Annotated in this window: 55 protein-coding genes (2 of these 55 running past the window's edge); 19 read left to right on the top strand and 36 right to left on the bottom strand. The window is 66.6% G+C overall.

Annotation, left to right across the window (positions count from 1 at the left end; translation table 11 throughout):
• The 6 genes from H3H36_RS16335 to H3H36_RS16310 form a co-directional block, all read right to left on the bottom strand.
• Positions 1–229, bottom strand: the start of a protein-coding gene (locus tag H3H36_RS16335) for a sensor domain-containing diguanylate cyclase (protein WP_182219150.1). 1,190 nt of this gene lie to the left of the window's left edge; 229 of the gene's 1,419 nt are visible here — the first part of the coding sequence; its start codon is at positions 227–229; the stop codon falls past the left edge of the window.
• A 401-nt stretch (positions 230–630) separates the two neighbouring features.
• A complete protein-coding gene (locus H3H36_RS16330) occupies positions 631–1,752 on the bottom strand; it encodes a glycosyltransferase family 4 protein (RefSeq protein ID WP_182219149.1) in 1,122 nt (373 codons plus the stop codon).
• A gap of 21 nt (positions 1,753–1,773) precedes the next feature.
• Complete coding sequence (locus H3H36_RS16325; protein ID WP_182219148.1) at positions 1,774–2,928, bottom strand: glycosyltransferase family 4 protein; 1,155 nt, start codon at positions 2,926–2,928, stop codon at positions 1,774–1,776.
• A complete protein-coding gene (locus tag H3H36_RS16320; RefSeq protein ID WP_182219167.1) occupies positions 2,925–3,833 on the bottom strand; it encodes a GDP-mannose 4,6-dehydratase in 909 nt (302 codons plus the stop codon). The genes H3H36_RS16325 and H3H36_RS16320 overlap by 4 nt, the downstream gene beginning before the upstream one ends.
• Positions 3,834–3,866: 33 nt before the next feature.
• Positions 3,867–4,910, bottom strand: coding sequence for a GDP-mannose 4,6-dehydratase (gene gmd, locus H3H36_RS16315; protein ID WP_182219147.1), 1,044 nt, complete (start codon positions 4,908–4,910; stop codon positions 3,867–3,869).
• A 271-nt stretch (positions 4,911–5,181) separates the two neighbouring features.
• A complete protein-coding gene (locus tag H3H36_RS16310) occupies positions 5,182–7,500 on the bottom strand; it encodes an NADP-dependent malic enzyme (RefSeq protein WP_182219146.1) in 2,319 nt (772 codons plus the stop codon).
• 207 nt (positions 7,501–7,707) lie between these two features.
• Here H3H36_RS16310 and thiL point away from each other — a divergent pair, with 207 nt between their 5' ends.
• A complete protein-coding gene (gene thiL, locus H3H36_RS16305; protein ID WP_182219145.1) occupies positions 7,708–8,673 on the top strand; it encodes a thiamine-phosphate kinase in 966 nt (321 codons plus the stop codon).
• A 2-nt stretch (positions 8,674–8,675) separates the two neighbouring features.
• On the opposite strand, the gene H3H36_RS16300 is transcribed toward thiL, so the two are convergent.
• The 3 genes from H3H36_RS16300 to H3H36_RS16290 are packed head-to-tail and all read right to left on the bottom strand — an operon-like array spanning position 8,676 to position 13,941.
• Positions 8,676–11,294 carry an EAL domain-containing protein gene (locus H3H36_RS16300; RefSeq protein ID WP_182219144.1) on the bottom strand — a complete coding sequence of 873 codons (2,619 nt, stop codon included), beginning with the start codon at positions 11,292–11,294 and terminating at the stop codon, positions 8,676–8,678.
• Positions 11,291–13,330, bottom strand: a complete 2,040-nt coding sequence (locus tag H3H36_RS16295; protein WP_182219143.1) for a sensor histidine kinase, YfiR-like protein-associated — start codon at positions 13,328–13,330, stop codon at positions 11,291–11,293. The genes H3H36_RS16300 and H3H36_RS16295 overlap by 4 nt, the downstream gene beginning before the upstream one ends.
• On the bottom strand, positions 13,327–13,941 hold the full coding sequence (locus H3H36_RS16290) for a TOL_0243 family YfiR-like periplasmic protein (protein ID WP_182219142.1): 615 nt from the start codon (positions 13,939–13,941) through the stop codon (positions 13,327–13,329). Before H3H36_RS16290 ends, H3H36_RS16295 begins: the two co-directional genes overlap by 4 nt.
• Before the next feature lie 318 nt (positions 13,942–14,259).
• On the opposite strand from H3H36_RS16290, the gene H3H36_RS16285 reads away from it, so the two are divergent.
• The 3 genes from H3H36_RS16285 (at position 14,260) to traM (ending at position 16,188) form a co-directional block, all read left to right on the top strand.
• A complete protein-coding gene (locus H3H36_RS16285; RefSeq protein ID WP_182219141.1) occupies positions 14,260–14,745 on the top strand; it encodes a CinA family protein in 486 nt (161 codons plus the stop codon).
• A 130-nt stretch (positions 14,746–14,875) separates the two neighbouring features.
• The gene (locus H3H36_RS16280; protein ID WP_182219140.1) at positions 14,876–15,604 is read left to right on the top strand and encodes a P-loop NTPase family protein; all 729 of its coding nucleotides are present in this window, start codon (positions 14,876–14,878) and stop codon (positions 15,602–15,604) included.
• 5 nt (positions 15,605–15,609) lie between these two features.
• Positions 15,610–16,188: a conjugal transfer transcriptional regulator TraM gene (traM, locus tag H3H36_RS16275; RefSeq protein WP_182219139.1), complete on the top strand. Its 579-nt coding sequence runs from the start codon at positions 15,610–15,612 to the stop codon at positions 16,186–16,188.
• 73 nt (positions 16,189–16,261) lie between these two features.
• Here the strand turns inward: traM and H3H36_RS27360 are convergent, their stop codons facing one another.
• Together H3H36_RS27360 and H3H36_RS16270 are read right to left on the bottom strand one after the other, a co-directional pair.
• A complete protein-coding gene (locus H3H36_RS27360) occupies positions 16,262–16,396 on the bottom strand; it encodes a hypothetical protein (RefSeq protein ID WP_255461874.1) in 135 nt (44 codons plus the stop codon).
• A 21-nt stretch (positions 16,397–16,417) separates the two neighbouring features.
• Complete coding sequence (locus tag H3H36_RS16270; protein WP_182219138.1) at positions 16,418–16,891, bottom strand: hypothetical protein; 474 nt, start codon at positions 16,889–16,891, stop codon at positions 16,418–16,420.
• A 191-nt stretch (positions 16,892–17,082) separates the two neighbouring features.
• Here H3H36_RS16270 and H3H36_RS16265 point away from each other — a divergent pair, with 191 nt between their 5' ends.
• Complete coding sequence (locus H3H36_RS16265; RefSeq protein WP_182219137.1) at positions 17,083–17,400, top strand: ArsR/SmtB family transcription factor; 318 nt, start codon at positions 17,083–17,085, stop codon at positions 17,398–17,400.
• Positions 17,397–18,476: a cation diffusion facilitator family transporter gene (locus H3H36_RS16260; RefSeq protein WP_182219136.1), complete on the top strand. Its 1,080-nt coding sequence runs from the start codon at positions 17,397–17,399 to the stop codon at positions 18,474–18,476. The genes H3H36_RS16265 and H3H36_RS16260 overlap by 4 nt, the downstream gene beginning before the upstream one ends.
• A 78-nt stretch (positions 18,477–18,554) precedes the next feature.
• Here H3H36_RS16260 and cysK read toward each other — a convergent pair whose 3' ends face one another.
• A complete protein-coding gene (gene cysK / locus H3H36_RS16255; protein WP_182219135.1) occupies positions 18,555–19,487 on the bottom strand; it encodes a cysteine synthase A in 933 nt (310 codons plus the stop codon).
• Between the two features lie 83 nt (positions 19,488–19,570).
• Entirely contained in the window at positions 19,571–20,098 is a 528-nt protein-coding gene (locus tag H3H36_RS16250; RefSeq protein ID WP_182219134.1) for an FKBP-type peptidyl-prolyl cis-trans isomerase, read from the bottom strand.
• Between the two features lie 133 nt (positions 20,099–20,231).
• Between H3H36_RS16250 and thpR the strand changes: the two genes are divergently transcribed.
• Positions 20,232–20,717 (top strand): RNA 2',3'-cyclic phosphodiesterase, encoded by a 486-nt coding sequence (gene thpR, locus H3H36_RS16245; RefSeq protein ID WP_182219133.1) that lies wholly within the window; start codon positions 20,232–20,234, stop codon positions 20,715–20,717.
• A gap of 25 nt (positions 20,718–20,742) precedes the next feature.
• Here thpR and tcdA read toward each other — a convergent pair whose 3' ends face one another.
• On the bottom strand, positions 20,743–21,687 hold the full coding sequence (tcdA, locus tag H3H36_RS16240) for a tRNA cyclic N6-threonylcarbamoyladenosine(37) synthase TcdA (RefSeq protein ID WP_311196643.1): 945 nt from the start codon (positions 21,685–21,687) through the stop codon (positions 20,743–20,745).
• 130 nt (positions 21,688–21,817) lie between these two features.
• Here tcdA and pdxH point away from each other — a divergent pair, with 130 nt between their 5' ends.
• Positions 21,818–22,996: a pyridoxamine 5'-phosphate oxidase gene (pdxH, locus tag H3H36_RS16235; RefSeq protein WP_182219131.1), complete on the top strand. Its 1,179-nt coding sequence runs from the start codon at positions 21,818–21,820 to the stop codon at positions 22,994–22,996.
• A gap of 120 nt (positions 22,997–23,116) precedes the next feature.
• On the top strand, positions 23,117–24,379 hold the full coding sequence (locus H3H36_RS16230) for a class I SAM-dependent methyltransferase (RefSeq protein WP_182219130.1): 1,263 nt from the start codon (positions 23,117–23,119) through the stop codon (positions 24,377–24,379).
• On the opposite strand, the gene H3H36_RS16225 is transcribed toward H3H36_RS16230, so the two are convergent.
• The 3 genes from H3H36_RS16225 to msrA are packed head-to-tail and all read right to left on the bottom strand — an operon-like array spanning position 24,331 to position 28,247.
• Positions 24,331–26,610, bottom strand: coding sequence for a PAS domain-containing hybrid sensor histidine kinase/response regulator (locus H3H36_RS16225; protein WP_229219938.1), 2,280 nt, complete (start codon positions 26,608–26,610; stop codon positions 24,331–24,333). The genes H3H36_RS16230 and H3H36_RS16225 overlap by 49 nt on opposite strands.
• A gap of 13 nt (positions 26,611–26,623) precedes the next feature.
• A complete protein-coding gene (locus tag H3H36_RS16220; RefSeq protein WP_182219129.1) occupies positions 26,624–27,667 on the bottom strand; it encodes an HD domain-containing phosphohydrolase in 1,044 nt (347 codons plus the stop codon).
• A gap of 28 nt (positions 27,668–27,695) precedes the next feature.
• Positions 27,696–28,247 (bottom strand): peptide-methionine (S)-S-oxide reductase MsrA, encoded by a 552-nt coding sequence (gene msrA / locus H3H36_RS16215; protein WP_182219128.1) that lies wholly within the window; start codon positions 28,245–28,247, stop codon positions 27,696–27,698.
• A gap of 139 nt (positions 28,248–28,386) precedes the next feature.
• Here msrA and H3H36_RS16210 point away from each other — a divergent pair, with 139 nt between their 5' ends.
• Complete coding sequence (locus tag H3H36_RS16210) at positions 28,387–28,890, top strand: flavin reductase family protein (RefSeq protein WP_182219127.1); 504 nt, start codon at positions 28,387–28,389, stop codon at positions 28,888–28,890.
• A gap of 13 nt (positions 28,891–28,903) precedes the next feature.
• Here H3H36_RS16210 and H3H36_RS16205 read toward each other — a convergent pair whose 3' ends face one another.
• From H3H36_RS16205 to H3H36_RS16155, 11 genes are all read right to left on the bottom strand, one after another.
• The gene (locus H3H36_RS16205; RefSeq protein WP_182219126.1) at positions 28,904–30,448 is read right to left on the bottom strand and encodes an alpha/beta hydrolase; all 1,545 of its coding nucleotides are present in this window, start codon (positions 30,446–30,448) and stop codon (positions 28,904–28,906) included.
• Positions 30,449–30,529: 81 nt separating this feature from the next.
• On the bottom strand, positions 30,530–32,113 hold the full coding sequence (locus H3H36_RS16200; RefSeq protein ID WP_182219125.1) for an alpha/beta hydrolase family protein: 1,584 nt from the start codon (positions 32,111–32,113) through the stop codon (positions 30,530–30,532).
• 71 nt (positions 32,114–32,184) lie between these two features.
• A complete protein-coding gene (locus H3H36_RS16195; protein WP_182219165.1) occupies positions 32,185–33,210 on the bottom strand; it encodes an L-threonylcarbamoyladenylate synthase in 1,026 nt (341 codons plus the stop codon).
• Positions 33,211–33,215: 5 nt separating this feature from the next.
• A complete protein-coding gene (locus H3H36_RS16190) occupies positions 33,216–34,406 on the bottom strand; it encodes a 5-(carboxyamino)imidazole ribonucleotide synthase (protein ID WP_182219124.1) in 1,191 nt (396 codons plus the stop codon).
• Entirely contained in the window at positions 34,406–34,906 is a 501-nt protein-coding gene (gene purE, locus H3H36_RS16185) for a 5-(carboxyamino)imidazole ribonucleotide mutase (RefSeq protein ID WP_182165203.1), read from the bottom strand. Before purE ends, H3H36_RS16190 begins: the two co-directional genes overlap by 1 nt.
• A gap of 1 nt (position 34,907) precedes the next feature.
• Positions 34,908–35,804: a phosphoribosylaminoimidazolesuccinocarboxamide synthase gene (locus tag H3H36_RS16180; RefSeq protein ID WP_182219123.1), complete on the bottom strand. Its 897-nt coding sequence runs from the start codon at positions 35,802–35,804 to the stop codon at positions 34,908–34,910.
• Between the two features lie 91 nt (positions 35,805–35,895).
• Positions 35,896–36,960, bottom strand: a complete 1,065-nt coding sequence (gene fba, locus H3H36_RS16175) for a class II fructose-bisphosphate aldolase (protein WP_182219122.1) — start codon at positions 36,958–36,960, stop codon at positions 35,896–35,898.
• Between the two features lie 109 nt (positions 36,961–37,069).
• Complete coding sequence (pyk, locus tag H3H36_RS16170) at positions 37,070–38,518, bottom strand: pyruvate kinase (RefSeq protein ID WP_182219121.1); 1,449 nt, start codon at positions 38,516–38,518, stop codon at positions 37,070–37,072.
• A gap of 146 nt (positions 38,519–38,664) precedes the next feature.
• A complete protein-coding gene (locus H3H36_RS16165) occupies positions 38,665–39,879 on the bottom strand; it encodes a phosphoglycerate kinase (RefSeq protein ID WP_311196642.1) in 1,215 nt (404 codons plus the stop codon).
• Positions 39,880–39,947: 68 nt separating this feature from the next.
• Positions 39,948–40,280: a branched-chain amino acid transport AzlD family protein gene (locus H3H36_RS16160; RefSeq protein ID WP_182219163.1), complete on the bottom strand. Its 333-nt coding sequence runs from the start codon at positions 40,278–40,280 to the stop codon at positions 39,948–39,950.
• On the bottom strand, positions 40,280–41,014 hold the full coding sequence (locus H3H36_RS16155; RefSeq protein ID WP_182219120.1) for an AzlC family ABC transporter permease: 735 nt from the start codon (positions 41,012–41,014) through the stop codon (positions 40,280–40,282). Before H3H36_RS16155 ends, H3H36_RS16160 begins: the two co-directional genes overlap by 1 nt.
• Before the next feature lie 293 nt (positions 41,015–41,307).
• Between H3H36_RS16155 and H3H36_RS16150 the strand changes: the two genes are divergently transcribed.
• The 4 genes from H3H36_RS16150 to H3H36_RS16135 are packed head-to-tail and all read left to right on the top strand — an operon-like array spanning position 41,308 to position 43,569.
• Positions 41,308–41,514, top strand: a complete 207-nt coding sequence (locus H3H36_RS16150) for a zinc-finger domain-containing protein (RefSeq protein ID WP_182219119.1) — start codon at positions 41,308–41,310, stop codon at positions 41,512–41,514.
• Positions 41,515–41,544: 30 nt separating this feature from the next.
• Positions 41,545–41,967, top strand: a complete 423-nt coding sequence (locus H3H36_RS16145) for a YybH family protein (protein ID WP_182219118.1) — start codon at positions 41,545–41,547, stop codon at positions 41,965–41,967.
• A gap of 6 nt (positions 41,968–41,973) precedes the next feature.
• Positions 41,974–42,960 carry a YheT family hydrolase gene (locus tag H3H36_RS16140; RefSeq protein ID WP_182219117.1) on the top strand — a complete coding sequence of 329 codons (987 nt, stop codon included), beginning with the start codon at positions 41,974–41,976 and terminating at the stop codon, positions 42,958–42,960.
• A gap of 9 nt (positions 42,961–42,969) precedes the next feature.
• Complete coding sequence (locus H3H36_RS16135) at positions 42,970–43,569, top strand: DUF2946 family protein (protein WP_182219116.1); 600 nt, start codon at positions 42,970–42,972, stop codon at positions 43,567–43,569.
• A gap of 76 nt (positions 43,570–43,645) precedes the next feature.
• Here the strand turns inward: H3H36_RS16135 and H3H36_RS16130 are convergent, their stop codons facing one another.
• A complete protein-coding gene (locus tag H3H36_RS16130; RefSeq protein WP_182219162.1) occupies positions 43,646–45,292 on the bottom strand; it encodes a beta-barrel assembly-enhancing protease in 1,647 nt (548 codons plus the stop codon).
• Between the two features lie 171 nt (positions 45,293–45,463).
• Between H3H36_RS16130 and moaC the strand changes: the two genes are divergently transcribed.
• Both moaC and H3H36_RS16120 read left to right on the top strand, forming a co-directional pair.
• Entirely contained in the window at positions 45,464–45,970 is a 507-nt protein-coding gene (gene moaC / locus H3H36_RS16125) for a cyclic pyranopterin monophosphate synthase MoaC (RefSeq protein WP_182219115.1), read from the top strand.
• A gap of 146 nt (positions 45,971–46,116) precedes the next feature.
• Positions 46,117–46,827 (top strand): flagellar brake protein, encoded by a 711-nt coding sequence (locus H3H36_RS16120; RefSeq protein ID WP_182219114.1) that lies wholly within the window; start codon positions 46,117–46,119, stop codon positions 46,825–46,827.
• A 105-nt stretch (positions 46,828–46,932) separates the two neighbouring features.
• Here the strand turns inward: H3H36_RS16120 and H3H36_RS16115 are convergent, their stop codons facing one another.
• From H3H36_RS16115 to recA, 7 genes are all read right to left on the bottom strand, one after another.
• The gene (locus H3H36_RS16115) at positions 46,933–47,397 is read right to left on the bottom strand and encodes a pilin (RefSeq protein WP_182219113.1); all 465 of its coding nucleotides are present in this window, start codon (positions 47,395–47,397) and stop codon (positions 46,933–46,935) included.
• 202 nt (positions 47,398–47,599) lie between these two features.
• Positions 47,600–48,196, bottom strand: coding sequence for an FHA domain-containing protein (locus H3H36_RS16110; RefSeq protein WP_182219112.1), 597 nt, complete (start codon positions 48,194–48,196; stop codon positions 47,600–47,602).
• A gap of 78 nt (positions 48,197–48,274) precedes the next feature.
• Positions 48,275–49,156 (bottom strand): succinate--CoA ligase subunit alpha, encoded by an 882-nt coding sequence (gene sucD, locus H3H36_RS16105; protein WP_182219111.1) that lies wholly within the window; start codon positions 49,154–49,156, stop codon positions 48,275–48,277.
• A gap of 13 nt (positions 49,157–49,169) precedes the next feature.
• Positions 49,170–50,339, bottom strand: coding sequence for an ADP-forming succinate--CoA ligase subunit beta (sucC, locus tag H3H36_RS16100; protein ID WP_182219110.1), 1,170 nt, complete (start codon positions 50,337–50,339; stop codon positions 49,170–49,172).
• Positions 50,340–50,433: 94 nt separating this feature from the next.
• Positions 50,434–51,009 carry a DUF2889 domain-containing protein gene (locus H3H36_RS16095; RefSeq protein WP_182219109.1) on the bottom strand — a complete coding sequence of 192 codons (576 nt, stop codon included), beginning with the start codon at positions 51,007–51,009 and terminating at the stop codon, positions 50,434–50,436.
• Positions 51,010–51,291: 282 nt separating this feature from the next.
• Positions 51,292–51,750 carry a recombination regulator RecX gene (recX, locus tag H3H36_RS16090; RefSeq protein ID WP_182219108.1) on the bottom strand — a complete coding sequence of 153 codons (459 nt, stop codon included), beginning with the start codon at positions 51,748–51,750 and terminating at the stop codon, positions 51,292–51,294.
• A gap of 175 nt (positions 51,751–51,925) precedes the next feature.
• Entirely contained in the window at positions 51,926–53,002 is a 1,077-nt protein-coding gene (recA, locus tag H3H36_RS16085; protein WP_182165244.1) for a recombinase RecA, read from the bottom strand.
• A 203-nt stretch (positions 53,003–53,205) separates the two neighbouring features.
• Between recA and H3H36_RS16080 the strand changes: the two genes are divergently transcribed.
• The 3 genes in view from H3H36_RS16080 to H3H36_RS16070 are tightly spaced (each overlapping or abutting the next) and all read left to right on the top strand, a layout consistent with a single transcriptional unit that may run on beyond the window.
• Positions 53,206–53,913, top strand: a complete 708-nt coding sequence (locus H3H36_RS16080) for a response regulator (protein ID WP_182219107.1) — start codon at positions 53,206–53,208, stop codon at positions 53,911–53,913.
• Positions 53,910–55,436, top strand: coding sequence for a sensor histidine kinase N-terminal domain-containing protein (locus H3H36_RS16075; protein WP_311196641.1), 1,527 nt, complete (start codon positions 53,910–53,912; stop codon positions 55,434–55,436). Before H3H36_RS16080 ends, H3H36_RS16075 begins: the two co-directional genes overlap by 4 nt.
• Positions 55,429–55,635, top strand: the 5' portion of a protein-coding gene (locus tag H3H36_RS16070) for a DUF4212 domain-containing protein (protein ID WP_182219106.1). The gene runs 63 nt beyond the window's last position; 207 of the gene's 270 nt are visible here — the first part of the coding sequence; the start codon lies at positions 55,429–55,431; its stop codon lies off the right edge, out of view. The genes H3H36_RS16075 and H3H36_RS16070 overlap by 8 nt, the downstream gene beginning before the upstream one ends.

The following is a 55,635-nucleotide window of genomic DNA, read 5'->3' as shown; positions in this document are numbered from 1 at the left end:
AGAAACTGGCGGCGAACACGCAGGGCCAGGCGCGCCGGCCAGCCTGGGCGCACATGGCCAGGCCGATGCCCGAGGGCAGCCAGAGCAGCGTGATATTGCTCGGCTGAATGGAAAACAAGGCCATACCAAAGCTGGCGCAGGCGTAATAGGCGACCCCGCCCAGCGCCAGCCACAACGCCTGCGCGCGCGATCCGCCGGGGCTCCGGCTGACTGCAGCAAGTTTCAACATGGCCTGGACACGGTGGGTCTTGCTTGCGGACCGGCGCACCGTGCGCGCCGCCCGGACGCGTCCGTGACGGGGCATGCCAGCAAGGTAAGGGACAGGTCACCGACGATATCGCACATGCCCCATTCTAGCGCCGAACGCCGGCGTCGCCGGGCCTGTGGCCATCACCGCCTCATGCGATGGTGTTTTGCGGGGGCGAGCGTTGCTGTCCAGACACACCTGCCGGCCCGGCAGGCCGGGCCGCGGTGAACTCTCGCCACCCGCGCCGTCGTTGCGTCGCATGAAACCGTCGATAACTGGTCAGACCGGTGTTACGGACCGGAAACGGGGGCAGAGAGTCCAGCGCCATCATAGCGTCCACCGGGCGCGATGGTTTGCGCCAGATCAAGCCGGGGGCTGGAAAATCAGCGCGCGCGGGCCGCCACCACCTCGCGGTACAGGGCCGCGTAGTTGGCGGCCATGCGTTCGGCCGTGAACAGTTCGTGGTAGCGGGCGGCCGCGCGCCGGCCCATGGCGGCGGCCAGTTCCGGCTGCTCCCACAGGGTGCGCATGGCGGCCCCGAACGCGGCCGGATCGTTGGGCGGCACCACCAGCCCCGTGTCCTGGTCGATGTTGATGTAGGTGGTGCCGGTGCCGATCTCGCTCGAGATCATGGGCTTGCCGTACATGGCCCCTTCCAGCAGCGAGATGCCGAACGCCTCCGAGCGCAAATGGGACGGGAACACCATCGCGTAGCACAACTGCAGCAGGGCCACCTTGTCCTCCTCCTCCAGCGCGCCCACGAACAGCACGTGGTGCAGGCCCAGGCGGGCCGCATGGGCCTTGAGTTCCTGCTCGATGGGGCCGGCGCCCACGATCACCACCGGATAGTCCACGCTGGCCATGGCGTCGAGCAGGATGTGCAAGCCCTTGTAGTAGCGCAGCACGCCCACAAACAGGAAGAAGCGCTCGCCGCACAGGGCGCGCCACTTGTCGCGCGTGGCCTGGGAAGGCTGCGGATAGATGGCCTGGTCCAGGCCATAGGTGATGGTGCGGGTCTTGTGCTGGTAGCGGCTCAGCACGGGCGACGAGGCCAGGTAATTGGGCGAGGTGGCCACGATGGCGTCCACGCTGCGCAGGAAGCCGCGCTTGAGCGGCGTGTACAGGCGCAGCAGGTTCTTCTGGCGCACGATGTCCGAGTGATAGGTCACCACGCTGGGCTTGTCGACCCGGGCCAGGAAATGGGCCAGGTCCATGAACGGCCACGGGAAGTGGTAGTGGATCACGTCGGCCTGGCGCGCCAGCCGCGCCAGCTTGCGGATGGCCGCCACCGAGAAGCCGGTGGAGGCGATCTCGAAATCGAGCGGCACCCGGTGCACCAGGTGGCCTTCCAGCGCCAGCTCGGCCGGCTCGGGCTGGCGCGTGAGCGTCAGCACCTCATTGCGCACGCCCAGCCGGCCCGTGCCCACGCAAAGTTGGCGGATCACCTGTTCGATGCCGCCCCAGCTGTCGGGGTAATAGGTCTTGTAGAAATGAAGCACACGCATGGGGGATGGGACGCTCGCGCGTCACTGAGTAAGGATGGATTGGTAAACGGCCAGCGTGCGGCGGGCCATCTCGGCCTGGGTCAATTCCAGCGCGCGGCGCTGGCCGGCCGCCACGCAGCGCGCGCGCAGCGCCTCGTCGCGCACGATGGCGTGCAGGGCGGCCGTCCATTCCGGTACCGACAGCGGGTCCGCTTCCAGCGCGGCGCCGCCGGCCAGTTCGGCCAGCGCGCCGCCGGCCGCGCACAGCACCGGCACGCCGGCCGCCAGCGCCTCCAGCATGGCCAGGCCGGCGCGCGCATGCAGCGCCGGCAGCGCGAAGGCGCCCGCGCCTGCGTACAACTGGCGCAGTTCATCCTGCTCCGGCACGCCGGCCAGCCACAGCACCTGCTCGCCCTGCTGACGGGCGGCGGCGATCCGTTGCGCCAGCGGCGCGCTGTCCCAGCCGGCCTGGCCCACGATCAGCAGCTGGCGCGCGGCCCGCACCACGGGCGGCAGCGCCAGGTAGGCTTGCAACAGATGCGCAAGGTTCTTGCGCGGCTCCAGCGTGGCCACGCACAGGAAGTAGCCGGGCCGCAGGCCATGGCGTTGCAGCGTGGCCGCCACCGCATCTGCGCCCGGCGCGTCGAACCAGGCCGGCGCCACGCCCGGGTGCACCACGCTCACGCGGCGCTCGTCGATGCCGTAGGCGCCCACCAGTTCCGGCACGGCGTGCTGCGACAGGGCGATCACGTGGTCGGCCTTGCGCGCCGCCTTCACCAGCAGCCAGTTTTGCAGGCGGCGCCGGCGCGGCGCACACCACGCGGGGTGGGCGATGGGCAGCGCGTCATGCAGGGTGGCCACCACCGGGCAATCCATGCGCACGATGCGGTGGTCGGTGGCGTGGAACAGGTCCAGCGGCTGGCCATCCTGGCCCAGCTCGCGCACGGCCAGCCGCGCGCTCGCCGGCAGGATCAAGTCGCCGATCGAGGCCAGCGCGAACGACAGCGGCAAGGCCCGCCCCACGCGCAGGCATGCGGGCGCGCCAGGCGGCGCGAACGACAGCGGCCGCACGGCGCAACCGGCGGCCGGCAGTTCGTCCAGCAAGGCCTGGGTGTAGCGGGCGATGCCATCCTGGCGGGCGTCCGCCAGGCCCGGTTCGAGCGCGGTGGCGGACAGGCCGATACGCGGCGCACTCACCCCGTGTACATCCAGCGCAGCGTGTCAGCCAGCGGCGGCGGCGCCAGCGCGCCCACCACGGCGGCCAGGCGGGCGTTGTCGCCCGTCAGCCGCTCCACCTCGTTGGCGCGCACGAAGGCCGGATTGACATGCACATTGATGCGGTAGCCGGCGATGTCGGCCATCATGTCCAGCACCTCGCCCAGCGAATGGGCGCGGCCGGAACAGATGTTGAAGGTCTGGCCGGCCGGGGCGGCCGCCAGCAGCGCGCGGTAGCTGGCCGCCACCATGCGCACGTCGGAAAAGTCGCGCCACACGTGCAGGTTACCCAGCTCGATGTCGGTGGCGCGGCGGCGGAAATGGCCGACGATCTTGGGCAGCAGGAAGTTCTCGTGCTGGCCCACCCCCGTGTAATTGAACGGCCGGGTGATGATCAGGGGCAGCTTGTCCTGCCACAGCCGGGCCATGTACTCCATGGCCAGCTTGCTGACGGCGTAGTCGTTGGCCGGCGCCGCCGCCACCTTCTCGTCGATGACGGGCACGCTGGTGTTGCCGTAGATGTTGGCGCTCGAGGCCAGCAGCACGGCCGATGGCTTGTGCTCCAGACTCGCCAGCGCTTCGAGCAGGTGGCGCGTGCCCACCACGTTGACGCGGTAGAACTGCTCCACATCGGCATGGCCGACGAAGGCGATGCCGGCCAGGTGGGCCACCACGTCCGGCTGCACCTGGGCCACCATGGCCGCCACGGCGGCGCGGTCGGTCAGGTCGACCGGGTACAGTCCTGGGGCGCCCGGGTGGCCCGGCGTGGTGGTGCCGTGCACCTCATAGCCGGCCGCGCGCAGCTCGCGCTCCAGGTAGCGCCCCGTGAAGCCGGCCAGGCCGGTGACCAGGGCGCGCTTGCCGGCACCTTCCTGCGCGGAGGCCATCAGGGCCAGTGCGGCGCTCGCCATGGCGCGCGCTTAGAACGAGAAACCGGCCGCGTTGCGGCGCAGGTCGGCCTCGACCATCATCTGGCACAGCTGTTCCAGCGTGGTCTGCGGTTTCCAGCCCAGTTCCGTGACAGCCTTGGCCGGATCGCCGATCAGCAGTTCCACTTCAGCCGGACGGTAGAACTTGGGGCTGACCTTGACCAGCACCTTGCCGGTGCGGCTGCAGTGGCCCGTCTCGTGATCGGCCGTGCCCTGCCATTCGATGGCCACGTCGATGGCCTTGAACGCCATGGTGACGAAGTCGCGCACGGTCTCGGTGCGGTTGGTGGCCAGCACATAGGTGCCCGGCTGGTCGGCCTGCAGGATGCGCCACATGCCTTCCACGTATTCCTTGGCGTAGCCCCAGTCGCGCTTGGCGTCCAGGTTGCCCAGTTCCAGCACATCGAGCTTGCCCAGCTTGATCTTGGCCACCGCGTCCGTGATCTTGCGGGTGACGAATTCGCGGCCGCGCAGCGGCGACTCGTGGTTGAACAGGATGCCCGAGCTGCCGAAGATGCCGTACGACTCGCGGTAGTTGACCGTCATCCAGTGGGCATACAGCTTGGCCACGCCATACGGGCTGCGCGGGTAGAACGGGGTGTCTTCCTTCTGCGGGATGGCTTGCACCTTGCCGAACATTTCCGAGGTCGAGGCCTGGTAGAAGCGGATCTTCGGATTGACGATGCGGATCGCCTCGAGCAGGTTGACCGGGCCGATGCCGGTGATCTCGGCCGTCGTCACGGGCTGCTCGAACGACACGCCGACGAAGCTTTGCGCGGCCAGGTTGTACACCTCGTCCGGCGCCACATTCTGCATCAGGCGGATGCTGGAACCGAGGTCGGTCAGGTCATACTCCACCAGCTTGAGCTTGGGATGGGTGGCGATGCCCAATTCCTCGATGCGCCAGAAATTGACGGAGCTGGTACGGCGATAGGTCCCCGTGACGTCGTAGCCCTTCTCCAGCAGCAGTTCTGCCAGATAGGCGCCGTCCTGGCCAGTGATGCCCGTAATGAGCGCTTTCTTCGTTTTTTGCATGATATTCAGATCCGATGCTGGGAATGGCGGGAGGACGCACCGCGCCCTCGAACAACCCGGTATTCTAACAGAGCGCGAGGGGCGCACTTCTCACCAATTATGGCGATTACAACACTTACATCTTGTTACACGGCAATTTTTTGAACCAAACGCAGCATTGTTTGATTTGCATCAACATATAAACTGAAGCACCTGACTATGGCGCAAAAAACAATGGGGGCAGTCCCGGCGGAACTGCCCCCATCGTCCTGGCGCCGCTCAGGCGAGCGGATCAGCTCTTGCGTTCAGCCACCGCGTCCACCACGCACAGGGCCGTCATGTTGACGATGCGGCGCACCGTGGCCGATGGCGTGAGGATGTGCACCGGGCGGGCGCAGCCGAGCAGGATGGGGCCCACGGCGATGCCGTTGCCGGCCGCCGTCTTGACCAGGTTGTAGGCGATGTTGGCCGCGTCGATATTGGGCATGACCAGCAGGTTGGCGTCATGGCCCAGGTTGGAGCCGGGCATGATCTTGGCGCGCAGCTTGGAGTCGAGCGCCGTATCGCCGTGCATCTCGCCGTCCACTTCCAGGTCCGGTGCCTGCTCCTTGATGATGGCCAGCGCGGCGCGCATCTTCTGCGCCGATTCGCTGTTGGACGAACCGAAGTTCGAGTGCGACAGCAGCGCCGCCCGCGGCGACAGGCCAAAGCGCACCATCTCGTCGGCCGCCATGATGGTGATGGCGGCCAGTTGCTCGGCGTTCGGGTTCTCGTTGACGTGGGTGTCGACCATCACCAGCTGGCGCTCGGGCAGGATCAGCACGTTCATGGCCGCGTACACCTTGGCGCCGGCCCGCTTGCCCAGCACCTGGTCGATGTACTTCAGGTGCAGATCGGTGGTGCCGAAGGTGCCGCAGATCATGCCGTCGGCGTCGCCCTTGGCGATCATCATGGAGCCGATCAGCGTATGGCGGCGGCGCATTTCCAGCTTGGCGTATTCCTGGGTCACGCCCTTGCGCGCCGTCAGCTCGTAGTACGACTTCCAGTAATCGCGGTAGCGCTCGTCGAAATCGGGGTTGATCACGTCAAAGTGCACGCCCTGCTTGATGCGCAGGCCGAACTTCTGGATCCGCGACTCGAGCACGGCCGGACGGCCCACCAGGATGGGGCGCGCCAGGCGCTCGTCGACCACCACCTGCACGGCGCGCAGGATGCGCTCTTCCTCGCCCTCGGCGTAGACGATGCGCTTGAGGTCGGCGTGCGTGTTCTTGGCCACCTGGAACAGCGGCTTCATGAAGGTGCCGCTGCGGTACACGAATTGCTGCAGGCTGTCGGCGTAGGCTTGCAAGTCCTTGATCGGACGGGTGGCCACGCCGGACTGCTCGGCCGCCCTGGCCACGGCCGGCGCGATCTGGATCAACAGGCGCGGATCGAACGGCATCGGGATCAGGTATTCCGGGCCGAACGACAGGTTGCTGATGCCATAGGTGGTGGCCACGATGTCGCTCTGCTCGGCGTGGGCCAGCTCGGCGATCGCGTGCACCACGGCGATTTCCATCTCGCGCGTGATGGTGGTGGCGCCGCAATCGAGGGCGCCACGGAAGATGTAGGGGAAGCACAGCACGTTGTTGACCTGGTTCGGATAGTCCGAACGGCCGGTGCAGATCACGGCGTCGTCGCGCACGGCCTTCACTTCTTCCGGCAGGATTTCCGGGGTCGGGTTGGCCAGCGCCAGGATCAGGGGCTTGGCGGCCATCTGGCGCACCATGTCCGGTTTCAGCACGCCGCCGGCCGACACGCCGAGGAAGATGTCGGCGCCGGGGATCACTTCGGCCAGGGTGCGGGCCGTGGTGTCGCGCGCGAAGCGTTCCTTGTCCGGGTCCATCAGTTCCGTGCGGCCCTTGTAGACCACGCCGGCCAGGTCGGTGACGAAGATGTTTTCCAGCGGGAAGCCCAGGTCGACGATCAGGTCCAGGCAGGCCAGCGCGGCCGCGCCGGCGCCCGACACCACCAGCTTGCAATCCTTGATGTTCTTGCCCACCACCTTGATGCCGTTCAGGATGGCCGCGCCGACGATGATGGCGGTGCCGTGCTGGTCATCGTGGAACACGGGGATCTTCATGCGGTCGCGCAGCTGGCGCTCGATGTAGAAGCACTCGGGCGCCTTGATGTCTTCCAGGTTCACGCCGCCGAAGGTCGGCTCCAGCGATGCGATGATGTCGCACAGCTTGTCGGGGTCGGATTCGTTGATCTCGATGTCGAACACGTCGATGCCGGCGAACTTCTTGAACAGCACGCCCTTGCCTTCCATCACCGGCTTGGCGGCCAGCGGGCCGATGTTACCGAGGCCCAGCACGGCCGTGCCGTTGGTGATCACGGCCACCAGGTTGCCGCGTGCCGTGTACTTGTAGGCGTTGGCCGGATCGACAACGATCTCTTCGCACGGCGCCGCCACCCCGGGCGAATACGCCAGCGCCAGGTCGCGCTGGTTGGTCAGTTGCTTGGTGGGGGTGACGCTGATTTTGCCGGGGCGCGGTATCTCGTGATACTCGAGTGCGGCAAGGCGCAGTTGTTGGCGAAGTTCCTCTTTTTGATCAGATGACGAATCCATGCTGTGCTGCCTTCCTGTATGTTCGGTCGGAAAGCTTACGATTTTATCAGACCAATTCTTTCAATTAAGTAGGTATTTTCACCAAGTGTTATAACCATTTTGTACGTAAATGACACGCGACGAACGGAAATTGCATATCATAAAGTAACAATCGCCTGGCGCCGCGGCCGTTTCACGGCCCTGCCGTGGCTTCGGTACAATAGCGCCATGCTCTCCGAATTCGACCTGATCAAGCAGTATTTCAACCGCGACCGTCCCGCCCGCGCCACACTGGGCATCGGCGACGATTGCGCCCTGCTCACGCCCACGCCCGGCATGCAGATGGCCATCTCGTCGGACATGCTGGTCGAGGGCCGCCACTTCTTCGCCGGCGCCGATCCGCTCCAGCTGGGCCACAAATGCCTGGCCGTGAACCTGTCGGACCTGGCGGCCATGGGCGCGCGGCCCGTGGCCTGCACGCTGGCGCTGGCGCTGCCGGCGGCCGAGCGGGACTGGCTGCACGGCTTCTCGTCGGGCCTGTTCGCGCTGGCCGACGCCCACGCCTGCGAACTGATAGGCGGCGACACCACCAAGGGCCCGCTCAACATCTGCATCACCGTGTTCGGCGAAGTGCAGCCGGGCCACGCGCTGCGGCGCGACGCGGCCCAGGTCGGCGACGACATCTGGATCTCCGGCACCCTGGGCGACGCCCGCCTGGCGCTGGCCGGCTACCTGAACGAAGTGCCGCTCGACGAGGCCAGCCTGCGCGCGGCCGCCGTGCGCATGCACGCGCCCACGCCGCGCGTGGAGCTGGGCATGCTGCTGGCCCAACAGCGCGTGGCGCACGCGGCGATCGACATTTCCGACGGCCTGGTGGGCGACCTCGGCCACATCCTGGCCCGCTCGGGCGTGGGCGCCACGCTGGACGTGGACGCGCTGCCGGCCGGCGACGTGCTGGCCACGCGCGAGCCGGCCCTGCGCCGCGCCTACACGGCCGCCGGCGGCGACGACTACGAACTGTGCTTCACGGCCCCGGCCAGCGCCCGCGCAGCCGTGCTGGCGGCGGCCGGCAGCGTGGCCACCCCGGTCACCCGGGTCGGCCGCATCGAGGCCGAACCTGGCCTGCGGCTGGTGGACGCGGCCGGCCATGCGCTCGATCTCAAGCTGTCGGGCTTCGACCACTTCACGTCGTAACATCACAGGGCCGTGTGGTCTTCGTCCGGCTGGCCCACGCGGCGCCCGGTGCCGTGCATCAGCCAGTAGTGGTGGAAGGCCAGCCGGATATTGTCGCGCAGCTGGGTGTCGTCCCACGGCTTGGTGTAGAAGCGGTAGATGGCGCCGCGGTTGATCGAATCGAGCACCGCCTCCAGCCCCGTGTAGCCGGACAGGATGATGCGTATCGTGTCCGGGTACATCTCCTTGACCTTGCTGAGAAACTCCGTGCCGCTCATGATGGGCATGCGCTGGTCGCACAGGATCACCTGCACCGGGTGCAGCGCCAGCAATTCAAAACCTTCGGCCGGCGATACGGCCGTCAGGATCTGGTAACCATCGCGCCGGAACAGCCGGTGCAGTGACGACAGCACGTTGACGTCGTCGTCCACGATCAGCAAGGTCTGGGCCAGCGTAGCTTGCCCCCCCGCCTCGGGCGGCAAGCCCTTGCCCGCCTCCACCAGCGCGCCCATCTCGGCGGCCGGCAGCGGGCGGCTGAAGAAGAAGCCCTGCATCTCGTCGCAACGGTTGCGGCGCAGGTATTCGAGCTGCGGCCGGGTTTCCACCCCTTCCGCGATCACCCGCAGCTTGAGGCTGTGCGCCATGCTGATGATGGCCAGCGCGATGGCCGCATCGTTCGGGTTGGTGGTGATGTCGCGCACGAAGGCGATGTCGATCTTGAGCTTGTCGATCGGGAAGCGCTGCAGGTAGGCCAGGCTGGAATAGCCGGTGCCGAAATCGTCGATCGCCACCTGCACCCCCAGCGCCTTGAGGCTGGACAGCACGACGATGGTGCGCTCGGCATTCGACATCAGGGCCGTCTCCGTCAATTCCAGCTCCAGCAGTTCGGGCGGCACCTTGTAGCGCTCGAGCGCCGTGCGCACTTCCTGTTCCAGGTCGCCCTCGACGAACTGGCGGCTCGACACGTTCACGGCCACGTGCACGGCGCCCGCGCCGGAGCGGGCCCAGGCCGCGATCTGGCGGCAGGCCGTGTCGATGATCCACGCGCCCACCCGCACGATCAGGCCCGTGTCCTCCAGCACCGGCACGAATTCGGCCGGGAACACCAGACCGTAGCCGGGCCGCTGCCAGCGCAGCAAGGCTTCGGCGCCGCTGATGGCGCCCGTGTGCAGGTTGACCTTGGGCTGGTAGTACAGCACCAGCTCATCGTTGTCGAGCGCGCGCCGCAGCGCCATCTCCAGGTCCAGCCGCGCCAGCACCTGCACGTTCATGCCGGCCGTGAAGAAACGGTAGCCGTCGCGCCCCGCTTCCTTGGCCCGGCTCATGGCCGTGTCGGCGTAGTTGACCAGGGTTTCCGGGTCGGTGGCGTCGTCCGGGTACATGGCGATGCCGATGCTGGCCGTCAGCGTCGGATGGTGCTGGCCCAGGTCGAACGGCGCGCGCAGGGCCTCGCGCACTTCGTTGGCCACGTACACGGCGTCCTGCTGGTCGCGCGTCATGGTCAGGATCAGGCCGAATTCGTCGCCGCCCAGGCGCCCCACCGTGTCGCGGATGCGCACGCACTGCACCAGCCGGTTGCTGAACTGGCGCAGCAGCTCGTCGCCCAGCGCCGCGCCGAGCGAATCGTTGATGTTCTTGAAGCGGTCGAGCGCGATGAACAGCACCACGATGCGCCATTGCTTGTCCTGCGCCAGCTCGATCGATTCGGCCAGGGTCTGGAAGAACAGGCTGCGGTTGGGCAGGCCCGTCAGGCTGTCGTAGCGGGCCATGTGGCGCAAGCGCTCCTGGGCCTGGCGCCGTTCACTGATGTCGCGCGCCACCCCCAGCAGCACGGGCGCCTGGCCGGGCGCGGCACTGGGCCGCAACTGCCAGTAGATCTCGGCCGGCACCTTGGCCTGGTCCTGGCGCGCCAGTTCGATCTCGGCCAGCTCGGGCGCCCGCGCGCCCGCGCCGCCGGCCAGCGCGCCCTGTTCGTCGAGCCGCCCCGCCAGGCGCGCGGCCTGTTCGTGCAGCGCCTCGGGCGTGCCCAGCGCGAGCCGCTGCGGGGTTTGCGCCAGCAGCGCGGCGCGTTCGTAGCCGAGCATGCGGCAGGCGCCCTCGTTGACGTCCAGCAGGTCCAGGCTGTGGGCGTCGAGCAGGAAGATGGCGTCGGCCGTGGCGTCCATGGCGCTGCGAAAACGCTGCAGCTCGGCGGTGCGCTCGCGCACGGTCTGCTCCAGGCGGGCGTTGTAGTCGCGCGCCTCGCGGTGCAGCAGCCGCACTTCCAGCATGTTGCGGATGCGGGTCAGCACTTCCACCGGGTCGAACGGCTTGCTGATGAAGTCGCGCGCGCCCGCTTCCAGCGCGGCCAGCTTCTTGTCCGGTTCGGCCGTCACCACCAGCACCGGCAGGTAGGCTTCCGTCTCCAGCGGCTTGAGCGCCTCCATCACCTCGAAGCCGCTCATGTGCGGCATGTGCAGGTCGAGGAGGATCAGGTCGTAGTGGTGTTCGGCGTGCCAGGGGGCCACCACGGTGGGGTCGCCGGTGGCGCTGACGGCCTGGTAGCCGCTGCTCGAGAGCAGGAATTCGAGCAGCTGGATGTTGACCGGCTGGTCGTCGACGATGAGGATTTTCGCCCGCAGGATGTCGTCTTGGCTGATCATGTGCGCTCCGCCGCCTTGGCCAGGGCGCGCCGGCTGGCCAGGTGGGCCAGCGTGGCGTTGATCGCCTCGGTGAATTCATCGATGTTGATGGGCTTGACGAGATAGCGGAAAAAGCCCATCGCCAGTCCCTTCTCCACGTCGCGCGGCATGGCGTTGGCCGTCAGCGCGATTACGGGAATGTGGGCCGTGGCCGGATCGGCGCGCAGCAGTTGCAGCGCGTCGACGCCGCTCACGCAGGGCAGGTTGATGTCCATCAGGATCAGGTCCGGCTGGTGGGCCCGCGCCAGCTCGATGCCCAGGTGGCCGTCGGGCGCCGACAGCAGCCGCAAATCGGGCCGGTAACGCAGGATTTCCTCCACCAGTTTCAGGTTGGCCGGATTGTCCTCCACGTACAGCAGCGTGGCCTGGTGGCTGTCGCCGGCGCCGGCCGGCACGCCGGCCAGCGCGCGCGCCGCCTCGCCCTCGCCGGGCGGCGCCAACGGTTCGGTGGCCTGCAGTTCGATCCAGAACGTGCTGCCCACGCCGGCGCTGCTCGATACGCCGATGGCGCCGCCCATCAGTTCGACCAGGCGCTTGGTCACCACCAGCCCGATGCCCGTGCCCTCCTCGGCGCCGGCCTCCTGGCCCAGCCGGTTGAACGGCTGGAACAGCAGCGCCACCTGCTCCGGGCGCAAGCCCAGGCCCGTGTCCTGCACCGACAGGCGCAGCCGCTGCGGCCCCGTCATGCTGCCATCGACCACCACGGCGCCGCCGTCGCGGTTGTACTTGATGGCGTTCGACAGCAGGTTGAGCACGGTCTGCTTGAGGCGGGTGCGGTCGGCCTTGACGGTGGCCTGGCAGCGGGACGGGAACAGCAGGCGGATGTTGCGCTGGGCTGCCAGCGGTGCCGTCATGGTCTGGCATTCCTGCAGGATGTCGTCCAGCGCCACCGGCTCCAGCGACAGCGCCACGGCGCCCGATTCGATCTTGGCCAGGTCCAGGATCTCGTTGATCAGGGTCAGCAGGTGGCGCCCGGACTTGAGGATGTGGCTGGCGAATTCCTTTTTTTGCGGCAGGGTCGAGGGCAGCTTGTCGGACGTGAGGATCTGGGCGAAGCCGAGGATGGCATTGAGCGGCGTGCGCAGCTCGTGGCTCATGGACGACAGGAACGCCGTCTTGGCCTGGTTGGCGCTGCGCGCCTCCTCCATGGCGCGCGCCAGTTCACCGTTGGCCGCCTCCAGCTGCAAGGTGCGTTCATGCACGCGCTGCTCCAGCTCCGCGTTCAGCCGCATCACTTCCTGCTGCGCGGCGCTGCGCTGGCCGGCCTCGCCGGCCAGCGCCTGGTTGGACGACTCGAGCGCCCGGGTGCGGGCCTCGATCTCGCTGAGCATGCGGTTGAACGAGTCCACCAGTTGCGCCACCTCGTCGTCCGACAGCTTGCGTGCGCGGCGCGAATAGTCGCCCGTCTCCACCACTTCGCGCGCGATGGCGGCGATGTCGAGGATGGGCTGGGTGACCACGTGGCTCAGGCGCCCCAGCACCAGCCAGGCGATCAGCATGGCCAGCGCCGTCACGCCGAACGCGATCACCAGGTAGTCGGCGATGCGGCCCACCATCTCGTACTCGGCGCGCAGGTAGACGGTGCCCAGCAACTCGCCATTGTCGACGATGCGCTTGAACAGGATCAGCTTGCCCTGCTCGAAGCGGGCCCCATCCTCGCCGGCGGCCTGGGGCGGGAAGTCGCCCTGCTGGCCCGGCGCCACGTAGCTGGCGAACAGCTGGCCGCGCGCGTTGTAGATGGCGCCGGCGTTGATCTTGGGCCGCAGCCGCAGCAAGGCCAGGTTTTCCGTGGCCAGGCGCGGGTCGTCGAACGCCAGCGCGGCCGACGTCATGTGGCCGATCAGTTCGGACTGGGTGCTCAGGTCGGCCAGGATGTTGCGGTGGTAGGTCCGCAAGTCGTAGCCGATGATGGTGCCCACCGACACCAGCAGCGCCACCAGCGTGGTCAGCAGCACCACCCCCAGCAGTTTCTGGCGCAAGCTGCGGGTCTGTCTCATATGGCCCCCTGCACGCGGTAGGCGGCCGACAGCATGCGGGCGCTGATCTTGATGCGGGCCGCCAGCGCCTGCTTGAGCGCCACTTCGAAACGCAGCCTGTCGTCGGCGATCACGAAATGGATGATACTGCCCAGCGCGTGCACTTCCTCGCTGTCGGACACGGTCAGCACGGACTGGCTCTGGCACGCGGCCAGCAGGTCCGGCAACTGGGCCTTGTCCACGGCGCCCACGAACAGCATGTGCAGCCCGGCCAGTGCATCGCCCTTGCGCACCCGCTTTACCAGCAGCGGATGGCCGCCGGCGTTGCGGCCGGCCACGGTCAGTTCCAGCTGGTCGGCCAGCGCGTCGGCGCCGGCCACGCCGATCACGAGCGGGCTGTCGGGCCGGGCGAAGCTACCCTCGGGCCACTCGACGAAGCCGGCGAACTTGTACAGGTAGGCGGCCTTGACCTGGCGTTCCAGCGTGCCCGCCTGCGCCCGCGCCGCGCCGGGCGCCCCCAGCACGGCGCTGGCGACGGCCAGCAGCAGGCGCCGGCGCGCGGGCGCGCGCAGCGGCGCGGCGGCGCGCGCGGCCGGGATCGTTCCAGTGTCGAAACCGTTCAACGACGTCATAGCTGGGCTGTCTTGATGAGATGCGCTGAGGGCGGCCGCCCGCCGTCGCGGTGGCCGCCTTCGGCCAGGTCCGCGCCACGCGCGCGGCTTGCAAATGAACAGTCTCGCGGCGCGCGCCCACAGGCGCGGGCGAGCGCGGTGCGTCTTCGAGTGTACGCATTTTCCACGCGCTTGGGGAGCTTTTTTCGTAACATTGCCGATTGAGCAGGATCGCCGGCGCGGCACTGGAAAGGGCGGGGGCGGCATGGTAAAGTGGACTCAGGCCGTGACGAGGAGACCGTCCCGCATCCGACAGACTCTGCCGCAAAGGAGCATATCGTGACCACCCCCACCATCATCGAACTGGCCATCACGGTGGGCCAGCAATTGCAGCGCAAAGGCTGGCTGCTGGCCACGGCCGAATCGTGCACGGGGGGCGGCATCGCCCAGGCCATCACGGAGATCGCCGGTTCCACCGGCTGGTTCGATTGCGGCTTCGTCACCTATTCCAACGCCTCCAAGACGGAAATGCTGGACGTGCCGGCCGCGCTGATGGCGCAACTGGGTAGCGTGAGCGAGGAGGTGGCGGCTGCCATGGCAAGCGGCGCGCTGGCCGCCAGCAATGCCCACGTGGCCGTGTCGGTAACGGGCATCGCCGGTCCCACCGGGGCCGTGCCGGGCAAGCCGGTGGGCACGGTGTGCTTCGGCTGGGCAGACGGCAGCCAGGTGCGCACGGAACGGCTGGTGTTTCCCGGCGACCGCCAGGCCGTACGCGAACAGACCGTGATCCACGCGCTGCGCGGCCTGCTGCGCTTCATCAACTGACGCTGCGCACCAAGACCGGCCGCCGGCTGGCTGGTTGCTATCCGCTCCCAAAACAATTACCCTCGACGCTGTGCGGCGGGACCATGGCCTGCGCACGTCCGACGGAATCACAGACTCAGGGAGTATTTCGATGCAAAACACGGTACATTTCATTCTTCAGGGCAAGGGCGGCATCGGCAAGACGCTGGTGTCGACCATCCTGGCCCAGTGGATCGCGGGCAAGGATGAAACGCCGCTGCGCTGTTACGACACCGACCAGGAAAACGCCACCTTCTCGCGCTACAAGGCGATGGCCGTCAAGCACGTGCCGGTGATGACGGATACGCGCAACATCGACCCCAAGCGCTTCGACGCCCTGATGATCGACATCCTGGAAGAAGACGGCAACTGCGTGATCGACAACGGCGCCAACACCTTTTCGCCGCTGATGGGCTACCTGATCGAGAACGATTGCTTCGCGCTGCTGGAGGAATCGGGCCGCAAGGTCTACATCCACACCATCGTCGGCGGCGGCGACACGCTGCACGACACGGCCATGGGCTTCGTGTCGACGGCCAAGTCGACCAATGTGCCGCTGGTGCTGTGGGAGAACGAGCACTTCGGCCTGCTGCAATCGGCGTCCGGCAAGCAGTTCACGGAATCGCAGACTTACGCCGACAACGCGGCGCGGGTCAAGGGCCGGGTGGTACTGGCCCAGCGCAACGCCGACACCTTCGGCGCCGACATCAAGAAGATGAACACGGCGCGCCTGACGGCCAACGAAGTCAAGGAAAGCGACAAGTTCAACGTGATGGAAAAGCAGCGCATCAAGGTCGTGTTCCGCGACCTGTTCGAACAACTCGACAAAGTGCAGTGGTAAGCCCCATGGATCAGCACAAGCTGCGCAGCCTCGTTTTTGACAAGACCGGCGTGCGGATCGACGTCGACGATCCCATCTTCGCGCTGGTGGCGCTGAACGAGGCGGTGCTGGAGGAGACCGTGGCACGCCACGTGGCACTGATCGACGCGGCCTCGCGCGAGCTGGCGCGGCAGGCGCGCGCGGCAGGCGGCTTGCCGGAGGCGGTTGCGCCACCGGCGGCTGCGAATACGGCGACAGCCACGGTAGCCACGGCAAGCGACACTGCGGCCGAGGCGGCGCAGATGCCAGTGGCCGCGCCGGCGGCCACGTCCGCGTCCGCGGAAACCACGGTTGGTGGATTCTCCCCGCGCGAATGGCGTTTGCTGGGCGCGGCGGCGGCCGTGTCCGTGCTCAGCGCCTTGCTGGTGCTCGTTGGCCAGGCCCTGTTCTTCAAGCCCGTGCCGCCGCCGGCGCCCATCGTGCAAGCCAAGAGCCTGACGGCCGAACAACTGCTGGCGATCCAGAACGGCGAAAAGCTGGCCAAGGCCGTGCAAAAGCTCGACCCCAAGGCCCGCAACCTGGTGCAGGCGGAAATGCAGAAATAAGGCGCCGGGCTGCGCACGAAAAGCCAAAGGCGCCATGACGGAGAGCCTGTTGGAGAGTGGGTGCAGCCGACGATTAATGCCGCATGAGTAGCGCCGCCAGCAAGATGCAATTGACGATCACCCCTCCCACGACCATAAACACGCCGATTCCCGTCATAAGACGGTGACGTATTTCACGCTGGAATAGACAGTCAATAAGCTTTTCCATCTTCGCCTCCAGGTTCACCGCCTAGCATCCCCCTCGTTCAGCCCAGAGATGGGTAGCGCTAAATGAGATGGCGACGAGCACGGACATCCAGATCGAGACTATCATCACGCGCGACATACCACCTTCCGCCTCAACCGCTGCTTGAGCAGCCCTATCGGCTGTCTCTGCCACGGCGTCGATCGCGCCCAGCAGGACGAGTACCGATGAGCCGACTATAATGAGCACATGCCATCCAACTGCGATAGATATTATCACCTTACTTGTATCCGGGTCCTCCCCGCACGCAACATGGCCTGCGGCTTCATAACAGGCTGCGGCACAAAGCGCGATAACAGTCCAGAATAGTTGTCCCTCCTGCAAAGAGCGATGTATTAGCCTTCCTACGTTGCCTTGATGCAGTTTGCTCGCGAACAGCAGCGGTAGCAACGCAATAGGCGCCAACAACGGCACCCCGATATTGAGCAACAGCCAAGCCAAAAATTTCAACAGTTCCATACGCCAGGATTCCTAAGAAGTCTGCCTATCTCCTCCATTCAGGCATACACCTTTACACACGCTCAGCGCACATGTTGTGACCTGCCACAATGTCGCCATAACCGGCCCGTCGCAACTCCCGCAAAATTGGCGACAGGTGTCGTGATACGCCGTTTTCTGCTAACATATGAACACCTATTCATATGTTAGCCATGAAATCCTACGCCGAATCCGATCCCGCCATCGCGCAGCTGGCCGACCTGTTCCACTTGCTGGGCGACCCGACCCGCTTGCGCATCGTGCTGGCCTGCCTGACCACGCCGGTGGCCGTCAGTTCCATCGCCGCTTCGTTGCAGCTGAGCGGCTCGCTGGTGAGCCACCACCTGCGCTTGCTGCGCGCGGCCCGTATCGTCAAGTCGGAACGACATGGCAAACAAGTGTTCTACACCGCCGCCGATGCCCACATCAGCGACGTCCTGTGCGATATGCTGGAACATATCGCCGAACCCTCTCCAGGAAGCGAAGCATGAGCCGCCACCACGATCACCACGGGCATGACCATGCTCACCCCGACCACCAGCACGGCCACGCGCCCGCCCCCAAGGGCGCGGCGTGCGGCCACGACCATGGCCACAGTCACGGCCACCATCACCACCACGGCGATCCGACCACCCACGGCCGCGCATTCGCCATCGCCATCGTGCTCAACAGCGTGTTCGTAGCGATCGAGTTCATCTACGGTTTCATCGCCAATTCGACGGCGCTGATGGCCGACGCCGGCCACAACCTGTCGGACGTGCTGGGCCTGATGCTGGCCTGGGTGGCCGCCATCCTGGCCAAGCGCCTGCCCGACGGCCGCTATACCTACGGCATGCGCAGCAGCTCAATGCTGGCCGCACTGTTCAATTCCATGCTGCTGATGCTGGCCTGCGGCGCCATCGCCTGGGAGGCGGTCCAGCAATTGCTGCATCCGTCGCCTGTGGCGGGCATCACGGTGTCGGTGGTGGCGGCCGTGGGCATCGCCATCAATGGCTTCTCGGCCTGGCTGTTCATGGCCGGCAGCAAGGATGACATCAACATCCGCGGCGCCTACCTGCACATGGCGGCCGACGCGGCCATCTCGCTGGGCGTGCTGCTGGCCGGCCTGGCCGTGATGTACACGGGCTGGAGCTGGCTCGATCCGCTGGTCAGTATCTCCATCGTGGCCATCATCGCGTGGAGCACCTGGTCGCTGCTGAAGATGTCGCTGCGCATGATGATGGCGGCCGTGCCCGATGACGTGAACCACGCCGACGTCGAACGGTTCCTGCGCGGCCGCGAGGGCGTGACCGATATCCACGACCTGCACATCTGGGCCATGAGCACCACCGAGACGGCCCTGACGGTGCACCTCGTGATGCCGGCTGGCTATCCGGGCGACGTGGCGATGGACGCCATCACCGCCCAGCTCAAGCACGACTATGCGATCCATCACTGCACGCTGCAGATCGAGCAAGGCACCACCGTCCACGCCTGCAGCCTGCACGACAAGGGCGAGACACGTGCGGCGGGCCAAGGCCATGACCATGACCACGGCCATGCGCACGACCACGGCCACCAGCACTAGCCACAGCCCACAGCAAAACGGCCGGCATACAAGCCGGCCGTTGTGATGCGCGGGCGCCCGCGCGGCGCCGCGCCCTGCCTAGTCCGCCAGGTTGGCGTACAGCGGCGTGCTCAGATAGCGCTCGCCATACGACGGCACGATCGTGACGATCATCTTGCCGGCGTTTTCCGGACGCTGGGCCACCTGCATGGCCGCCCACAGCGCCGCGCCGGCCGAAATCCCCACCAGCAGCCCTTCCTGACGCGCCGCCTCGCGCGCCGTGGTGAAGGCGTTGTCGTTGCTGACGCAAACGACTTCGTCATAGACGTGCGTGTTCAGCACACCCGGCACGAAGCCGGCGCCGATGCCCTGGATCGGGTGCGGGCCCTTGGTGCCCTTGGACAGCATCGGCGACGCTTCCGGCTCCACCGCGATGCACTGGAAGCCCGGCTTGCGCGCCTTGAGCACTTCGCCCGCGCCGGTGATGGTGCCACCCGTGCCGACGCCGGCCACCAGGATATCGACCCGGCCATCGGTGTCGCGCCAGATCTCCTCGGCCGTCGTGCGGCGGTGCACGGCCGGATTGGCGGGATTGTTAAATTGCTGCGGCATCAGGCAGCGCGGGTCGGCCGCGCACATTTCCTCGGCCTTGCGGATGGCGCCCAGCATGCCTTCGGCGCCCGGCGTGAGCACCAGTTCGGCGCCGTAGGCGCGCAGCAGCATGCGCCGCTCGCGGCTCATGGTGTCGGGCATGACCAGCGTGCAGCGGTAGCCGCGCGCGGCGCACACCATGGCCAGCGCGATGCCCGTGTTGCCGCTGGTCGGTTCGACGATGATGGTGTCAGGCCGGATCTGGCCGGCCGCCTCGGCCGCCTCGATCATGGCCAGGCCGATGCGGTCCTTCACGCTGTGGCCCGGGTTGGCATATTCGAGCTTGGCCAGGATCTGCGCGCCGGCGCCGGCGGCCAGGCGGTTCAGGCGTACCAGCGGGGTGTTGCCGATCAATTCGGTGACGTCGTTGGCGATCTTCATTTGTTGTTCTCCGCGGGTGGAATTCGAATCGATAGTCTACCGCTTTTTGTGCATGCGGGAGCGGCGCCGGTGCTGGCTGCGCCTTATTTCACGTCCATCAGTTCGACGTCGAACAGCAGCGCGGAATTGGGCGGAATGTCGCCGCCAGGCGCACCGCGCGCGCCGTAGGCCAGTTCAGCGGGGATGATCAGGGTGCGCTTGCCGCCCACCTTCATGCCCTGCACGCCCTGGTCCCAGCCCTTGATGACGCGGCCGGCGCCCAGCGGAAATTCCAGCGGTTCGCGGCCAGGGTCACGCGAGGAGTCGAATTTCTTGCCACGGAAATTGCGCGCCAGCGGGCGGTACAGCCAGCCCGTGTAATGGACGCGGACGGTGGAGCCGGTCAGGGCTTCCTTGCCGTGGCCAACCTTGGTGTCGGTGACGATGAGCTGGTCGGCCAGCGGACCGGGGCTGGCCGATCCCGGCACCACCGGCGCTGGCGCAGCGGCCGGCACGTCAGCGGCCGGCGCGCTGGCCGGTTGCGGCGACGCCTGGTCCTGGGCATGGACCGGCAAGGCGGCCATGGCGACGCTGGCGCCGCAGAAAGCGAGGGTAATGAAACGACGCATCATGTTGTATTCTTTCGGTCAGAGTTGGACGTGGCCGCGCGCGGCAAGCCGGAGCGGCAAGCCGGGGCGGCAAGCCGGAGCGGCATCATCATAGCAAAACCTGCCATTTATGGACGACGATACTGGACCACAGAAATTGTTTTTCGCGCTCTGGCCCGAACCGGCCGAGCGGGACGCACTCGCGCCCTGGCAAACGCTGGTGCGGGGACGGCCCGTGGTGACGGCCAACCTGCACCTGACGCTGGCCTTCCTGGGCTGGCAACCGGCCGCCGCCGTGGCGCCGCTGCTGGCCATCCTCGATGGCCTCCATGTGCCGCCATTGACGCTGGAATTTGACATGCTGGGCTACTTCAGCGGCCAGCGCATCGCATGGGCCGGCATGCGCGCACCGCCGCCGGCGCTGCTGGCCTTGCAGGAGGAATTGATCGCCGCGCTGGCACAAGCGGGTTTTTCAGCCGACAGCCACGGTCCGTTCCGCCCCCACGTCACGCTGACGCGCCACGCGCCGGCACCAGAAGCGCGAATCACAACGCCGGTGCAATGGCGCCACGCCCAGGTGGCGCTGATGCGCTCGGGGACGCCGGACGGGGTGTACCGCGTGCTGCGCGCCCGGCGGCGCTGAGCATGCGAGCCGGCGGCAACGGCAATCAGGCCGCGGCAGCGGGCGCCACCGGCGGCGCGGCCCCGGCGCTCGCCGCAGCACCGACCGTGTCGTGTGCTGTTTCGTGCGCCGTTGCAGGCGCCGCCGCAGGTGCCGATTCGGGCACTGCCTCGGGCATTGCCGCCGGCGCCACGGCCACGCTGTCAGCGAGCTTGCGCAGCATGTGGCTGGCCGCCACCATGCCGAAGCTGGCCGTGACCACCATGGCCGAGCCAAACCCGGCGCAATTGAGGCCCGTCACGCCGCTTCGGTCATCGCCATCGACGGCGCAGGCCTCGCCCGACTCGGGGAACTTGAGCGGCTCCATCGAGAACACGGCGTCCACATTGAATTTGTTCTTGGTGCCGCGCGGGAAGCCGTACTGGTTGCGCATCAGCTTGCGCACGCGCTTGAGCAACGGTTCCTGTTCCGTGCGGGCCAGGTCGCGCACCTGGATCTGGGTCGGGTCGGTCTGGCCGCCGGCACTGCCGATCATGATCAGCGGGATGCCATGCGCGCGGCAATAGGCCAGCAGCGCGGCCTTGGCCCTGGCGCTGTCGATGGCGTCGAGCACATAGTCGTAGCCTTTGCCGCCTATCATCTGGTCCAGGTTGTCCGGCGTGATGAAGTCCTCCACCTGGTGCACCTGGCAATAGGGATTGATCTGGGCGATGCGCTCGGCCAGGGCCGTCACCTTGGCCTGGCCGATGGTGCCCGTCAGGGCCTGGATCTGACGGTTGATGTTCGATTCGGCCACGTTGTCCAGGTCGATCAGCGTGAGCTGGCCGATGGCGCTGCGGGCCAGCGCTTCCACCGCCCACGAGCCGACCCCGCCCACGCCGATCACGCAGATGTGGGCATGGCGGAAACGCGCGAGCGCGGCGTGCCCGTACAATCGTGCGATACCGCCGAAGCGGCGCTCGAAATCGACCTCGTCGCCAATAATTGGCATGCTATTGATATCGGTACTGTTCATCCCGCCATTTTAACGGACGTGCCGCCGAAATTATTTTAGAATGCATTAGTTAGCAGCCAGTCAACTCCTGCCGACCTCCCTCCACGCGCTTTTTCCGAGACCATTCATGAGCATTTCCCTGATCGATACCGCGCCCGATTTCAACCAGCCGATCGCTGTCCTCAAACACTGCCACGATCGCATCCGCAAGCAATTGCAAACGCTGCAGAACCTGCTGGGCCACCTGCCCCAGCATGGCGCCGACACGGCCGCCCAGAAGGCAGCCGAGGCCGTGCTGAAATATTTCGACAACGCCGCGCCACTGCACCATGGCGACGAGGAGCAGGACCTGATGCCCATGCTGCAGGCCACGGCGCGCGGCGCCGACGCGGCCCTGCTGGCGGCCGTGGTGCCCGGCATCCTGGCCGATCACGCGCGCATGGACGCGGAATGGACTATACTAAAATCACAACTTGATAAAATTGCCAACGGCAGCAGCACGGCCCTGTCGGTCGAGGATGTGAACCGCTTCAGCGAAGCCTACGCGGCCCACATGCTGACGGAAGAAACCCAGATCGCACCGATGGCCAAGCGCCTGTTCACGGACGAGCAGATGGAATTGCTGGGCCAGGCCATGCAGCGCCGGCGCGGCATCGTGCCCACCAGCGCGCAGACGCTGGCCGATTTGCGGCTCGACTATGGCCTGGCCAGCCTGAGCGAGGAGGATGTGCTGGCCAACCCGATCGCGCAGTTCGCGAAGTGGTTCGACGAGGCGCTCAACGCCCAGGTCAATGAACCGAACGCGATGAGCGTGTCGACCGTCGATGCGGAAGGCAAGCCGACCTCGCGCATCGTGCTGATCAAGCAGTACGACGAGCGTGGCTTCACGTGGTACACGAATTACGACAGCCAGAAGGGCCAGCAGCTGGCCGCCAATCCCCATGCGGCGCTGCTGTTCTTCTGGAGCGAAGTGGAGCGCCAGGTGCGCATCGAAGGCCGGGTGGAGAAAACCTCGGCCGAGGAAAGCGACAAGTATTTCTACAGCCGGCCCGTGAAGAGCCAGCTGGCCGCGCTGGCTTCGCAGCAGAGCGCGCCCATCGCCAGCCGGGCGCAGATGGAGGAAAACTATGAGGCCGTGGCCCAGGCCCAGGGCGAACAGCCCAAGCGCCCCGATCACTGGGGCGGCTACCGCCTGGTGCCCGAGCGTATCGAGTTCTGGCAAGGCCGCCGCTCGCGCTTCCACGACCGCATCGTGTACGTGCGCCAGCCCGATGGCACGTGGCTGAAGCAACGCCTGCAGCCCTGATCCCGCCCCGGCGGGAGAACGCGCGGGCGCTGCCGTGGTAACGGCTGGCTGGCATGGTTGTAACGACTTTTGTGTTTCTGAACCTGGGGCGGCGATGCCGTCCCTCACCCGGAGGCTATCTTGTTCCTACAAAACCGACTCAGCAGCTGGACCACGGGCATCCGCCAGCAAATCGCCCTGCCCTTGCGCATCGAATTGTGGAACGGGCAGCGCATCGACTTTTCCCCTGACACGCCGCGCGTGACGATACGCGTGCCGCGCGCCTCGGCCGTGCGCTACCTGCTCACGCCTTCGCTATCGAACCTGGGCACGGCCTATGTGGAAGGGGCGATCGAGGTCAAGGGCAAGGCGCGCGACATGATCGCCGTCGTCAACGCGCTGGCCCGCACCACGCTCAAGGCCGAAGGCAGGTTTGCCCGCATCGTGCGCAGCATCAGCCACGACCGCGAGCGCGACGCGCAGGCCATCCGCTACCACTACGACGTCTCCAACGACTTCTACCAGCAGTTCCTGGATCCGAACATGGTCTATTCCTGCGCCTATTTCGAAACGGGCCAGGAAGACCTGGCCACGGCCCAGCTCAAGAAGATCGACCACATCCTGGCCAAGATCGCCTTGCAGCCCGGCCAGCGCCTGCTCGACATCGGCTGCGGCTGGGGCGCGCTGGTGATCCGGGCAGCCCAGCGCTACGGCGCGCGCTGCGTGGGCGTCACGCTGTCGGAGAACCAGTGCGCGCTGGCGCGCGAGCGGGTGCGCGCGGCCGGGCTCGATCACCTGGTCGAGATCCGGCTGCAGGATTACCGCGACGTGCGTGGCCAGTTCGACCGCATCACCAGCGTGGGCATGTTCGAGCACGTGGGCTTGCGCCACCTGCCCGCCTATTTCGCCACCATCCGCGCGCTGCTGGCCGATGACGGCCTGGCCATGAACCACGGCATCACCAGCACCGATCCCGACAACGGCGAGACGCCGTATGGCGGCGGCGAATTCATCCAGAAATACGTGTTCCCGCACGGCGAACTGGCCCACCTGGGCCAGGTGCTGAAAGCCATGCAGCAGGGCCAGCTCGAAGCATATGACGTGGAAAACCTGCGCCGCCACTACGCGCGCACCTGCGCGCTGTGGACCGAGAATTTCGAAGCGGCGGCCGAGCGGGTGCGGGCCCTCGGTGGCGACAAGCGCTTTCGCATCTGGCATGTCTACCTGGCCGGCTGCAGCTACGCGTTCGAGCAGGATTTGATCAGCCTGTACCAGATCGTGTGCGGCAAGGCCGGCCGTCCGGCCGCCACCCTGCCCTGGTCGCGCCGCTACATGTACGCGCCAGCCGGCGCCGCTCAGCCGTCCTTGGGCGCGCCGTCCGGCGCCGTCCTGAGCGCGTCGTAGACTTGCCGCAGTTCCGGCGCGAGCCGGGCGGCCGCCGCGTGGGCCTGTGCTGACACCGGCGCCTGCGGCGTGCCGGCCCGCAGGCAGGCCGACAATTGCTCGGCCGCCGCCAGCGCCCGCGCCGCGCCAAAGTTGACCAGCACGCCCTTGAGGCTGTGCACGGCCCGCGCGCTGCGCGCCGTGTCGCCGGCCGCCAGCGCGGCCGTCAGTTCCTGCCACAGCTGGGGGCCGTCGGCCAGGAACAGCGTGGCCAGTTCGTGCAGCAGGTCGGCGTCGCCGTCGAGCCGCTGCAGGGCCGCGCGCCAATCCAGCACCAGTTGCGCCGGTTGCGGCCGGTAGCGGGCCAGCATGTCGGCCAACGCGGCGCTGTCGACCGGCTTGGCCAGGTAGTCGTCCATGCCCGCTTCCAGGCAGCGTTCGCGGTCGCCGGCCATGGCGCGCGCCGTCATGGCGATGATGGGCACATGGCCGCCCTGCTCGAGCTCGCGCTGGCGCAACTGGCGCGTGGCGGCCAGGCCGTCCAGGCCCGGCATCTGCACGTCCATCAGGATCAGGTCGTAGCGCTCGCGCGCCGTGCGCTCCAGCACGGCCAGGCCGGTGTCGGCCAGCGTGACGCGGTGGCCCAGCTTCTCCAGCAGCCGCAAGGCCAGCCGCTGGTTGACGGGATTGTCCTCGGCCAGCAGCACGCGCAAGCCGCCGCCCTCGGGATCGGCCAAGGGCGGCGGGACCGGTTCGGCGCCCAGCGGGTCCGGGCGCGGCGCCTGCACCCGCAGCGGCGGCAGCGGCGCCACCAGCGCCACGCCCGTATGCCGGAGCGGCACGGTGAAGCTGAAGGTGCTGCCCTGGCCCGGCACGCTGTCCACGTCCAGCTGGCCCTGCATCAGGATCACCAGGCGGCGGCAGATGGCCAGGCCCAGGCCCGTGCCGCCGTACTGGCGCGTGGTCGAGCCGTCCACCTGGGCGAAGGCGTCGAAGATCATGGCCTGCTTTTCCGGCGCCACGCCGATGCCCGTGTCGCGCACGGCGAAGCGGATCTCGCAGCGGTCGTCATGGTCGCGCACCACCGACAACGTCACCACCACGCTGCCCGCGGCCGTGAACTTGATGGCGTTGCCCACCAGGTTGACCAGCACCTGGCGCAGCCGCCCCGGATCGCCCTTGACGATGCGCGGCAGCTCAGGCGGCAGTTCGCATTGCAGCGCCAGCCCTTTCTGGCGCGCCCGCAGCGCCATGGCGCGCACCGTGTCGGCCACCAGCTGGCGCACATCGAACGGCACTTCCTCGATGTCGAGCTTGCCCGCCTCGATCTTGGAGAAATCCAGGATGTCGTCGACGATGTGCAGCAGCGCGTGGGCCGAGCCCTGCACCAGCACCAGGTCGGCCCGCTGCGCCGGCGTGAGGTCGGACTCCAGCACCAGTTCCGTCATGCCCAGGATGCCGTTCATCGGGGTGCGGATCTCGTGGCTCATGTTGGCCAAGAATTCGCTCTTGGCCCGGCTCGCCGCCTCGGCCGATTCCACGGCCCGCTGCATGGCCTGGCGCGCGGCGCGCTGTTCGCTGATGTCGATGAAGTAGCCCAGCATGTAGCTGCGCCCGCCGCTGCTGATCACGTTGCGGCTCACCAGCACATCGACCGGCGGATCGAAGCCGGCCAGGCGGCGCTCGCTGGTGACCATGCGCCCGCTGCGCCAGGCCAGCGCGTCTTCCTCGTGGGTCAGCTCGGCCCAGCGGGGGGAAGCGAAATCGTCGATGGTACGGCCCAGGATTTCCACCCGCGAGCGCTGGGTCAGCTCCTCGAAGCGGCGGTTGAAGCGCAGGAAGCGGCCCTCGCGGTCCTTCAGGAACACGGGGATGGGCAGCTGGTCCAGGATCTGTTCCGTCAGCGCCTGCTGGCCGCCGGCCGGTTCCGTATCCTGCTGCGCATCGAGCGCCTGCGCGCGGCGCGCGGCCCGCTTGTCGCGCCAGGTGCCCACGTTGCCGCGCTGCTGGCGGTTCTCCTTGCGCAGCAGGGCGTTGGCCTGGCGCAGTTGCGCGTTCTCCGCTTCCAGCTCGCGCAAGCGCGGTTCGATGCCGGGGTCGGCCCGCTCGGCCTGGGCGATCAGCGCCAGCAAGCCGTTGGCCAGCGTGGTTTCGCCGATGGCGCGCAGGTCGGCCAGGCGCTGCTGCATTTCCGCGTCATCGGCCGCGTTCAGCGCGCGCCGCACCAGCTGGACCAGACGTTCGTACTGCATCGATGGCGCCGGCTCAGGCCGGCGTCCCCTCATCCTGGTAGCGGGCACGAATGGCCTGCACCTCGTCCCAGCGCCGCAGCAGCGCCTGCACGCATAGCGGGTCGAAGTGGCCACCGCAGTTGTCGATCAGGTGCTGGCGCGCCGCCTCCATGGTCCAGGCCTGCTTGTAGGGGCGCACGCTGGTGAGCGCGTCGAACACGTCAGCCACGGCGACGATGCGGCCCACCAGCGGAATGGCGTCGCCGGCCAGGCCGTGCGGGTAGCCGGCGCCGTCGTAGCGCTCATGGTGGCTGAGCGCGATCTGCGCCGCCAGGCGCAGCATGGGGGCCTGGCAATCCTTGAGGATCTGGTAGCCGATGGCCGCGTGCTGGCGCATGATGGCCATTTCCTCCGGGTCGAGCCGGCCCGGCTTGAGCAGGATGTGGTCGGGCGTGCCCACCTTGCCGATGTCGTGCATGGGGGCCGCGTTCAGGATGTCCTGCTGCTGCTCCAGCGGCAGCCCCAGCTCGGCCGCGATCAGGCACGAGTAATGGGCCATGCGCTGGATGTGGGCGCCCGTTTCCGGGTCGCGGTATTCGGACGCGCGGCACAGCAGCATGATGGTTTCCTGCTCGCGCGCGCGCAGTTCGGCCGTGGCCTTGCTGACCTCCTCGGCCAGCCAGCTGGCGCGGTGCCGCAGGCTCACGCTGGCGCGCCGCAGGGCCAGCATGTTGCGGGTGCGGGCCAGGAACTCGACCTTGTCGATGGGCTTGATGAGGAAGTCGCTGGCGCCGTTTTCGAGCGCCCGGTGCCGCACTTCCACGTCCACGCTGGCCGTCACCATCAGCACGGGCGGGCGCTCGTCGATGGGCGCGGTCAGGCCGGCGATCAGTTCCAGGCCGTTCAGGTCCGGCATCATGTAGTCGACGATCAGCAAGTCGTAGGGATGGCTGTTGCACCAGGCCAGCGCCTCGCGCGCGGACTGGAAGGTGACGGTGTCCACGCCGTCGAGCTTGTCGATCAGGCGCGACATGAGCACCAGGTTGATGTGGGTGTCGTCGACGATGACTACCTTCATGCGCGCTCCGCGATGCTCGATGCCGGGCTTACTTGCGGCGCTCGCCGTAAGTCTTGCGGAACTTGGCCACCTTGGGCGCCACCACGAAGGCGCAATAGCCTTGCAGCGGGTGCTGGCGGAAATAATCCTGGTGATAGTCCTCGGCCTTGTAGTAGGGCTGGGCCGGCGACAGTTCCGTCACGATGGGCGCGTCCCACACGTGGGCCATGGCCGCGATCACCTGGCGCGCCGTGGCTTCCTGCTCCGGTGACTGATGGTAGATCACGGAGCGGTATTGGGTGCCCACGTCGTTGCCCTGGCGGTTCAGCGTGGTGGGGTCGTGGATGGTGAAGAAGATTTCCAGCAGTTCGCGGTAGCCGATCACGGCCGGGTCGAATTCCAGCTTCACCACTTCCGCATGGCCGGTGGTGCCGCTGCACACCTGTTCATAGGTGGGATCGGGCTGGGCGCCGCCCGTGTAGCCGGACTCCACGTGCAGCACGCCGTCGACCTCCTGGAACACCGCTTCCAGGCACCAGAAACATCCTCCCCCCAGCACCGCCGTTTCCGTCGCGGCCGCCGCCCCCGTGTTGCTCGTCATGACATCCCCTGCTCATCGGCTGTTCGATGAGACTAACTGTAACGCAAACGGCGGGGGCGCGCACCTATTACAGAAATCGGGGCGATTGCCATGCCCCCTGTGATTCTTTGGCATAATGACGGAAAGATACAGGCATCCCATGAACACACGCTCCCCGCGCGCCCCGGCGCCCACCTTCGACACCGGTCACTTCCGCCAGGCGCTGGGCCAGTTCGCCACCGGCGTCACCGTCATCACCACCCGGCTGGCAGATGGCAGTTTCCGTGGCCTGACGGCCAGCTCCTTCAATTCCGTCTCGCTGACGCCGCCGCTGGTGCTGTGGAGCCTGGGCACGAGCGCCAACAGCATGCCCATCTTCAGCGGCAATTCACACTACGTGATCAACGTGCTGGCGGCCGACCAGGCCCACCTGGCCAAGGTGTTTTCCACCCGCGGCGACTATCCGTGGGACACGGTGCCCTACGAGCTGTCGCGCACGGGCCAGCCCATCCTCACGGGCGCGTGCGCGTGGTTTGAGTGCCACAACCGCAGCCGTTATCCGGAAGGCGACCACGTGATCTTCGTGGGCGAGGTCGAGCATTGCGAATTCATCCCCCGCCCGCCCCTGATCTTCCACGGCGGCCAGTTCCACAGCCTGGCCTGAAGATCCCCGCCGTTTATTTGTTCTGGAAGAAGTCGCGCGTGGCGCGCATGCAGAATGGCGCCACCAGGCCGGCGTGGTAGCTGTCGCGCACGGCCTGGTCGCCGGCTGCACCGCCGCCTGAGGCCGCGCGCAACAAGGCTTTGGCCGTCTCGAACGCCAGCCGGGTGCTACCGTACTGATCGACGATGATGCCGCTTTCCAGGTCCAGCAAAGTCAAGCCAGGCGAGCTCATGCCGTGGGCCTTGAAATAGTCGGCCGTGGCGGTCGCATTCTGGAACGGTACCACGGGGTCTTGCGCGCCGCCGCACAGCAATACGGGCACGGCCGGTACATAACCGCGTAAATCATTTTTCACCAGCCACTTGCGCAGCGTGTGCGTGGGCATGCAGTTGAGCGGGTCGGCGCTGTTGACGCCGCACGGGTGGCTGTTCATGTCGGCCAGGTAGCCGTCGCGGTAGCTGGTCTTGACCAGGTTGCCGGCGCCGAAGAAGCTGGCGTAGCCATCGCCCTGCGGCAGGGAGTCCCTGGCGAACAGCACGTCGTTGGGCAGCGTGCCGGCCGCCACCAGGTCGCCCAGGCTGGACGCGCCGGGCAACAGGTCGGCGATGCCGGCCGCGTACGGCGCTTCGTAGATGTCGCTGGTGCTCGTGTACAGGCCGGCATTGGCGTGCTGGCCTGCGTTGATCAGCATGGGCAGGAAGGCGGCCGCACCGAGCGTGGGTTTGCCGCCGAAGATGGCGTCGCCAAACTGGGCCAGCGCGTACGGGCCCGACATGGGCGCCACGGCCGTCACCGTGAATTCGCCGGGATAGCCGGTCTGCATGGCGCGCTGGGTGGCCAGCGCCACATAGCCGCCCTGCGAGTAGCCCGTCAGCAGCAACTGGCTCGATGGATGGGCGCCGATCGCCGTGAACACCTTGCGGGCGGCGCGCAGGCCATCGACCATGTCGCTCGATTGCTGGCTGGCGTCCAGGTAGGAGTGGTAGGACAGCGACGAGCCGGCGTAACCGGCGTAATCGGGCGCCACCACGATGTAGCCCTGGGCCGCGTACATGGCCGCCACCAGGCGCGGTTCCATGGCCGACAAATCGCTCATGTCGTTGCGCTTGAGCACGGACGTGCCGTGCGCGTACAGCAGCACGGGCCGGTTGCCCGTGCAGGCGCTGTCGGTGCCGGACGGCACCATGATGGCAGTGGCCGCGTCCGTGTCCTCGCCGGCGCCACCCACCGTGTGGTATTTCAGCGTGAAGGTGGTGACGGCGCAGGTGGGCGTGCCGGTGATGGTGCTGCTGCCCTTCTGGGCCGCTTCCAGCAACTGGGTGAAGGCGGCCGGCTGCAGCGTGGTGACGCTGGCGCCGTTGACGGTGACGGGCACCGGCGCCGCGCTGCCGATCAGGGTGCCGCGCAGGGTGGTCGGCGGGGGCGGCGCGACGATCACGCCACCATCGGAGGTTTGGCCGCTGCTGCCGCCCCCGCCGCCGCAGGCGGTCAGCAGGGCCAGCGACAGCGCGGACGCGCAGGCATAGGTCAGCGTGCTACGGGAGACGGGGTGGCGCATGGCGTTTCCTTGCAATTGTCGGGACGGCCGGGCGTAGCTGAAGTCGGCCGGCAACCCTCCCAGCATAGCAGATAGGAAAGGTTAGCGACCTGACATCTTAAAAAATTCCCGCGCCGCCATCAGGCAGTATTGGGCCACGAGCCGGCCATGGTAATTATCCAGCACCGCCTTGTGCGGGTCGTGGTCGTGCGCCGCCGCGTCGGCCCGGGTGTGCTCGACGGCCTGGGCGAAGCCGGCACGGATAGCCTGGTAGGCATCGGGGACGGCCATTTCCAGGTCCAGCAACTGGGGCGCCACGCCGTGGGCAGCGAAATAATCGTGCGCGGCGCTGGCGTTGGCGAACGGCACCACGGGGTCGCGCTGGCCGCCGCACAGCAGCAGCGGGCTGCGCGGCTGGTAGCTGCGCAAGTCGTTCTTTTGCAGCCACTGGCGCAGGCGGTTGGCGCTGTGGCAGGCCAGCGGCTGGGCCGGGTCCGTGCCGCAGGGATGGGCCGCCACGTCCTGCAGATAAGCCTTGCGGTAGCTGGTCCGCACCAGGTTGCTGTCGGCGAAATGGGTGGCCGCCCCCTCCCCTTGCGGCGGCGTGTCGCCGGCAAACAGGGCGCCGGCCGGCAGCTTGCCTTGCTTGATCAGGTCGTCCATGCGCTGGGTGGCCGGCAGCACGGATTCAATGCCGTCCGCGTACGGTTCCTCGTACAGTTCGGCCGGCGAGGTGTACAGCGTGGCGCCCGACTTTTGCCCGGCCGTCGTCAGCAGCGGCAAATAGGCCGTGATACCCACGTTGGGACGGCCGCTGAAAATGTCATCCGCCATCTGGAGCAGGGCGTAGGGGCCGGACAAGCCGGCCGTGGCCGTGACCTGGAATTCATCGCCGTAGCGTTCCTGCATGGCGCGCTGGGTGGCCAGCGCCACGAAGCCGCCTTGCGAATAGCCGGTCACGAACAGTTTTTGCGACGTGCGCGCGCCCAGCCGGGGCAAGGCGGCGCGCGCCGCGCGCAGCGCGTTGATCATGTCGCCCGATTGCTGGTCCGCGTTCAGATAGGGATGGTAAGGCAGGGACGACACGCCATAACCGGCATAGTCGGGCGCCACCACGATATAGCCCTGGGCCACGAACATGGCGGCCACCACGCGCGCCTCGCCGTTCAGCCGGGCCATGCTGAAATTGCGGTCGAGCACGGTGCCGTGGGCGTACAGCAGCACGGGACGCGGCCCCATGCAGCGCTGGTCCTCGCCGCCGGGCAGCATGAGCACGCCGCCGGCATCGGTCGCCTCGCCACGCCCGCCGCCGGTCGCGTAACGCATCTTGTACACGGTGATGCTGCACAATGGTTCGCCGGCGACGGCCATCAGCGCACCGCCCTGGGCGCGCCTGAGGACGGCGCCCAGCGTGGCCGGCTCCAGGCTGTCGACGCTGGCGCCGCCGCCGAGCGGGATGGGGACCAGCGCAGGACCGTCGAGCAGCGTGCCCGGCGGGGGCGCGGGCAATGCCATGGCCGATGCGGAGGATGCGGGCCGTGCGGCGGCCTCCGCGGCCGCGCCAGCGCCGTTGTCAGCCGCGCCGGCCAGGCCAGCCGCCAGCGTCAAGGCCAGCGCCAGCGTCGCCACAGCGGCACGCATCACGCAAGCGGGCACGAGAAGAGGGGTGGGCGTACGAGTGCACATGGCGGCCTCCTGTGTTGGTCAGGCGCGCCGTGGCCGCTCATGTTAAAACTACAAGGTCAACGGGCTTGTCATCAAGCGCGCAGGAACCTCTCAACAATACCAGAAGATCCGAACGCTGCGCGCCGCAATCGATCATTTACTCCCAACCAACGCAATTCCTGTGGCGGCGCTTCGACCAGGATCAAGTCGGCGCCGCTCTGGTCGAGCTGGCGCAACGCGGCATACAAGCCATAGGCATAGCCAACGGGCTCGTCGGGCAGGCGCAGGCTGGGGCCGTTGCCGGCTGCGGCCGAGTAAGCGATCAGCGCCACCTTGCGGCCCAGCGCTTCCAGCCTGGCCAGCGTGGCCGGCAGCTGATCCGGGGCCAGCATGGCCACCGGCGTGTGCGGCGCGTAATGTGATTCCAAGGTACCCGAGGCGCGTGGCGCGCTCTGGTCCGGCAGGCCCGGCATCTGGCCGATCACGTCGGCGATCTGCTGGGCGCTGATGTGGCCGGGACGCAGCAGCACCGGGCCGTGCGTGGCCAGCCGCGACAGGTCGACGATGGTCGATTCGATGCCGACTTCGCTGGGTCCGCCGTCAAGCACGGCCGCCAGCAGCGGTTCGGCGCCGAATTCGTCGCGCACATGCTGGGCCGTGGTGGGACTGACGTTGCCGAACTTGTTGGCCGATGGCGCCGCCAGCCCCCCTTTGCCGCCCTTGAACGCGCGCAGCAAGGCGATGGCCACCGGGTGCGACGGGCAGCGCACGCCCACCGTATCCTGGCCGCCGGAGACGGCGTCGGGGATGTGACTGGCGCGCTTGAGGATCAGGGTCAGCGGGCCTGGCCAGAACGCGGCCGCCAGCTGGCGTGCCGCTTCCGGCACGTCGCTGACCCAGTAGTCGAGGTCGGCGCCGGGCGCCACGTGCACGATCACGGGATGGTCCTGGGGCCGCCCCTTGGCCGCGTAGATGGCGGCCACGGCTTGCGGATTTTCCGCGTCGGCGCCCAGGCCGTACACGGTCTCCGTTGGGAATGCGACCAGCCGCCCCGCCTCCAGCAAGGCGGCAGCCGCGCTGATGGCGGCCGCGTCGGCGGCCACGCCCGTGCCTTGCATCGGGCTCACGGTGCGATGCCCAGGATGGCGCAGGCGGCCAGCAGTTGCTGCTGCGCCTGCTCCAGCGTGGCGGCGACGAACGTCAGATGGCCCATCTTGCGGCCACGGCGCGGGTCGTCCTTGCCGTACAGGTGCAGGCAGGCGCCGGGCAGCGCCAGCACGCGGTCCCAGGCCGGCTCGCGCGCTTCGGCGCTGTCGCCCTCGAACCACAGGTCGCCCAGGATGTTGAGCATGACGGCCGGCGAATGCTGGCGCACGTCGCCGAGCGGCAGGCCGGCCATGGCACGCACCTGTTGTTCAAACTGGCTGCTGACGCAGGCGTCGATGGTGTAGTGGCCGCTGTTGTGGGGCCGCGGCGCCATCTCGTTGACCACCAGCGTGCCATCGTCGAGCACGAAAAATTCGATGCACAGCACGCCCACGTAGCCCAGCTCGGCCACCATGGCGCGGGCCGCGTCCTGCGCCTTGCGCGCGCAGTCGGCCGACACGTTCGGTCCCGGCACCGTGGTGGTGAACAGGATGCCGTCGCGGTGCACGTTCTCGGCGATCGGGTACACGACCGAGGCGCCGTCGGCGCCGCGCGCCGTCAGCACCGACACTTCATAGGCCAGCGGCAGCATCTTCTCCAGCAGGCAGGTGACCTGGCCCATGGATTCGAACGCGGCACGCACGTCCTCGCGCGTTTTTACACGCACCTGGCCCTTGCCGTCGTAACCCATGCGCACGGTTTTCAGGATGCCGGGCAGCAGCGCATCGTCGATGGCGGCCACGTCGTCCAGCGACGCGATCACCTTGTGCGGCGCCGGCAGCACGCCCGATTTGGGCGCGCTGGCAACAAAGAAGGTCTTTTCCGCGATGCGGTCCTGGGCCACGGACACGCCATGCGCGTTGGGCGCCACGAACACTTTTTCAGCCAGCCGCGACAGGCTGTCGGCCGGCACGTTCTCGAACTCGGTGGTGACGGCCTGGCAGCGGGCGGCCAGCGCATCGAGGCCGGTGGCGTCGGTATAGCCGGCTTGCACCAGGTGTTGGGCCACTTGCCCGGCCGGGCAATCGGCGGCCGGTTCCAGCACGGCGACCTGGTAGCCGAGGCTGTTGGCGGCCTGGGCGAACATGCGGCCCAGCTGGCCGCCGCCCATCACGCCCAGCCAGTGGCCGGGCGCGGGCAACAGGGGGGAAGAATCTACTTTACTCATCAGGCTAACGGCAAGGTCATGGCTTGTGCGGCGGCCGTCTGCTGGGCGCGGAACGCTTCCAGCTTTTCGGCCAGCGCGGCGTCGGTGGCGGCCAGGATGGCGACGGCCGTCAGGGCCGCGTTGGCGGCGCCCGCCTCGCCGATGGCGAAGGTGGACACCGGCACGCCCTTGGGCATCTGCACGATGGACAGCAGCGAATCCTCGCCGCGCAAGTACTTGGACGGCACCGGCACGCCCAGCACCGGCACGATGGTCTTGGCCGCCACCATGCCAGGCAGGTGGGCGGCGCCACCGGCGCCGGCGATGATGGCGCGCAGGCCGCGCGCACGGGCCGTCTCGGCGTAGCTGAACATCTGGTCCGGCATGCGGTGTGCGGAAATCACTTGCGCTTCATGCGGCACGCCAAATTGCTTGAGGATGGCCACGGCGTGCTGCATCACGTCCCAGTCCGAGGACGAGCCCATGATCACGCCCACCAGTGCTTGATTCTGCTCGCTCATATCACACCTTCAGCGGCTGGCCGGTCAGGCGTTCGATGGCTTCCAGGTACTTGGCCTGGGTCTTGGCGATCACGTCGGCCGGCAGCGCGGGCGCGGGGGCCGTCTTGTTCCACTCGGTCAGCGTTTCCAGGTAGTCGCGCACGAACTGCTTGTCGAACGACGGCGGCGACATGCCGGGCGCGTAGGAGTCGGCGGGCCAGAAGCGCGACGAATCGGCCGTCAGCACTTCATCCATCAGGTGCAGCACGCCGTGTTGATCCAGGCCGAATTCGAACTTGGTGTCGGCGATGATGATGCCGCGGGTGGCGGCGTACTCGGCGGCGGCCGTGTACAGCGCGATGCTGATGCTGCGGATCTTCTCAGCCAGCTCGGCGCCGATGCGGCTTTCCATTTCAGCGAAGCTGATGTTCTCGTCATGCTCGCCCAGGTCGGCCTTGGCGGCCGGCGTGAACAGGGGCTCGGGCAGCTTGTCGGCCTGGCGCAGGCCGGCCGGCAGCTGGATGCCGCAGATGCTGCCCGTGGCCTGGTAATCCTTCCAGCCCGAACCGATGATGTAGCCGCGCACCACGGCTTCCACCATGATCGGCTGCAAACGCTTGGCCACCACGGCGCGGCCCCGTACCTGCTCCACTTCCGACGGCGCCACCACCGATTCCGGCGCCACGCCGGTCAGGTGGTTGGGGACGATGTGGCCCAGCTTGTCGAACCAGAAGTCGCTCATCTGGTTCAGCACCATGCCTTTGCCGGGGATGGGCTCGTTCATCACGACGTCGAACGCCGACAGGCGGTCAGTGGTGACGATCAGGATCTTGTCGTCGCCAACGGCGTAGTTGTCGCGGACTTTGCCGCGGCCCAACAGAGGAAGGGACTGGATGGAGGATTGGTAGAGGCTGTTCATAACGGGCGATATCTTGGTAAGCGGAACCGGCGGGAGGGGGCTCCCGCCGGTTGGGAAGGACGGGCCATGGCGGCCCGGTCCGGATGGGATTTTACTTCACAACCTGGGCCAGGCTGCCGGCAGCATAACGCTCGGCCATCTTTTCCAGTGGGATAGGCTTGATCTTGGCGGCCTGGCCTTCGCAGCCGAACGCCAGGAAGCGGGCCTTGCAGATTTCCATGGCCGCCTGGCGGGCTGGCTTGAGGAAGTCGCGCGGGTCGAACTTGGAGGGGTTCTCGAACATGAACTTGCGCACCGCGGCCGTCATGGCCAGGCGGATGTCGGTGTCGATGTTGATCTTGCGCACGCCGTGACGGATGCCTTCCTGGATTTCCTCGACCGGCACGCCATAGGTTTCCTTCATGTCGCCGCCGTACTGGCGGATGATGGCCAGCAGGTCTTGCGGCACGGACGAGGAACCGTGCATCACCAGGTGGGTGTTGGGGATGCGGGCGTGGATTTCCTTGATGCGGTCGATGGCCAGGATGTCGCCGGTGGGCTGGCGCGAGAACTTGTAGGCGCCGTGCGAGGTGCCGATGGCGATGGCCAGCGCGTCGCACTGGGTGCGGGCCACGAAGTCGGCGGCCTGGTTCACGTCCGTCAGCAGCTGTTCGCGGGTCATGGTGCCGTCGGCGCCGTGGCCGTCTTCCTTGTCGCCCTTCATGGTTTCGAGCGAACCGAGCACGCCCAGTTCCGCTTCCACCGTCACGCCGATGGCGTGCGAGAACTTGACCACTTCGCGCGACACTTCCACGTTGTAGTCGTAGGAGGCGACCGACTTGCCGTCCGCTTCCAGCGAGCCGTCCATCATCACCGAGGTGAAGCCGGAGCGGATCGCAGCCTGGCACACGGCCGGCGACTGGCCGTGGTCCTGGTGCATGACGACGGGGATGTGCGGGTAGGCTTCGACGGCGGCGTCGATCAGGTGGCGCAGGAACGCTTCACCGGCGTACTTGCGGGCGCCGGCCGATGCTTGCATGATCACGGGGCTGCCGACGGCGTCGGCGGCCATCATGATGGCTTGCACTTGTTCCAGGTTGTTGACGTTGAACGCGGGCAGACCGTAGCCGTTTTCAGCGGCGTGGTCCAGCAATTGACGCATGGATACGAGAGACATGATAAATACTCCAACTATAGAAAAACTGTGTCGGCCACCTGGGCGCCTTGCTCAGCGGGCGGATAACCCGGAGCGGCGGCCGGTGGGCCTGAATTCTGGTTACTTGTGCTTACTCAGCTGCTCCGACTCGGACGATTTTCAAGGCATTGGTGCCGCCCACCTGGCCCATCGGCTCGCCCCAGGTGACGACGATCAGGTCGCCCTTCTGGGCCACGCCGTTGGCCAGCATCACATCTTCAGCCTGCTTGAGCACGACGCCGCTGTCGCCCTTGGGCTCCAGGGCGCAGGCGCGCACGTTGCGGTACAGCGCGGCCTTGCGCTGCGTGGTCACGCTGGGCGTGAGCGCGTAGATCGGGGTGTCGATGCTGTGGCGGCTCATCCACAGCGCCGTCGAACCCGATTCCGTCAGCGCCACGATGGCTTTCACGCGCAGGTGGTGGGCCGTAAACAGCGCGCCGTAGGCGATCGACTGGTCGATGCGGGTGAAGGTGGCGTCGAGGAAATCGGCGTCCAGCTTGTTGTACTCGGACTGCTCGGCCTGCTCGCAAATGGCGGCCATCATCTCCACCGTCTCGATCGGGTACTTGCCCGACGCCGTCTCGGCCGACGCCATCACGGCGTCCGTGCCGTCCAGCACGGCGTTGGCCACGTCGGACACTTCGGCGCGCGTGGGCACGGCGTTGAAGATCATCGATTCCATCATCTGCGTGGCCGTGATGGCCAGCTTGTTGGCTTCGCGCGCCATGCGGATCATGCGCTTTTGCAGCGCCGGCACGGCCGCGTTACCCACTTCCACGGCCAGGTCGCCACGGGCCACCATGATGCCGTCGGACGCTTTCAAAATATCGGCCAGCACGGGAATCGCTTCGGCCCGTTCGATCTTGGCGATCATCATGGGCTTGTGGCCATACGGTTCGCCGGCGATGTTGGCCAGCTGGCGCGCCATTTCCATGTCGGTCGCGCTTTTCGGGAACGAGATGGCCAGGTAGTCGGCCTGGAAGCTCATGGCCGTCTTGATGTCTTCCATGTCCTTGGCCGTCAGCGCCGGCGCCGTCAGGCCGCCGCCCTGGCGGTTGATGCCCTTGTTGTTGGACAGCTCGCCGCCGATCCTGACGGTGGTGTGGATTTCGTGGCCGGCGATCTTGTCGACCACCAGCACGATCAGGCCATCGTTGAGCAGCAGCACGTCGCCCGCGTGCAGGTCGCGCGGCAGGGCCTTGTAGTCCAGGCCCACGCGTTCCTGGTTGCCCAGTTCGCCGTTCTCGCCCCACTTGGCGTCGAGGATGAACTTGTCGCCGTTGGCCAGCTCGATCTTGTTGTGCTCAAATTTGCCGACCCGGATCTTGGGCCCCTGCATGTCCGCCATGATCGCCACTTCGCGGCCGCATTCGGCCGCCGCATCGCGCACCAGGCGCGCGCGGTCGATATGGTCCTGCGCCTTGCCATGGGAAAAATTGAGGCGCACGACGTCCACGCCGGCACGGATCATCTTGACCAGGACGTTGAAGTCGGTGGAGGCGGGGCCTATCGTTGCGACGATTTTGGTACCACGGGACATAGGTTTCCTTGCGCGTTAGGTCAGGCGGAGCAGCCAGGGCGAGCCCCGGCCGGAATAACGGCACCGGCGCGGCGGCGGGGCCGCGCCGTGGTAGCGCCGTATTGCTGTGCTGCCGTAAAGCTTAGTAATGCTTACTTGCTTGACACTTACTTGGCCTGACGATCGACCAGGATCTGCACGGCCGGCAGGGTTTTACCTTCCAGGAATTCCAGGAAGGCGCCGCCGCCGGTGGAGATATAACCAATTTTATCGGTAATGTCGTACTTTGCAATCGCCGCCAGCGTGTCGCCGCCGCCGGCGATCGAGAACGCCTTGGAGTTGGCGATGGCCAGCGCCAGCGTCTTGGTGCCTTCGCCGAACTGGTCGAACTCGAACACGCCGACCGGGCCGTTCCACACCACGGTGCCAGCCGCGCCGATCTGGCCGGCCAGGGTGGCGGCCGTTTTCGGGCCGATGTCGAGGATCATGTCGTCGTCCGCCACGTCGGCCACATCCTTGATGGTGGCGGCGGCCGTGGGCGAGAATTCCTTGGCGCATACGACGTCGACGGGAATCGGCACCTGGGCGCCACGGGCGGCCATCATGTCGATGATGGCTTTCGCTTCGCCGACCAGTTCCGCTTCCACCAGCGACTTGCCCACGTTCAGGCCGACGGCCTTCATGAAGGTGTTGGCGATGCCGCCGCCGACGATCAGGTTATCGACCTTCTCGGCCAGCGCCTTCAGGATCGACAGCTTGGACGATACTTTCGAGCCAGCCACGATGGCCAGCAGCGGGCGGGCCGGGGCGCCCAGCGCCTTGCCCAGTGCGTCCAGCTCGGCGGCCAGCAGCGGGCCGGCGCAAGCGATCGGCGCGAACTTGGCGATGCCGTGGGTGGAAGCTTCCGCGCGGTGGGCCGTGCCGAAGGCGTCGTTCACGTAGACGTCGCACAGGGCGGCCATTTTCTGGGCCAGCTCATCACTGTTCTTCTTCTCGCCCTTGTTCACGCGCACGTTTTCCAGCAAGACCACCTGGCCATCCTGCAGGTTGTCCAGGCCAGCGCCGTCGACCCAGTTCTGTTTCAGTTCCACGCTCTGGCCCAGCAGTTCGGCCAGGCGCGCGGCGACGGGTGCCAGGCTGTCTTCCGGCTTGAACTCGCCTTCCGTGGGACGGCCCAGGTGGGACGTGACCATGACCTTGGCGCCAGCGTCCAGCGCGGCGCGGATGGCCGGCACGGAGGCGCGGATGCGGGTGTCTTCCGTGATGCGGCCCGCATCATCTTGCGGCACGTTCAGATCGGCACGGATAAAGACACGTTTGCCGCGCAGCGCATCGCGCGCGACGAGGTCTTGCAGGCGGAGAAAGTTCAGAACAGCTTGCATGGCTACCCAAGGAGGAAAGTTGAAAGAAAGACCGCTATTTTACCGCAAGGCCGCGCCCATTCATCCGTTTACGAGAACACGTGCAACAAACGCAGGGCCGTGAAACTGCCCATGCCGAACACGATGGTCTGCAACATATTGCGACGCAGCAAGTAAAACACGATGGCGGCGATGCCGGCCACCAGTTTCAGGTTGGCCAGCTCCAGTTGCAGCTGTCCATTGTTGAGCAACAGATCGGGCGCGATGATGGCCGCCAGCGCGCAGGCGGGCGCGTAGCGCAGCATGTCCTGCACCCGGCGCGGGATGGTGATGTGGTGGCCGATCAGCCAGAACGAACTGCGGGTGCAGGCCGTGGCCAGCGCCAAGGCGGCGATCGTGACCCAGATTTCCCAGTCGGCCATCATGACTCCTTCTTGACGGTGAATTCTTCGACCAGCATGGCGGCGGCCATGCCCAGCACCACGGCGGCCAGCAAACCGAGCTTGTACGGCAGGCCGGCCGCCAGCACGGCCACCACGCCGGCCACCAGCACTCCGCACAGGGCCGGGCGGCTGGCCACCAGCGGCACCGTGATGCAAATGATGGCCAGCGTGCCGGCAAAGCCCAGGCCCCATTCGGGCGGCACGGCGCTGCCCAGGAAGATGCCGGCGATGGAACCGACCTGCCAGGCGGCCCAGTTCGGGTAGAGCAAGCCTTTCAGGTAGGACAGCTTGCCCACCTGGGGCGCCTCGCTCGGGTATTTTTGCAGGAACAGGGCCACCGTCATGTCGCCGGCCACGTAGCCGAGCAGGAAACGGTTGCGCAACGGCAGGTTGGAGAAATGGGGCGCCAGCAGCGCGGAAAAGATCACGAACCGCAGGTTGACCACGAGGGCCGTGGCGAAGATGACCCAGATCGGGGCATGGGCGGCGATCAGCGGCAGCGAGGCCAGCTGGGCCGAGCCGGCGAACACCACCAGCGTCATGGCCAGCGCCTGCGGCACCGTCAGGCCCGTCTTGACCATGGCGATGCCCACCACCAGGCCCCAGGCGCCGATCCCGAACAGGGTGGGCATGCCGGTCTTCAAGCCTTCGCGCCAGGATGGCTCGTCATGCTCGGCGACGTAGGGAGTGGCGGCGCGGGTCAATTCAGTCATGTGGTTTTCTCGCCACAATGGCGCCGGACCGGCGGCCAGCCACGGACCGCGCACACGGCCGAAGGCGGCGTGACGGGCGGGGCGATGGCGATCGACAGTTCGGCTGGTGGCGTCATGTGGAGTGCGGCACCAGCGTTGTTTGAATGAAAACACACGCTGGCGGCAGGGGAATAAGGAAGGCGCTATTTTACCGATGAATTTTGTCCGTTGCGCGAATCCGTTAAAATCGTGCTTTGTTTGGCGGTTTCCAGCCGGGAGCCGTCGTGTCCATACGCCTCACGGAGAACCCGCAGATGACCCAAGCTACCACCCCCGCCGCCGCCAACGCAGTCGAGCTCGAAGGCAAGGACTTGCCCGCCCACTGCCCCAACCCGGCCATGCCGCTGTGGTCGTCCCATCCGCGCGTCTTCCTGGAATTCAACCATGACGGCGTCGCCAAGTGCCCGTACTGCGGCACGGCGTACCGCCTGAAGCCGGGCACCGTCGTTCCACACCACTGATCCCGCCCCACCGGCCCGGACGGAGTGCGCATGAAACGCAGCAAACAGCTCAATGGCAGCGCCGCCGAAGTGGAGGCGGCGTTCTACGATGCGCTCAACCGGGCCGATCTCGACGCCCTGATGGCGTTGTGGGCCGATGACGAGGAAATCGTCTGCATCCATCCGGGCGGACCGCGCCTGATCGGCCACGCGGCCATCCGCGATGCCTGGGCCGCCATCCTCGAACACGGCGGCCTGCACATCCGGCCATCCCAGTTGCACGAAACCCATAACCTGATGAGCTCGGTGCACACGGTGATCGAAGGCACCACGGCCGCCAGCGGCGACCCGGCCCATCTGCTGGCCACCAATGTCTACGTGAAAACGCCGCGCGGCTGGCGCATCGTGCTGCACCACGCATCCGTGGCGTCGGGTGCGGCGCCGGCCGAGGTACCGGGCCAGGTTCTGCACTGAGGCCCCATGCACTATCCCGCCCCGCGCTGGTTGCCCAACGGCCACCTGCAAACCATTTATCCGGCCATCTGCATCCCCAGGCCGGCCGTCGCGTTCCGGCGCGAGCGGTGGGATACGCCCGACGGCGACTTCATCGACGTCGATTTCGTCGATGGCCAGCCGGGCCAGCCCTTCGTGGTGCTGTTCCACGGGCTGGAAGGCTCGTCCGGCAGCCACTACGCGCGCGCCCTGATGGCGGCCGTGGCCGCGCGCGGCTGGTCGGGCGCCGTGCCCCACTTCCGCGGCTGCTCCGGCGAGCCGAACCGGGCGCCCCGTTTCTACCATTCCGGCGACGCGGCCGAGATCGACTGGATCGTGCGCAAGCTGCACGGGCGCCGCAGTGGCAAAGGTAGCGGCAACGGTAGTGGAAAATTCTACGTGGCCGGCGTCTCGCTGGGCGGCAACGCCCTGCTGCGCTGGCTGGGCGAATCGCAGCACCAGGCCGACTTCGTGGACGCGGCCTGTTCCGTGTCGGCCCCGCTGGACCTGGCGCAGGGTGGCATTTCGCTGTCGCGCGGCTTCAACCTGGTCTACACGCGCATGTTCCTGCAAACGCTCAAGCCCAAGTGCGAGGCCAAGCTCAAGCAGTTCCCCGGCCTGTTCGACCTGGAGGCGCTGCGCGCCGCGCGCGACCTGTACGCGTTCGACAACGTGGTGACGGCGCCGCTGCACGGCTACCGCGATACGGACGACTACTGGGACCGGGCCAGCGCCAGGCATGTGCTGGGCGACATCACCGTGCCCACGCTGGTGCTCAACGCGCTCAACGATCCTTTCCTGCCGGGCCGACACCTGCCGCGGCAGGCCGCCGCCTGCGTGCAATTGGACTATCCTGAACATGGCGGCCACGTCGGCTTCGCCGTGGGCGGCGTGCCCGGCCGGCTCGACTGGCTGCCCCAGCGCATGCTGCGCTTCCTCGAAGGCAGCACCACGCCGCTGCACGCCACTGACTGACCCGACAACATGGATGAAATCGTCAAACAAGCAATGGCCAAATGGCCCAATGTGCCGCACTGCTACGGCTGGCTGGCGCTGGACGCGCGCGGCCAGTGGCGCATGCGCGACGAGCGGGCCCAGCACCTGAACCTGCCCGGCGACAAGCTGCAACATGCGGCGCTGGTCGCCTTCATCACCCGCAACTACGGCAGCGACGCGCGCGGTTGCTGGTATTTCCAGAACGGCCCGCAGCGCGTCTACCTGAACCTGGAAGCGACACCCTACATCGTGCGCACCGATCCGGCGCTGGGCTGGCGCCTGCACACGGGCGAGGCCATGGGCCCGCTCGATGAGGCGCTGATGACGGAACACGGGGAATTGATCCTGCGCAGCGGCGCCGTGCTGGCCCAGCTCGATGACCGCGACGGCGCCGACGTGCTGGCCCGCCTGGAATGGCCGGACCATCAAGCCGACGACGATGCGCTGCTGGCCTGGCTGGAGCGTGAGGACGACGCAGCGGGCGCCGGTCCCGTCTTGCGCGACCGTGGCCAGCGCATCCCTGTGCAGCGGGTAGCGCACGCGGCGCTGGCCGGGCGCTACGGCTTCGTGCCCGTGCCCGCGCCCTGAGCTACCCCAGACTTGCCAGGGCGAACCGCCCTGCTCCATACGCCGGCACCCTGGCGCGGCCAGGCGCCCCCGTCGCTCAGGGCCAGTTGCGCTGCGGCTGCATCAACGCTTCCACACCGCGCGGCATGGCGCGTGGCGATCCGGACGCCGGCGCCAGCGCCGTATGCTCATGGTCCGCCGCGGCCTTATTCTCCTTCTTGCCCTTCTCGCCCAGTTCCTCGCGCCGGCGTGCCTGCAGCTCGCGCTCGCGCGCGTCGATCACGGCCTGGTCGTAGAACGAGGCGTCGGGCGCCTTGCGGGCGATGCCCAGCTGGTCCAGCGCCGACAGCACGCCGCCCTGCAACACATACGACTCGGCCAGCGCCATGTGCTGCAAGGCCAGCTTGCCCTGCCTGGCGTAGGTGCTGGCCAGCAGATCGTACAAGGCTGGCTCCTGGCGGTACTGCTGGACCTGGTCACGCAGGTAGGCGGCGGCCGGCTCCAGCTTGCCCGCCGCGACCATCGCTTGCGCATACTGGCGCGCGATGCCGCGCGACAAGGGGAATTGCTGGTGCGCCGCCTCCGCCTCGGTCAATGCCCGGGCGATCACGGCCGGGTTCTTGTCCTGCGCCAGCTTGATGTCGAGCGCCATGCTGACGAAGATGGGGTTAGGCGTGGCGGCGGGCGCGGCGCCGTACACGCCGGCCGGCGGCGGCTTGCGCATGGCGCCGCGCGCCTCGTCCAGCAAGCGCTGGGCCGTGGTCGTGTCACCGCGCTTGAGGGCGACGAAGGCCAGGCCATACTTGGCGGCCGCCACCTGCTGGCGGTTGTCCTGCTCAAGCTGGGTTTCGAAGACGGCGGTGGCCGCGTCCAGTCCCTGGGACGATTCGTCCTGCAGCACGCGGGCGCGGGCCCGCACCAGCTGGAAGTCCAGGCTGTCGGGCCGCTGCTTGTACGGTTGCTCGCGGATGCGGGCCTGGATGTCGGCGATGCGCTCGCTGGTGAGCGGGTGGGTTTGCAGGTAGGCCGGCGTGGCGTCGCTGTAGTTGCGGGTGGCCGTCTGCAGGCGCTGGAAGAACGCCACCATGCCACTCGTGTCGAAGCCGGCCGCCCCCATGATCTGGAAGCCGATGCGGTCCGCCTCGCGCTCGGCGTCGCGGCTGAAATTGAGCTGCCGCTGGATGGCCAGCCCCTGGCCGCCCAGGAACACGCCCATGGCCGCGTCGCCGCCCGCCTTGGACGCCAGCGCGGCCAGGATGATGGCGGCCAGCGGGATCAGCGCGTCCTGGCGCTGTTGGCCCAGCGAGCGGGCGATGTGGCGCTGCACCACGTGGCCGATCTCGTGGCTGAGCACGGAAGCGAGCTCGGACTCGCTCTGGGCCGCCAACAGCAGGGCCGAGTGGACGGCGATAAAGCCGCCCGGCAGCGCGAAGGCGTTCAGTTGCGGATCGCGCACGGCGAAGAAGTAGTAATCGTAGCTGGCCTCGCCGCGCGCGCCGGGCCGGGCTTCCACCAGCGCGTTGCCGAAATTGTTCAGGTATTCCAGGATCGGCGCGTCGTCGAGGAAATCATGGTCGCGCCGGATGTCGCGCATGATTTCCTCGCCCAGCTTGCGCTCCATCAGCGGCGACAAGTCCTCGCGCTCGGTGTCGCCCAGGTTGGGCAGATTGGGGATTTTAGCGGGCGGCAAGGCCGTCTGCGCCATGCTCAAGGGCAGCACGCACAGCAGGGCGACGGCCAGCATGCGCAGGCGTGGCACCCGGCGCGGCCGGCGGTCCTGGGATGGGGGGGAGATTCGATCTGCGTTCACGGTGCTATCATACCCGCACTTGGCGCCCGCACGCAGCGGGCCGGCAACCAATTCATCCTATGACGGCCCGCCCCGCGCGCGCCCCCTGACGAGTTCATACTATCCATGACGACCAGCAAAACCACGCCGCCCGCCGACGGGCTGACCCATTTCGACGCCACCGGCCAGGCCCACATGGTCGACGTGGGCGACAAACAGGAAACCCACCGCATCGCCGTGGCCAGCGGCCAGATCCGCATGAAGCCGGAGACGCTGGCCATCATTTTGGCCGGCAGCGCCAAGAAGGGCGACGTGCTGGGCATCGCCCGCATCGCCGCCATCATGGGCGCCAAGCGCACCAGCGAGCTGGTGCCGCTGTGCCACCCGCTGGCCCTGACGCGGGTGGCGGTGGACTTCGAGACCGATGAAGCCAGCTCGACCGTGCATTGCCGCGCCCAGGTGGAAACCTTCGGCAAGACCGGCGTGGAGATGGAGGCGCTGACGGCCGTGCAGATCGGCCTGCTGACCGTGTACGACATGTGCAAGGCCGTCGACCGCGGCATGGTGATGGGCGAGATCCGCGTCATGGAAAAGCATGGCGGCAAGTCCGGCGACTGGAGCGTGACGAGCTGACCACGCCCGCGCCGCCGCATTGTTAGCGCAAGTTGGCGCGTATATAATAAAAGTAACAACCGACAATATTTCCTGTCGGACGACAACCAGTGGCACCGACGGCGGACAGGGGACGAGACATCCATGCAGGCAATGAGGGCGCAACAATGAGCAGCACGGCACCGCCGCGCGAAGCCAGGACGCAGGAATACGAATTCGAGCAGATGAATTTGCAGGTCGGTGGCAGGATACAGTTCATCACCCACCGCACCATCAAGCCAGTGCAGCATTTTTCCACGCTGATCGGCTGGGTCAAGGACGAGTACATGATCGTCAAGATCCCGATGGAAAACGGGGCACCCATCGCCCTCAACGATGGCGACAAGCTCACCATCCGCGTGTTTTCCGGCGTGAACGTGTGTTCCTTCGCCTGCACCGTGCAGCGCGTGTTTCTGCGGCCGCTGTTCTATGCCCACCTGTCGTTCCCGTCCACCATCCAGGGCACCAGCTTGCGCACGGCGATGCGGGTCAAGGTCGATATTCCGGCCCAGGTCACCACGCCGGCCGGCCACACTTCCGTGTTCCTCGTCAACCTGAGCGTGTCGGGCGCGCTGATCGAATCGACCAAGCCGCTGCCCGAGGACGAGCCCACGGTGGGCCTGTCGTTCTACCTGATCGCGCAGCCGGGCAACCGCCAGGTGCGCATCGATCCCAACGCCACCATCCGCAACATCAACGTCGTCAAGCCGGCCACGGCCGACAAGGAGGAAGTGTTCACCTACGGCGTGCAGTTCGTCGACCTCGATCCCATGCACTACACCATGTTGCAGAATCTGACCTACGAGGCGCTGATCGCCGACCGCCAGAAGATCGTGTGACGCCGCCGCGCACCGGCCCCGCCTCGCGCGCCCTGCCCCACATGCAAAAAAACCGGTGCGGCCTCGCGGCCGCACCGGTTTTTCTTTATCCTTCAGCCGACGTTATCAGACTTTAGGAATGAACTTGGTTGGCACCGTGCTCGATGGGTCAACCGTGGTCACGCAGGCCGAGCCGGCGGTGCAGGTGATCAGGTAGACGACGGTCTTGGTGTCGATGGTCGCATCGTTGGTGTTTTGCATCGTCACGGTCACGGTGCCCGTGGTGGCGCTGGTGCCGACGGCGTCCACTTGCTTCACGTACTTGCTGGTGATCGCCGTGTTGGCCGGCAGGTTCAAGGTGGCGTTGGTGCTGGTAGCGGCCAGGCTGCCTTCGTTGAAGGCCTGGGCGATGGCCAGACGGGCCGGGGCCGAGATGGAAGCCGCTTCGCTGACCTTGGCCTTCATCGTGTAGTCGCTGTAGGCAGGAATAGCGACAGCGGCCAGGATACCGATAATTGCCACCACGATCATCAGTTCGATCAGGGTGAAGCCGGCTTGTGCTTGTTTCTTGATCATTTTCATCGATTTCATTTTGCTACTCCCGAGTGAGGTAAAAAAGTTTGGTGCCACGCTTCAGTAGGAGCAAAGGCTGTGCCAGGCCATTTTCAGGCAGTTTTGCGTCAAAAATGGGGGAAGAGCGCCAATTCTTGTCGGTATGGGTGACTATTTTTGTCAGTTCCCATGCCGAAATCTGTCATCCGGGCCAAAAATGGCGTCGGGCTGACAAATTTTGTCAGCTGACGGCACTGGTCAGGCGGAACGTCATCTGGGTGCCGCTCAGGTCGATCACGTCGCCATGCTTGAGCCGCAGTGGCTGCCGGCCCACGGCCGCGCCGTTGACCAGGGGCGGCTGCGCCCCTTCCGCGTGGGCGATGGTGTAGCCATCGGCGCCGCGATTGATCACCACCACCTGCACGCCGGGCCGGCCCAGCGTGGTGAGGGGCTTGGTCAAGGCCATCTGCTTGCCCGGATTGTTGCCATTTAATACTACGATCTGGCCCAGCGGCGGTTCGGCAGCGGCGGCAGCGGCCAGCGGACGCACGCCGTCGGCGATGAATTCGACCTGGAACTTGGCAATCTTGATCATGTCCAGGTGCTGCAGGAAATGCTTGCCGATGCGGTGGCCGTTGACGAAGGTACCATTGGTGCTGTGCAAATCCTCGAGGAAGGAATCATCGAGGATGGTGACGATCACCGCATGCTCGCCGCTCACGGCGGGGTGGGTCAGCACGATATCGTTATGCCGGTGACGGCCTATCGTCATGCGCTCCTTGCTGAGCTGCACTTGCTGTTCCACCACGCCTTCGCGCGATATGATGATTTTCGCCACGCTTGATCTCCACAGGCAGCACAAAAAAAAACGGGGAGCGCCAGGCTCCCCGTCATTATTCACCAACTCGTTGCCAAATTACAGCATCGCCTTCAGCAGGCGGGCCATTTCGGACGGGTTCTTGGTGACTTTGATGCCGCACGCTTCCATGATCTCCAGCTTGGCTTGCGCGGTGTCGGCGCCGCCCGAGATCAGCGCGCCGGCGTGGCCCATGCGCTTGCCCGGAGGAGCCGTCACGCCGGCGATGAAGCCGACCACGGGTTTCTTCATGTTGTCCTTGATCCAGTAAGCCGCATTGGCTTCGTCCGGACCGCCGATTTCACCGATCATGATGACGGCGTCGGTGTCGGGATCGTCGTTGAACATCTTCATGACGTCGATGTGCTTCAGACCGTTGATCGGGTCGCCACCGATACCAACGGCGCTCGACTGGCCCAGGCCCAGGGCGGTCAGCTGGCCCACGGCTTCATAGGTCAGGGTGCCCGAACGGGACACGACGCCGATGCGGCCTTTCTTGTGGATGTGGCCAGGCATGATGCCGATCTTGATTTCGTCGGGCGTGATCAGGCCAGGGCAGTTCGGGCCCAGCAGCAGGGTCTTGGAACCGGCTTTGACCATGCGGTCCTTCAGGGCCATCATGTCACGGACAGGAATGCCTTCGGTGATGCAGATGGCCAGGTCCATTTCCGCTTCCACGGCTTCCCAGATGGCGGCAGCGGCGCCTGCTGGCGGCACGTAGATCACCGACACGTTGGCGCCGGTTTCTTTTTTCGCTTCCGTCACGTTGGCGAAGATAGGGATGCCTTCGAAGTCTTCGCCGGCTTTCTTCGGGTTCACGCCGGCAACGAAGCATTCCTTGCCGTTCGCGTAGTCGCGGCACATGCGGGTGTGGAACTGGCCGGTCTTGCCGGTGATGCCTTGGGTTACAACTTTGGTGTCTTTATTGATCAGGATGGACATGTTGATTCCTTAATTAAGCTTGACCGGCAGCGGCGGCGACGACGCTCTTGGCTGCATCTTCCATGGTGTCGGCCGAGATGATGGGCAGGCCCGATTCGGCCAGCATCTTCTTGCCCAGGTCTTCGTTGGTGCCCTTCATGCGCACCACCAGCGGCACTTGCAGGGAAACGGCTTTCGATGCCGCGATCACGCCTTCGGCGATCACGTCGCAACGCATGATGCCGCCGAAGATGTTGACCAGGATGGCTTTCAGGCCTGGGTTCTTCAGCATGATCTTGAACGCTTCGGTCACTTTCTCGGCCGTGGCGCCACCGCCCACGTCCAGGAAGTTGGCAGGCTCGCCGCCGAACAGCTTGATGGTGTCCATGGTGGCCATGGCCAGGCCGGCGCCGTTCACCAGGCAGCCGATATTGCCGTCGAGCGAAATGTAGGCCAGGTCGAATTTCGACGCTTCGATTTCAGCCGGATCTTCTTCGTCCAGGTCGCGGTAGGCAACGATCTCAGGCTGGCGGAACAGGGCGTTGGCGTCGAAGTTGAACTTGGCGTCCAGGGCGATGACCTTGCCGTCGCCGGTCAGGATCAGCGGGTTGATTTCGGCCAGCGAGGCGTCCGTTTCCCAGTAGGCTTTGTACAGGCCTTGCAGGTTGGCGCGCGCTTGTGGCAGGGAAGCGGCCGGCACACCGATCTTGGTGGCGATGGCGTCGGCTTCGGCGTCGGTCAGGCCGACGGAAGGGTCGATGGCGATCGAGTGGATCAGCTCAGGGTGCTTTTCAGCCACTTCTTCGATGTCCATGCCGCCTTCGGACGAGGCCATCAGCACGACGCGCTGCGAGACGCGGTCGGTGACCATCGACACGTACAGTTCTTTCTTGATGTCGGCGCCTTCTTCGATCAGCAGGCGGCGCACTTTCTGGCCTTCAGGACCGGTCTGGTGCGTGACCAGTTGCATGCCCATGATTTGGTTGGCATATTCTTTGACTTGTTCCAGCGACTTGGCCACTTTCACGCCGCCGCCTTTACCGCGGCCGCCAGCGTGGATCTGCGCCTTGACCACCCAGACCGGGCCGCCCAGGGTTTCAGCAGCCTTGACTGCCTCGTCCACGGACATGCACGGAATACCGCGCGGTACCGTCACTCCGTATTTCCGGAGGATTTCTTTGCCTTGATACTCATGGATTTTCATGCTGGCTTCCCTTCTGATGCTGATGTGTAAAGATCGGTTGAGATCGGTTGATATTGCGGAAAATAACTCTTGAATAAGCAGGTGAAGCTACGCGCTATCCTGGTGCTGCTTTGACCACCCAGCGCGGGTAGAACTCGGCCACGGCCCCGCCATCAGTGCGCAGGGCATGGCATTTGTCCAGTTGAAACGGTTTGTGGTGCGGCAGGTCGGCGTCGGGACTGGCGGCATCGTTGGTCGACCACACGTCGTTGGCGAACGCTTGCACGGCGGCCGTGGGCAGGATCTGCGCCAGTTCCGTCAAATGGGTGCAACCGGCGATGCCGGCCAGGCGCTGCTTGAGTTCGTGTCGGAAACCTTTCAACAGGTTCAAGCCCACCAGTTGTTGGTAGGCATGGCCGTTGGTGTCGCAGTAACCGGGATAGGGCACGGCGTCGGAAGCGGCTTCGGCCGCCACGACGTTCAAGTCCAGGTCCACGGTAAGACGCAGGGAGAGGTCATGCAGATGGGTACCACCAGGGCGCGGGCCGGAGGCCAGCACGGTGTCCATGGCTTTGATATCGGTGATACGGGCGTCGAGATCCCACAGGCCGTCGTCGCGCTTGAACGCTTGGACGTCGATGGCACGCGTGTGCCGCAGCGCACGTCGGGAAACGGGAGTTGACAGGGACATATACCGATGCCGCTTGCGCGGCGGAAATTAATAAGCAGCCATGTGCTTGACGCACGTTGCCGCAGCTTCTACGGACAACCACCGCACCCGCGGTGCTGCAAAACCTCAAAAGTGTAGCACACCATGCCCCCAGTTGCGCCAAATCATGCGGTTTGCGGCAAAAAACGGCCATAAAACATGGGCTTTGGAGTCATTTTTGCAAGGATTTGATGGGGCGAACAGGGTTCGTTCCATCAACTATTTTTGCGGAGAAATATTACAAGGCCCGGGGCGATTACGGCGTCAAATCTCATCGTCGGGATCGCTGCCGCCCAGCGCCGCCAGCACGGCGCGCTGGGAAAAGCCGCGCTGGAGCAGGAAGCGCATCTGCTTGTTGCGCTCCTGGCGGTCTGCGGCCACGGTGCCGAATTTGCGGCGCCAGACTTCACAGGCACGGGCGGTCTCGTCCCCGGCCAGGGTGCTCTTGAGTTCCTGCAGCGCCTCGCCGGCCACGCCGTGGCTTTGCAATTCGGCCACGATGCGGCTGTTGCCATAGCGGGCCGCGCGGCGGTGGATCAGGGCTTCGGAGAAGCGTTCCTGCGACAGCCATTTGTTCTGTTCCAGCCAGTCCAGCAGGGCGTCCACGTCCTCGCCCTCCTCCGCATGGCGGGCCAGCTTGCGGCCCAGTTCCAAACGGCTGTACTCGCGCATGGACAGGTAGCGCAGGGCGCGTGCCTTCAGGCTCGGTTGCTGTGCTGCCATTCATTCCCCCCCGCATGATGAACAAACCACCGGCCGCTCGCGCGGGACGGTGGTTCTGGTTGTGGTCAGCGCTGGCGATGCGCACATGCAGCACATGTAGTGCGCATCGCCAGCGTGATGCCGTCAGCGTCAGGTCGCCGGCATACCATGCCGGGCACCGACGCCGGGCCGCCGCTTATTCGACGGCCTTGAGCTTGGCCACTGGCGCATCGTGCTCCTCGGCCAGCGGCGGCAGCGCGCGCACGCCCAGCGATTCACGTACCTTGTTCTCGATCTCCCACGCCAGTTGCGGACGCTCCTGCAGGAAGGCGCGGGCGTTGTCCTTGCCCTGGCCGATGCGTTCGCCGTTGTAGCTGTACCAGGAACCGGACTTCTCGACGATCTTCGCTTCCGCGCCCAGGTCCAGGATCTCGCCTTCGCGCGAGGTACCGGCGCCGTACAGGATGTCGAAGTGGGCTTCCTTGAACGGCGGCGCGATCTTGTTCTTGACCACCTTGACCTTGGTCTCGTTACCGATCACTTCGTCGCCGGACTTGATGGAGCCGGTGCGGCGGATGTCCAGGCGCACGGAGGCGTAGAACTTCAGTGCGTTGCCGCCCGTGGTCGTTTCCGGGCTGCCGAACATGACGCCGATCTTCATGCGGATCTGGTTGATGAAGATCACCAGCGTGTTGGTGCGGTTGATGGAGCCGGTCAGCTTGCGCAGCGCCTGCGACATCAGACGGGCCTGCAGGCCGGGCAGCGCGTCGCCCATGTCGCCTTCGATCTCGGCGCGCGGGGTCAGGGCCGCCACCGAATCGACCACCACCATATCCACGCTGCCCGAACGGACCAGGGCGTCGCAGATTTCCAGCGCCTGTTCGCCCGTGTCCGGCTGCGAGATCAGCAGTTCGTGCAGGTTCACGCCCAGCTTTTGCGCGTAACCCACGTCCAGCGCGTGTTCAGCGTCGATGAAGGCGCAGGTGCCGCCCAGCTTTTGCATCTCGGCGATGGTCTGCAAGGTCAGCGTCGTCTTACCCGACGATTCCGGGCCGTAGATTTCCACCACGCGACCGCGCGGCAGGCCGCCCACGCCCAGCGCGATGTCCAGGCCCAGCGAGCCGGTCGACACCACTTGCACTTCCTCGATCGGGGCACTGGAGTCCATGCGCATCACGGAACCCTTGCCGAACTGCTTTTCGATCTGCGCCAGCGCGGCCGCCAGGGCCTTGGCTTTTTCAGATGCGGGTACTGCGCCTTTTTTGTCGTCCATAATGTTCTTTCAGCCTGATGCGCGAGGAAACGCGCGGGTTGGTGTGTCGGTACAAGCGATACTGTATAAAAAAACAGTGCTTATTGCAAGCGCGATTTTACAGGAGCTTTGAAACTGCGCAAATCTTGACAGCGGCCGACACAAAAACTCGCTTCGCGGGGGGAAATGTCACACAATACAGGCTTCTGCAGCCGGAGTAACTCATGCGTATTTTACTTGCCGAAGACGATAGCGTGCTGGCCGATGGACTGACCCGCTCGCTACGCCAGTCCGGTTATGCCATCGATTGTGTCAAAAACGGGCAGGACGCCGACACGGCCCTGTCGACCCAGGAATTCGACCTGCTGATCCTGGACCTGGGCTTGCCCAAGCTGTCCGGGCTGGAAGTGCTGCGCCGCCTGCGCGCGCGCGCCTCGCTGCTGCCGGTGCTGATTTTGACGGCGGCCGATTCGATCGAGCAGCGCGTCAACGGCCTGGACCTGGGCGCCGACGACTACATGGCCAAGCCGTTCGCGCTGTCGGAACTGGAGGCGCGGGTGCGGGCCCTGACCCGGCGCGGCGCCGGCGGCGGCGCCACCGTGGTGCGCCACGGTCCGCTCAGCTATGACCAGGTCGGCCGCAGCGCCTATATCAACGACCAGATGCTGGAACTGTCGGCCCGCGAACTGGGCTTGCTGGAAATCCTGCTGGCCCGCAGCGGGCGCCTGGTGTCCAAGGAACAGCTGGTCGATCACCTGTGCGAATGGGGCGAGGAAGTGAGCAACAACGCCATCGAAGTCTATGTGCACCGCTTGCGCAAGAAGATCGAGGTGGGCGGCATCCGCATCGCCACCGTGCGCGGCCTGGGCTATTGCCTGGAAAAGTACAGTGAACCGGCCGCCCCCGAGGCCGGCAAGCCCGAGGCCAAGTGAGTCCGGCCGACGCGCCCGGGGCCGTCCAGGCCACCGACGACTACCAGCCGCCGGCCGCCGAGCGCGACGAGGAAATCCAGCATTCGCTGTTCGGCGAAATCCTGGACTGGATGCTGGCCCCGCTGCTGCTGCTGTGGCCCATGAGCATCGCCATCACCTACCTGGTGGCCAAGTCCATCGCCAACCAGCCGTTCGACCACGCGCTCGAGGACAGCGTGACCATGCTGGCCCAGCAGGTGCACGCCGTCAACGGCAGCACCATCAAGCGATTGCCGGCCTCGGCGCGCGACATGCTGCGCGCCGACGACGTCGACAACGTCTACTTCCAGGTGCTGGGCCCGGGCGGGGTCTACGTCGATGGCGACCGCGACCTGCCGCCACCGCAGGAGGAGGATTACTTCCGCGCCGGCACCGTCCACTTCCGCAACGACGCCATGCACGGCACCCAGGTGCGGGTGGCCTATTCCTACGTCAAGCTCGACCACGAAGACCCGGACGACACCCACCAGGCCCTGGTGCAGGTGGCCGAGACGCTGGAAAAGCGGGCCAAGCTGGCCAACGAGATCATCAAGGGCGTGATCCTGCCGCAATTCATCATCCTGCCCATCGTGCTGGCCCTGGTGTGGTTCGCGCTGGCGCGCGGGCTGTCGCCGCTGGCCCAGTTGCAGGAGCGGATACGGGCCCGCAATCCGGATGACCTCAGTCCCATCGAGGCGCGCCAGGTGCCCGAGGAAATCTCGCCGCTGGTCAATTCCCTGAACGACATGCTGGGCCGGCTGTCACAATCGATCGACATGCAAAAGCGCTTCATCGCCGACGCCGCGCACCAGATGAAAACGCCGCTGGCCGGCATGCGCACCCAGTCCGAGCTGGCGCTGCGCCAGACCGACCACGAGGAAGTGCACCGCTCGCTGGAACAGCTGGCCAAAAGTTCGCAGGCCGCCACCCGCCTCGTGAATCAGTTGCTGGCCCTGGCCCGCACCGAAAACCAGCCCCAGGCCGGCGTGGCGTTCGCGCCGCTGGACCTGGGCGAACTGGCGCTCAACGTGGTCAAGGACTGGGTGCCGGCCTCGTTCGCCCACCAGATCGACCTGGGCCTGGAGCCGCCGCCGGAACCGGTACTGATCGCCGGCGATGCCACCATGCTGCGCGAGATGCTGTCCAACCTGATCGACAACGCGCTGCGCTACACGCCGGCCGGCGGCAGCGTCACCGTGCGCGTGCATGCCACGGCCGAACACGCCTTCCTGGAAGTGGAGGACACGGGACCGGGCATCGCGCCGGCCGAACGCGAGCGCGTGTTCGAGCGCTTCTACCGCATCCTGGGCAGCAACGTGGAAGGCAGCGGCCTGGGGCTGGCCATCGTGCGCGAAGTGGCCCAGCAGCACGGGGCCGAGGTCGACATCTACGCCAACCCGCGCAGCCAGTCGGCCAAGCTGCCCGGCAGCCTGTTCCGGCTGACCTTCCCGCTGCTGCCGCCCACGCCGCCGGCCGCCATGGACGAGACGATTTACTATGGATGAACACACCCCGCCCCCGGCCCACTGGCAACGCACGCGGCGCCTGAGCGGCCAGTTGTTGCTGCTGTGGCTGCTGACCACGTTTTGTGCCGCCTTCTTCGCCCGCGAACTGTCGGGCCTGAACCTGTTCGGCTGGCCGCTGTCGTTCTACCTGGCGGCCCAGGGCGGCTGCCTGGTGTACCTGGCCATCCTCGGCATCTAC

This window comes from Rugamonas fusca (assembly GCF_014042365.1).
GTDB lineage: Bacteria > Pseudomonadota > Gammaproteobacteria > Burkholderiales > Burkholderiaceae_D > Rugamonas > Rugamonas fusca.
The sequence above is the reverse complement of the archived record's forward strand: the minus strand, read 5'-3'. Positions and strand labels throughout refer to the sequence as shown.

What these genes read in the sequence shown, in the direction of transcription:
- H3H36_RS16330 (WP_182219149.1), bottom strand. Translation starts at nt 1,752, where the DNA reads ATGCGTGTGCTTCATTTCTACAAGACCTATTACCCCGACAGCTGGGGC.
- H3H36_RS16270 (WP_182219138.1), bottom strand. Translation starts at nt 16,891, where the DNA reads ATGGAACTGTTGAAATTTTTGGCTTGGCTGTTGCTCAATATCGGGGTG.
- H3H36_RS16200 (WP_182219125.1), bottom strand. Translation starts at nt 32,113, where the DNA reads ATGTGCACTCGTACGCCCACCCCTCTTCTCGTGCCCGCTTGCGTGATG.
- H3H36_RS16300 (WP_182219144.1), bottom strand. Translation starts at nt 11,294, where the DNA reads ATGATCAGCCAAGACGACATCCTGCGGGCGAAAATCCTCATCGTCGAC.
- fba (WP_182219122.1), bottom strand. Translation starts at nt 36,960, where the DNA reads ATGTCTCTCGTATCCATGCGTCAATTGCTGGACCACGCCGCTGAAAAC.
- H3H36_RS16080 (WP_182219107.1), top strand. Translation starts at nt 53,206, where the DNA reads ATGCGTATTTTACTTGCCGAAGACGATAGCGTGCTGGCCGATGGACTG.
- H3H36_RS16320 (WP_182219167.1), bottom strand. Translation starts at nt 3,833, where the DNA reads ATGGCCTCCGCGCAGGAAGGTGCCGGCAAGCGCGCCCTGGTCACCGGC.
- H3H36_RS16190 (WP_182219124.1), bottom strand. Translation starts at nt 34,406, where the DNA reads ATGAGTAAAGTAGATTCTTCCCCCCTGTTGCCCGCGCCCGGCCACTGG.
- H3H36_RS16280 (WP_182219140.1), top strand. Translation starts at nt 14,876, where the DNA reads ATGCAAAACACGGTACATTTCATTCTTCAGGGCAAGGGCGGCATCGGC.
- H3H36_RS16290 (WP_182219142.1), bottom strand. Translation starts at nt 13,941, where the DNA reads ATGACGTCGTTGAACGGTTTCGACACTGGAACGATCCCGGCCGCGCGC.
- H3H36_RS16260 (WP_182219136.1), top strand. Translation starts at nt 17,397, where the DNA reads ATGAGCCGCCACCACGATCACCACGGGCATGACCATGCTCACCCCGAC.
- H3H36_RS16140 (WP_182219117.1), top strand. Translation starts at nt 41,974, where the DNA reads ATGCACTATCCCGCCCCGCGCTGGTTGCCCAACGGCCACCTGCAAACC.
- H3H36_RS16115 (WP_182219113.1), bottom strand. Translation starts at nt 47,397, where the DNA reads ATGAAATCGATGAAAATGATCAAGAAACAAGCACAAGCCGGCTTCACC.
- sucC (WP_182219110.1), bottom strand. Translation starts at nt 50,339, where the DNA reads ATGAAAATCCATGAGTATCAAGGCAAAGAAATCCTCCGGAAATACGGA.
- H3H36_RS16205 (WP_182219126.1), bottom strand. Translation starts at nt 30,448, where the DNA reads ATGCGCCACCCCGTCTCCCGTAGCACGCTGACCTATGCCTGCGCGTCC.
- H3H36_RS16160 (WP_182219163.1), bottom strand. Translation starts at nt 40,280, where the DNA reads ATGGCCGACTGGGAAATCTGGGTCACGATCGCCGCCTTGGCGCTGGCC.
- H3H36_RS16135 (WP_182219116.1), top strand. Translation starts at nt 42,970, where the DNA reads ATGGATGAAATCGTCAAACAAGCAATGGCCAAATGGCCCAATGTGCCG.
- H3H36_RS16095 (WP_182219109.1), bottom strand. Translation starts at nt 51,009, where the DNA reads ATGTCCCTGTCAACTCCCGTTTCCCGACGTGCGCTGCGGCACACGCGT.
- pdxH (WP_182219131.1), top strand. Translation starts at nt 21,818, where the DNA reads ATGAGCATTTCCCTGATCGATACCGCGCCCGATTTCAACCAGCCGATC.
- H3H36_RS16120 (WP_182219114.1), top strand. Translation starts at nt 46,117, where the DNA reads ATGAGCAGCACGGCACCGCCGCGCGAAGCCAGGACGCAGGAATACGAA.
- tcdA (WP_311196643.1), bottom strand. Translation starts at nt 21,687, where the DNA reads ATGCCAATTATTGGCGACGAGGTCGATTTCGAGCGCCGCTTCGGCGGT.
- H3H36_RS16165 (WP_311196642.1), bottom strand. Translation starts at nt 39,879, where the DNA reads ATGCAAGCTGTTCTGAACTTTCTCCGCCTGCAAGACCTCGTCGCGCGC.
- H3H36_RS16310 (WP_182219146.1), bottom strand. Translation starts at nt 7,500, where the DNA reads ATGGATTCGTCATCTGATCAAAAAGAGGAACTTCGCCAACAACTGCGC.
- msrA (WP_182219128.1), bottom strand. Translation starts at nt 28,247, where the DNA reads ATGACGAGCAACACGGGGGCGGCGGCCGCGACGGAAACGGCGGTGCTG.
- pyk (WP_182219121.1), bottom strand. Translation starts at nt 38,518, where the DNA reads ATGTCCCGTGGTACCAAAATCGTCGCAACGATAGGCCCCGCCTCCACC.
- cysK (WP_182219135.1), bottom strand. Translation starts at nt 19,487, where the DNA reads ATGAAGATCGCCAACGACGTCACCGAATTGATCGGCAACACCCCGCTG.
- H3H36_RS16220 (WP_182219129.1), bottom strand. Translation starts at nt 27,667, where the DNA reads ATGAAGGTAGTCATCGTCGACGACACCCACATCAACCTGGTGCTCATG.
- H3H36_RS16265 (WP_182219137.1), top strand. Translation starts at nt 17,083, where the DNA reads ATGAAATCCTACGCCGAATCCGATCCCGCCATCGCGCAGCTGGCCGAC.
- H3H36_RS16295 (WP_182219143.1), bottom strand. Translation starts at nt 13,330, where the DNA reads ATGAGACAGACCCGCAGCTTGCGCCAGAAACTGCTGGGGGTGGTGCTG.
- H3H36_RS16225 (WP_229219938.1), bottom strand. Translation starts at nt 26,610, where the DNA reads ATGCAGTACGAACGTCTGGTCCAGCTGGTGCGGCGCGCGCTGAACGCG.
- H3H36_RS16180 (WP_182219123.1), bottom strand. Translation starts at nt 35,804, where the DNA reads ATGAACAGCCTCTACCAATCCTCCATCCAGTCCCTTCCTCTGTTGGGC.
- thiL (WP_182219145.1), top strand. Translation starts at nt 7,708, where the DNA reads ATGCTCTCCGAATTCGACCTGATCAAGCAGTATTTCAACCGCGACCGT.
- traM (WP_182219139.1), top strand. Translation starts at nt 15,610, where the DNA reads ATGGATCAGCACAAGCTGCGCAGCCTCGTTTTTGACAAGACCGGCGTG.
- recA (WP_182165244.1), bottom strand. Translation starts at nt 53,002, where the DNA reads ATGGACGACAAAAAAGGCGCAGTACCCGCATCTGAAAAAGCCAAGGCC.
- recX (WP_182219108.1), bottom strand. Translation starts at nt 51,750, where the DNA reads ATGGCAGCACAGCAACCGAGCCTGAAGGCACGCGCCCTGCGCTACCTG.
- H3H36_RS16150 (WP_182219119.1), top strand. Translation starts at nt 41,308, where the DNA reads ATGACCCAAGCTACCACCCCCGCCGCCGCCAACGCAGTCGAGCTCGAA.
- sucD (WP_182219111.1), bottom strand. Translation starts at nt 49,156, where the DNA reads ATGTCCATCCTGATCAATAAAGACACCAAAGTTGTAACCCAAGGCATC.
- moaC (WP_182219115.1), top strand. Translation starts at nt 45,464, where the DNA reads ATGACGACCAGCAAAACCACGCCGCCCGCCGACGGGCTGACCCATTTC.
- H3H36_RS16130 (WP_182219162.1), bottom strand. Translation starts at nt 45,292, where the DNA reads ATGCTGGCCGTCGCCCTGCTGTGCGTGCTGCCCTTGAGCATGGCGCAG.
- H3H36_RS16210 (WP_182219127.1), top strand. Translation starts at nt 28,387, where the DNA reads ATGAACACACGCTCCCCGCGCGCCCCGGCGCCCACCTTCGACACCGGT.
- H3H36_RS27360 (WP_255461874.1), bottom strand. Translation starts at nt 16,396, where the DNA reads ATGGAAAAGCTTATTGACTGTCTATTCCAGCGTGAAATACGTCACCGT.
- purE (WP_182165203.1), bottom strand. Translation starts at nt 34,906, where the DNA reads ATGAGCGAGCAGAATCAAGCACTGGTGGGCGTGATCATGGGCTCGTCC.
- H3H36_RS16250 (WP_182219134.1), bottom strand. Translation starts at nt 20,098, where the DNA reads ATGATGCGTCGTTTCATTACCCTCGCTTTCTGCGGCGCCAGCGTCGCC.
- H3H36_RS16145 (WP_182219118.1), top strand. Translation starts at nt 41,545, where the DNA reads ATGAAACGCAGCAAACAGCTCAATGGCAGCGCCGCCGAAGTGGAGGCG.
- H3H36_RS16195 (WP_182219165.1), bottom strand. Translation starts at nt 33,210, where the DNA reads ATGCAAGGCACGGGCGTGGCCGCCGACGCGGCCGCCATCAGCGCGGCT.
- H3H36_RS16155 (WP_182219120.1), bottom strand. Translation starts at nt 41,014, where the DNA reads ATGACTGAATTGACCCGCGCCGCCACTCCCTACGTCGCCGAGCATGAC.
- gmd (WP_182219147.1), bottom strand. Translation starts at nt 4,910, where the DNA reads ATGCAAAAAACGAAGAAAGCGCTCATTACGGGCATCACTGGCCAGGAC.